This window comes from Thermoactinomyces sp. CICC 10522 (assembly GCF_016055075.1).
Taxonomy (GTDB): Bacteria; Bacillota; Bacilli; order Thermoactinomycetales; family Thermoactinomycetaceae; genus Thermoactinomyces_A; species Thermoactinomyces_A daqus.
The window spans coordinates 1-57671 of record NZ_JAECVY010000004.1; the positions used below are offsets into that span (position 1 = coordinate 1).

Annotated in this window: 52 protein-coding genes, 1 pseudogene and 1 riboswitch (1 of these 54 running past the window's edge); of the genes and pseudogenes, 13 read left to right on the forward strand and 40 right to left on the reverse strand. The window is 48.6% G+C overall.

Annotated elements, in window-relative coordinates; genetic code table 11:
* Both I8U18_RS07715 and I8U18_RS07720 read left to right on the forward strand, forming a co-directional pair.
* Positions 1–365: transposase (locus I8U18_RS07715; protein WP_198064658.1), on the forward strand; the 365-nt coding region annotated here is incomplete at its 5' end.
* Between the two features lie 65 nt (positions 366–430).
* Positions 431–676, forward strand: a complete 246-nt coding sequence (locus tag I8U18_RS07720) for a hypothetical protein (RefSeq protein WP_198064659.1) — start codon at positions 431–433, stop codon at positions 674–676.
* 275 nt (positions 677–951) lie between these two features.
* Here I8U18_RS07720 and I8U18_RS07725 read toward each other — a convergent pair whose 3' ends face one another.
* Together I8U18_RS07725 and I8U18_RS07730 are read right to left on the reverse strand one after the other, a co-directional pair.
* Positions 952–1263 (reverse strand): hypothetical protein, encoded by a 312-nt coding sequence (locus I8U18_RS07725; RefSeq protein ID WP_198059566.1) that lies wholly within the window; start codon positions 1261–1263, stop codon positions 952–954.
* Positions 1264–1351: 88 nt separating this feature from the next.
* Positions 1352–1747 (reverse strand): hypothetical protein, encoded by a 396-nt coding sequence (locus I8U18_RS07730; RefSeq protein ID WP_198059565.1) that lies wholly within the window; start codon positions 1745–1747, stop codon positions 1352–1354.
* 505 nt (positions 1748–2252) lie between these two features.
* On the opposite strand from I8U18_RS07730, the gene I8U18_RS07735 reads away from it, so the two are divergent.
* The 7 genes from I8U18_RS07735 to I8U18_RS07765 all read left to right on the forward strand — a co-directional run bounded on the left by I8U18_RS07735 (position 2253) and on the right by I8U18_RS07765 (position 11144).
* Positions 2253–2492, forward strand: coding sequence for a hypothetical protein (locus I8U18_RS07735; protein ID WP_198059564.1), 240 nt, complete (start codon positions 2253–2255; stop codon positions 2490–2492).
* Positions 2493–3757: 1265 nt separating this feature from the next.
* Entirely contained in the window at positions 3758–4402 is a 645-nt protein-coding gene (locus I8U18_RS07740) for a hypothetical protein (RefSeq protein ID WP_198064660.1), read from the forward strand.
* Between the two features lie 533 nt (positions 4403–4935).
* The gene (locus I8U18_RS07745) at positions 4936–5295 is read left to right on the forward strand and encodes a ribonuclease G (protein ID WP_198064661.1); all 360 of its coding nucleotides are present in this window, start codon (positions 4936–4938) and stop codon (positions 5293–5295) included.
* 56 nt (positions 5296–5351) lie between these two features.
* A complete protein-coding gene (locus tag I8U18_RS07750) occupies positions 5352–5618 on the forward strand; it encodes an RHS repeat domain-containing protein (protein WP_198064662.1) in 267 nt (88 codons plus the stop codon).
* Positions 5619–6249: 631 nt separating this feature from the next.
* Positions 6250–6900, forward strand: a complete 651-nt coding sequence (locus tag I8U18_RS07755; protein ID WP_198064663.1) for a hypothetical protein — start codon at positions 6250–6252, stop codon at positions 6898–6900.
* Between the two features lie 1075 nt (positions 6901–7975).
* Complete coding sequence (locus I8U18_RS07760) at positions 7976–8122, forward strand: hypothetical protein (RefSeq protein ID WP_198055516.1); 147 nt, start codon at positions 7976–7978, stop codon at positions 8120–8122.
* An 820-nt stretch (positions 8123–8942) separates the two neighbouring features.
* Entirely contained in the window at positions 8943–11144 is a 2202-nt protein-coding gene (locus tag I8U18_RS07765) for a cell wall-binding repeat-containing protein (protein WP_198064664.1), read from the forward strand.
* Positions 11145–11196: 52 nt separating this feature from the next.
* Here I8U18_RS07765 and argF read toward each other — a convergent pair whose 3' ends face one another.
* From argF to I8U18_RS07885, 24 genes are all read right to left on the reverse strand, one after another.
* Entirely contained in the window at positions 11197–12162 is a 966-nt protein-coding gene (gene argF, locus I8U18_RS07770) for an ornithine carbamoyltransferase (protein ID WP_198064665.1), read from the reverse strand.
* 54 nt (positions 12163–12216) lie between these two features.
* Positions 12217–13398, reverse strand: a complete 1182-nt coding sequence (locus tag I8U18_RS07775) for an aspartate aminotransferase family protein (protein ID WP_198064666.1) — start codon at positions 13396–13398, stop codon at positions 12217–12219.
* Complete coding sequence (argB, locus tag I8U18_RS07780) at positions 13367–14167, reverse strand: acetylglutamate kinase (protein ID WP_198064667.1); 801 nt, start codon at positions 14165–14167, stop codon at positions 13367–13369. The genes I8U18_RS07775 and argB overlap by 32 nt, the downstream gene beginning before the upstream one ends.
* 27 nt (positions 14168–14194) lie before the next feature.
* Entirely contained in the window at positions 14195–15400 is a 1206-nt protein-coding gene (argJ, locus tag I8U18_RS07785; protein WP_033100537.1) for a bifunctional ornithine acetyltransferase/N-acetylglutamate synthase, read from the reverse strand.
* A 67-nt stretch (positions 15401–15467) separates the two neighbouring features.
* Positions 15468–16499, reverse strand: a complete 1032-nt coding sequence (gene argC, locus I8U18_RS07790) for an N-acetyl-gamma-glutamyl-phosphate reductase (protein ID WP_198055521.1) — start codon at positions 16497–16499, stop codon at positions 15468–15470.
* A gap of 333 nt (positions 16500–16832) precedes the next feature.
* Entirely contained in the window at positions 16833–17156 is a 324-nt protein-coding gene (locus I8U18_RS07795) for a c-type cytochrome (protein ID WP_033100346.1), read from the reverse strand.
* Between the two features lie 12 nt (positions 17157–17168).
* Positions 17169–17969: a hypothetical protein gene (locus I8U18_RS07800; RefSeq protein WP_198064668.1), complete on the reverse strand. Its 801-nt coding sequence runs from the start codon at positions 17967–17969 to the stop codon at positions 17169–17171.
* A gap of 65 nt (positions 17970–18034) precedes the next feature.
* Positions 18035–18823 carry an enoyl-CoA hydratase-related protein gene (locus I8U18_RS07805; RefSeq protein WP_033100348.1) on the reverse strand — a complete coding sequence of 263 codons (789 nt, stop codon included), beginning with the start codon at positions 18821–18823 and terminating at the stop codon, positions 18035–18037.
* Between the two features lie 36 nt (positions 18824–18859).
* Positions 18860–19970, reverse strand: a protein-coding gene (gene prfB, locus I8U18_RS07810) for a peptide chain release factor 2 (protein WP_181735394.1) whose coding sequence is annotated in 2 segments (ribosomal slippage) — positions 18860–19897 and positions 19899–19970 — 1110 coding nt in all. Because the reading frame shifts where the segments join, the coding sequence is not laid out codon by codon here.
* Between the two features lie 100 nt (positions 19971–20070).
* On the reverse strand, positions 20071–22614 hold the full coding sequence (gene secA / locus I8U18_RS07815) for a preprotein translocase subunit SecA (RefSeq protein WP_198055523.1): 2544 nt from the start codon (positions 22612–22614) through the stop codon (positions 20071–20073).
* A 135-nt stretch (positions 22615–22749) separates the two neighbouring features.
* Entirely contained in the window at positions 22750–23970 is a 1221-nt protein-coding gene (locus I8U18_RS07820) for a glycosyltransferase family 4 protein (RefSeq protein ID WP_033100350.1), read from the reverse strand.
* A 245-nt stretch (positions 23971–24215) separates the two neighbouring features.
* Positions 24216–25283 carry a non-hydrolyzing UDP-N-acetylglucosamine 2-epimerase gene (gene wecB, locus I8U18_RS07825; protein ID WP_198064669.1) on the reverse strand — a complete coding sequence of 356 codons (1068 nt, stop codon included), beginning with the start codon at positions 25281–25283 and terminating at the stop codon, positions 24216–24218.
* 190 nt (positions 25284–25473) lie between these two features.
* Positions 25474–26037 carry a ribosome hibernation-promoting factor, HPF/YfiA family gene (gene hpf, locus I8U18_RS07830; protein WP_198055526.1) on the reverse strand — a complete coding sequence of 188 codons (564 nt, stop codon included), beginning with the start codon at positions 26035–26037 and terminating at the stop codon, positions 25474–25476.
* Positions 26038–26287: 250 nt separating this feature from the next.
* Positions 26288–26485, reverse strand: a complete 198-nt coding sequence (locus I8U18_RS07835; protein ID WP_033100539.1) for a cold shock domain-containing protein — start codon at positions 26483–26485, stop codon at positions 26288–26290.
* A 215-nt stretch (positions 26486–26700) separates the two neighbouring features.
* Positions 26701–27423, reverse strand: coding sequence for an amino acid ABC transporter ATP-binding protein (locus tag I8U18_RS07840; RefSeq protein WP_198055527.1), 723 nt, complete (start codon positions 27421–27423; stop codon positions 26701–26703).
* Between the two features lie 7 nt (positions 27424–27430).
* Positions 27431–28132, reverse strand: a complete 702-nt coding sequence (locus I8U18_RS07845) for an amino acid ABC transporter permease (protein ID WP_198064670.1) — start codon at positions 28130–28132, stop codon at positions 27431–27433.
* A gap of 310 nt (positions 28133–28442) precedes the next feature.
* Positions 28443–29216: a basic amino acid ABC transporter substrate-binding protein gene (locus tag I8U18_RS07850; RefSeq protein ID WP_198055528.1), complete on the reverse strand. Its 774-nt coding sequence runs from the start codon at positions 29214–29216 to the stop codon at positions 28443–28445.
* A 486-nt stretch (positions 29217–29702) separates the two neighbouring features.
* Complete coding sequence (locus I8U18_RS07855; protein ID WP_033100356.1) at positions 29703–29978, reverse strand: HU family DNA-binding protein; 276 nt, start codon at positions 29976–29978, stop codon at positions 29703–29705.
* Positions 29979–30060: 82 nt separating this feature from the next.
* Positions 30061–30804, reverse strand: coding sequence for a ComF family protein (locus I8U18_RS07860; RefSeq protein ID WP_198064671.1), 744 nt, complete (start codon positions 30802–30804; stop codon positions 30061–30063).
* Positions 30785–32455 carry a DEAD/DEAH box helicase gene (locus I8U18_RS07865; protein WP_198064672.1) on the reverse strand — a complete coding sequence of 557 codons (1671 nt, stop codon included), beginning with the start codon at positions 32453–32455 and terminating at the stop codon, positions 30785–30787. The genes I8U18_RS07860 and I8U18_RS07865 overlap by 20 nt, the downstream gene beginning before the upstream one ends.
* 77 nt (positions 32456–32532) lie before the next feature.
* The gene (locus tag I8U18_RS07870) at positions 32533–32961 is read right to left on the reverse strand and encodes a glycosyltransferase family 2 protein (protein WP_033100357.1); all 429 of its coding nucleotides are present in this window, start codon (positions 32959–32961) and stop codon (positions 32533–32535) included.
* A gap of 80 nt (positions 32962–33041) precedes the next feature.
* Positions 33042–33782: a response regulator transcription factor gene (locus tag I8U18_RS07875; RefSeq protein WP_198059550.1), complete on the reverse strand. Its 741-nt coding sequence runs from the start codon at positions 33780–33782 to the stop codon at positions 33042–33044.
* Positions 33783–33965: 183 nt separating this feature from the next.
* On the reverse strand, positions 33966–35165 hold the full coding sequence (gene metK, locus I8U18_RS07880) for a methionine adenosyltransferase (RefSeq protein ID WP_033100359.1): 1200 nt from the start codon (positions 35163–35165) through the stop codon (positions 33966–33968).
* 206 nt (positions 35166–35371) lie between these two features.
* Complete coding sequence (locus tag I8U18_RS07885) at positions 35372–37669, reverse strand: S8 family peptidase (protein ID WP_198059549.1); 2298 nt, start codon at positions 37667–37669, stop codon at positions 35372–35374.
* 218 nt (positions 37670–37887) lie between these two features.
* Between I8U18_RS07885 and I8U18_RS07890 the strand changes: the two genes are divergently transcribed.
* From I8U18_RS07890 to I8U18_RS07900, 3 genes are all read left to right on the forward strand, one after another.
* On the forward strand, positions 37888–38958 hold the full coding sequence (locus I8U18_RS07890; RefSeq protein WP_198055533.1) for an LCP family protein: 1071 nt from the start codon (positions 37888–37890) through the stop codon (positions 38956–38958).
* Between the two features lie 268 nt (positions 38959–39226).
* Positions 39227–40276, forward strand: a complete 1050-nt coding sequence (locus I8U18_RS07895; RefSeq protein ID WP_198055534.1) for an LCP family protein — start codon at positions 39227–39229, stop codon at positions 40274–40276.
* 65 nt (positions 40277–40341) lie between these two features.
* The gene (locus tag I8U18_RS07900) at positions 40342–40986 is read left to right on the forward strand and encodes a YigZ family protein (RefSeq protein ID WP_033100361.1); all 645 of its coding nucleotides are present in this window, start codon (positions 40342–40344) and stop codon (positions 40984–40986) included.
* Between the two features lie 27 nt (positions 40987–41013).
* Here I8U18_RS07900 and I8U18_RS07905 read toward each other — a convergent pair whose 3' ends face one another.
* The 7 genes and pseudogenes from I8U18_RS07905 to I8U18_RS07940 all read right to left on the reverse strand — a co-directional run bounded on the left by I8U18_RS07905 (position 41014) and on the right by I8U18_RS07940 (position 48223).
* A complete protein-coding gene (locus I8U18_RS07905; RefSeq protein WP_152568508.1) occupies positions 41014–41811 on the reverse strand; it encodes a MetQ/NlpA family ABC transporter substrate-binding protein in 798 nt (265 codons plus the stop codon).
* Positions 41812–41826: 15 nt separating this feature from the next.
* Positions 41827–42480 carry a methionine ABC transporter permease gene (locus tag I8U18_RS07910; protein ID WP_033100363.1) on the reverse strand — a complete coding sequence of 218 codons (654 nt, stop codon included), beginning with the start codon at positions 42478–42480 and terminating at the stop codon, positions 41827–41829.
* 6 nt (positions 42481–42486) lie between these two features.
* On the reverse strand, positions 42487–43437 hold the full coding sequence (locus I8U18_RS07915; RefSeq protein WP_198064673.1) for a methionine ABC transporter ATP-binding protein: 951 nt from the start codon (positions 43435–43437) through the stop codon (positions 42487–42489).
* A 78-nt stretch (positions 43438–43515) separates the two neighbouring features.
* Positions 43516–43625, reverse strand: a riboswitch (SAM riboswitch).
* 534 nt (positions 43626–44159) lie between these two features.
* Positions 44160–44804: a sugar transferase gene (locus I8U18_RS07920; RefSeq protein ID WP_033100365.1), complete on the reverse strand. Its 645-nt coding sequence runs from the start codon at positions 44802–44804 to the stop codon at positions 44160–44162.
* 221 nt (positions 44805–45025) lie between these two features.
* Positions 45026–45964, reverse strand: a complete 939-nt coding sequence (locus I8U18_RS07925; protein ID WP_033100366.1) for an SDR family oxidoreductase — start codon at positions 45962–45964, stop codon at positions 45026–45028.
* A gap of 296 nt (positions 45965–46260) precedes the next feature.
* Positions 46261–46440, reverse strand: a pseudogene (locus I8U18_RS18440) (aldehyde dehydrogenase family protein); the annotation flags it as partial.
* Between the two features lie 142 nt (positions 46441–46582).
* The gene (locus tag I8U18_RS07940; protein WP_198059547.1) at positions 46583–48223 is read right to left on the reverse strand and encodes an acetolactate synthase large subunit; all 1641 of its coding nucleotides are present in this window, start codon (positions 48221–48223) and stop codon (positions 46583–46585) included.
* Between the two features lie 295 nt (positions 48224–48518).
* Here I8U18_RS07940 and I8U18_RS07945 point away from each other — a divergent pair, with 295 nt between their 5' ends.
* The gene (locus I8U18_RS07945) at positions 48519–49418 is read left to right on the forward strand and encodes an LCP family protein (protein ID WP_033100370.1); all 900 of its coding nucleotides are present in this window, start codon (positions 48519–48521) and stop codon (positions 49416–49418) included.
* A gap of 403 nt (positions 49419–49821) precedes the next feature.
* On the opposite strand, the gene I8U18_RS07950 is transcribed toward I8U18_RS07945, so the two are convergent.
* From I8U18_RS07950 to I8U18_RS07980, 7 genes are all read right to left on the reverse strand, one after another.
* A complete protein-coding gene (locus I8U18_RS07950; RefSeq protein ID WP_160173825.1) occupies positions 49822–50928 on the reverse strand; it encodes a glycosyltransferase family 4 protein in 1107 nt (368 codons plus the stop codon).
* A 151-nt stretch (positions 50929–51079) separates the two neighbouring features.
* Positions 51080–52465 carry an O-antigen ligase family protein gene (locus tag I8U18_RS07955; RefSeq protein ID WP_152568510.1) on the reverse strand — a complete coding sequence of 462 codons (1386 nt, stop codon included), beginning with the start codon at positions 52463–52465 and terminating at the stop codon, positions 51080–51082.
* Positions 52466–52471: 6 nt separating this feature from the next.
* Positions 52472–53938: a lipopolysaccharide biosynthesis protein gene (locus I8U18_RS07960; RefSeq protein WP_198064674.1), complete on the reverse strand. Its 1467-nt coding sequence runs from the start codon at positions 53936–53938 to the stop codon at positions 52472–52474.
* Positions 53939–53972: 34 nt separating this feature from the next.
* Complete coding sequence (locus tag I8U18_RS07965) at positions 53973–54719, reverse strand: acyltransferase (RefSeq protein ID WP_033100374.1); 747 nt, start codon at positions 54717–54719, stop codon at positions 53973–53975.
* Between the two features lie 14 nt (positions 54720–54733).
* Positions 54734–56047, reverse strand: a complete 1314-nt coding sequence (locus I8U18_RS07970; RefSeq protein ID WP_033100375.1) for a nucleotide sugar dehydrogenase — start codon at positions 56045–56047, stop codon at positions 54734–54736.
* A gap of 21 nt (positions 56048–56068) precedes the next feature.
* Positions 56069–57175 (reverse strand): DegT/DnrJ/EryC1/StrS family aminotransferase, encoded by a 1107-nt coding sequence (locus tag I8U18_RS07975; protein ID WP_033100376.1) that lies wholly within the window; start codon positions 57173–57175, stop codon positions 56069–56071.
* A gap of 16 nt (positions 57176–57191) precedes the next feature.
* Positions 57192–57671 carry the 3' end of a Gfo/Idh/MocA family protein gene (locus tag I8U18_RS07980; RefSeq protein WP_033100377.1) on the reverse strand. 546 nt of this gene lie beyond the right edge of the window, so only the last 480 of its 1026 coding nucleotides appear in the window; its start codon lies beyond the right edge, outside the window; the stop codon is at positions 57192–57194.

The following is a 57671-nucleotide window of genomic DNA, read 5'->3' on the forward strand; positions in this document are numbered from 1 at the left end:
CGGAGACGGCCCGGATTCTTGTGAATCGTGTGCTTGAGGACTTTGAAACGAAAGCTCCAAAAGCAATGAGCATTCTGGAAGCTGGTATTGAGGATGCCATGGCTGTACTATCTTTGCCAGAAAAGTACCGAAAACGACTTCGTACGACCAACAGCCTGGAAAGGCTGAACGAAGAGGTACGCCGCCGGGAACGGGTGATTCGGATCTTTCCGAATCGAGCTTCCGCGTTGCGTTTGCTGGGAGCACTACTGATGGAAGTGGACGAAAAATGGGCCAGTGGTAGAAAGTACTTGGACATGACCGAGTACTTGGAGTGGCGAAAATCCAAAGAAAAACCTCAGCCAAAAGTCACACGCATAAGTTGAACGCTGACTTTTTCTGACCGTGGAAATTTACACATAATTTTGGACTTGATCTAGGAGTTGAGGGCATGGGCTATGGGTATGACTTTTGGGACATCGCTGGTCCTTTATCATTAATAATTTTTGCAATCTCAATAGCCATCTCTATATGGGCTTTTATTAAAAAATCTATTTGGACACTGGTTATTTGTGTGCTAATTGGTTCAGTAGTAGTATATATTACTTTATGGTCAATCGGAAAATATATTGCTGTGTTTGTAATTATGCAGCTTATCGGTACACTTTATCTTTTATTCAAAGGCCAAAAAAAGTAAATCCAAACGAATTACAAAAAAGCACCCTTACCCTATTAAAGGATACGGCATTGAAAGTGAAGCTGTGGCCGCTTTAAGCTCTTACATGACCAGTCACATTAAGCGCTTTGGTGACTATATAATTAACATGGACAACGCACCCGAGCCCTCAAAACCACAACTAATCTTGCCAATGGGCATCGTGGCATAGTGAGCATGAAATAACCGGTTCCTTTTCCGTAAAACGTCAAGGTAACCGGTGTTATTGCGATTTGGAAAAAATTCTATTTCAAACTTTATATTTTACACGTATCTCCGAACTTACCCCTGGTTAACTTCGCTTGGGTTGTTGGGAATACAAACTGGTTCTGTTCAACGAATTGTTGAATCACGAGCCAACCTTTTCTGGTTGTATCCACCTCGAAATCCGGGTGGAGCTCCTCCAGAAACGATATGACCGCTTCTGCCGTCCAGCCCCATTCCTGCGCCAATGCTTCATCCAGAATCAGAAGCGGTTGATTCTGAACATGAAGCAGCAGCCACAGGAGCGCTTCCGCCTTCGTCTTCTTCTCCGATTCACGAAGGTATCGGCTGAGTCGCTCTTTCATGATGTCACCTCCAGTGAGGAGGGGTTTCCCCCTCCCGTTGATCATGGCTGAAACATGGAGACGGATAAGATCTTTTCCTCCCCTTTTTTTAAGCTAAGACTTGGCGCATTTCTTCCAAGGTGAACTGATCAAACTTCTTGCCCAGTTTTTCTTGCATCTGCTTCACCTTGTCGGCGACTTCCGGCTGTTTCTTCGCCAAGGCAATAATCTTTTTGCTCAACAAAGCGGGTTCCGCTTTCTCGATTCGCGCTTTGTAATCCATCACTTCTTGGTACGTCCAAATCCCAATCTCCTCTTTTTTCTTCTGCTCCAACTCTTTCAACTGGGAAGCGACTTGCGGATACGTTTCCGCCATTTGGCTGATGTATTCAATCGCCTCACGCTTGATCTCGGTATAGGATTTGACCTCTTCTCCGTCAATGAGCCAAGCCTTGATCTTGTTGCCGGCTTCCAGTGTGATGGTTCCGGCATAATCCGTGAACAAGCCGGGCGTATCTTCCGGATACGGGGAGATTTTTGAAAGGGATACGTTCCAAGGGTTTGATGATGAGCCGTTGAGTTTGAATAGGTATGTTTATACAGAGAACAACCCTATTTTAAATATAGATCCAAATAGCAGATTTTCATGGAGATTAGCAAAGATTGGTTTTTGGCATATATCTTTGGCAGTATGGAATTTATTTAATATAGTATGGGGTTGGCAACTTAATATTCGTAAACACTCAGTAAGATGGACCTTGGGATTTTTGGCTTCTACGCTTCTTATTTCTGCTGAAACCTTTAATGTAATTACAACTCTAGATGCCTTAACTGTTATATCTTTTGTCTATAGGTATGTCCGGATATATTCAGTCATAAAGCATCTTAACTTAGGGATTTACTATTTGCGATTAGCTCAGCGACGATAAATGTAAAAATAGAAGACCTCATTTACCTTAATGTTTTAGTGGTAAATGAGGTCTTGTTATCCAAAAAGATGAGGAATGTATATGAATAAATTTGTACTACATATTATCGGGGTTGCTCTGATTACGATTGGTCTTATAGGTGTAATTGTATTTTGGGGGTTTGGATCAAGGATCAACAAAAAATATGAAGACTCACACGACTTACCGTTATTAGTCAGTTTTTTGTTAGACGTTTTTTTTGGAGGATATAATTTTATAGGTATTGGTTTGCTATTTTTTTTATTCGGAATAGTAATGGGGGTAATTGTATATTTTGAATGATGAAAGATTTTTTCTAAATTAGAGTATCTGCGTACCATACCTACGACAGCGATGGCAACTATGAAACCAAGACCCCTGATCCGGAAGGTCGTATTATCCAACCCACCCATGATTCAGTGGGCAATTAAAATATGACGGTGAGGTGAACCAGTTGAGTATTGCTTGGGGTACCATCATCTTTCAATTCTTCGCTATGTTAGTAAGCCTCTTTCTTTGCGGGCTATTCATATGGATGATGATTGTCGTTATTAAGAAATACAAGTAACAAAATACAAGTCTGTTGATAACGCTTCTGTAATGGAAAACGGGTTTATTACTGTCGCCAAGATCAATACTTCTCGTGTTGATTAATCAAATACTGAGGTCTGGCGGATTGTAATTTCCTTTTTTTACGAAAACCTGATGACCAGTTGATTACAGAGAATGTGGCTTACCGGTAGACAGTAAACCACACCAATATAAAATTAAAGGATAATAATATGAAAAACATATGGACTACTCAACTAATTGCTGTACTGTACTGTTTGTCCGCTATTTCGAGTTTTCACATCTATGAATTGTAAGAAAATTTTTATTTATCTTGCTGCATATTTATTATTCCTGTTATTTTCTGTTTCATCTACACAATAAAAAAATGCAGGGATCGATCATTTTCTCGATCTTTTACACTATTTCTGACCCTCTTCTCTTACCCAATCTATTATTTTCTTTTTACTTATTTACTTAGCTTTTTATCTCCTGTAGATTCCGAGGACTATGGTGCAGGTCTGTTGGGACTTGCTATTTTTAGCATTACTTTCATTTTAGTTTTATTAAATACCTTGTTAGGTGTATTATTTATCAAATGCTTTAAAAAGGTTTAAATTGATCAAGTTCGAAGTTGTGTTTGCCAAAATAGGCAGGCGTTTAACCAAACATTGGACTAACTGAATAACGAAACTCGTCTCGTTTGCAAAGCATGCTTTGTCGCAAACGAGCTTGGATACCAAGGATGTAATGAAAAGCCGCTTGTTGGTTTCATAAAATTCTTCTTACGAATGGTAATTTTTGTGTATTGACTCATCACTGTTTTCGAACCCAACAATACCATCTAATTTTATGAAGGATTTAAAAGTGTCAAAAAATAAATGATTAAAGCCGGCTTGAAATTAAACCAAGATGCCGAATAAGAAATTGACAGCATCTTTGGATGGCGAAGGAAATTTCATCAAAATAGTTAACAACGACTCTAGCTCTTTGTTAACTAACAGGTGGGTAGACTTGCAATGAAAGGATTAAATACAAACACACTTTTAAAAAACTTGGTCCGGTACTCCTTTTTTGATTGGGACAATGAGGGAAATGGCACAGAGCCATTATTATTGGGAATGCCTGAAGCAATTTTAAAACAGCACCAAGTTGAAGAGTTCTATCATTCCTGGGGGATTGAAGCTGTTCATAATCCGCATGCTCATCCTTCATTTTCCGCGGAAGACTGGCTTCGATTGGAAAATGATTTCTTTGACTGGTTGAATATCGGGAAACACCTTTTGTTTCCTGACGGATCCGCGATCGTCACTCCTTCCTTACAACAGGATTGGTTTTTCAATGGATATGATCCAGATAAAAATGAGTGGATGAAATACGATTTTGAGCAATACGAAAACCTGTTGTTGAGTCATCAGATCATCCAGCAACCGCCCAGTTTAAGAGAAGATTACAGAGGAGCCGTTGTTGAAAATTTCGAGGAGTTCAAGATCACGTCAAAAATGTCAATCAGAGGAGTGCCCTTGCTGTTTTTTTCCAATAATGAAATGGTGATCACTATAACGGATTACTTAACTATCAAGATACATTTTAAAAATAATTCAATCAAAGAAAAAAAGAAATACCAACTGATTGATATTATGAATCCCCAGTTTTTACGCTAATACGTAAGATTTGGGGTCAAAAATTAAGAGGGAAAGATCTTTAAAGTCTTCAAATAAATTTGAGCACTATGAGTGCGGATGATTTATTTGAAGGTTGATTGAATAAAGCCGGTTCAATATTTATGGGCGTTGGTTATTTTATTTGGCTCATGGCTTATTTTTGCAAGTAGATTTTTTCAATGGGAACCCATTGCGATTATTTCTATTATATTGATAAAAAATTTTTACTACAGAATAAAAGAAATCAGCAGTAAATATTAAATCCTGTATTCCTTATATTAGGAACAATGGCAACGAGCCAATGTAAAACAACCTCAAATTGGTACGTAGTGATAGAAGTTTGTAATTGCTCCACTTGATACTAGCCCAATGTAAAGTTACCAAAAAGTTGGCACAGCTACAATTTCAATTACAGGTCTTGGATTTTATACAAGATATTTGCAAAGAACCTTCCAAATAAGAATATAGATTTTTAGGCACTCATAGGGAAGACTATGAGTGCTATATGTCTATTTAAATATGGAGGACTATAAATGCATATAGAATCAAGTCAAAAAACGGACAATGAATTAAAGATTGCATTGAAAAAATGGAATTGGGGCGCTTTTTTTCTTACATTTATTTGTGGGATTTTCCATCGGGTCTATTTTTCTTTATGGGTTTTCTTCCCTGTTATCGGTTGGATTATGGTTCCATTTATATTAGGAGCTAAAGGAAGTAAATGGGCATGGGAAAAAGGCAATTGGCGAGACCTGGAGGAATTCCAGGAAAAACAGGAACTGTGGCAAAAGACTGGTTTCGTTATTTTTATTATCCTTTTTATTCTATTTTTACTTCCAATGCTATGGATTATTATTGATGTTCTTTTTGCACCAAGTAAAATATGCTCATAATTAGCCACCTGTAAAAGTGTCAATAATCCTACTTCAACTACAACAAGCAAGACCAGGTGGCCCGCCGCAAAACAGCCGCCGGCAACATGACCTTCAACCGCTACAACGGCGCCGGAGACTTGATGGAACGGGACATCTTCGACAAATACGGCACCTTGCTCTACAGCTATCTTTATGCGTATGACAACAAGAGCCGGATCACCTCCGTGACCGAAACGGACAGCATCAACCCGCCGAAAACGACGTCTTACGAATATGATGCTCTCGACCAACGGATCAAAGAAACCCGATCGGACGGAACGGTGATCGAATTCTTCTTGTAAAACCGATTAAATCAGGATTCATTTAATAATAGTACACTTCTTTAAGCTGTAAAGATCCCTAAAAAATCACAAATATTGAACGGAAAAGAAAGTAGCAGAAGGGGTAAGAGTTGCCCCTCTCACTATAGACGAGATCCGAAAGGGGATTTGAGCCAGGATGTGGGGCTATATTTTTTTCTTCTTAATAGGCATATTATTTATATATATAGGATTTAAATTCGACGAAAATACAAAAATACCTAGCCTACAAGGTACTAATTTTTTTGGTGACTTAATCATTTTCATTTTGAGCCTTCTGCCATGGTATGTACACGTGCCTTATTCATATTGCTGGGAATAGGGATCTTGGCATTGGAAATCTATGTGTATGTGCAAAATAATTGATTGGTTTAAATAGCAGATCTTTGCGTTCACGAACGATGCTTACGACGTCAACGGCAACCTCGCCAACCAGACGGGCACCGTCGTCAATCCCTATACTACGCGGGTTATCGTTATGCCAAGAAACCGGTTTGTATTACTTTATTACTTGCAATCTAAATGAATCTTTTAGACCAGCAACTATTAATTCGCTGGCTCCGATTATAACAATAAAATATTTTTCTTAAATAATTTAAGGAGCAGTGAATAAATGAGTTATTATTGTGGAGGATATTTTCTAATAGAACAGCAGGCAAGGCCAAGTTATGTGAACACTGATATAGTTCCATCCACTATATTGTCTGTAAGCTCTTGCATTAGCACTACTTATCCTAATGGATTTAATTGGTTTACAAAATACAATCAAGATATGAATAAAGAAATAATTGAAATTTGCAAGAAATGGATAGGTATAAAACTGGAAAGTGATCAAATGGGTTGGCCAGACGTATTCTTTGATTTAGAAACAGCAAGAGAATTTTATCGAAAATTTTTATTTCCTTTTCCAAAATTGAGATGTATTGGAATTGGTTTAAAAGTTGAGTTTGTAAAAGATTTTCTCGATTACCATTTATCTAATGGAGAAGGAATAAGTAAGTGCCTAGCTCGAAAAAGATTTCTAAATGATAAAGAGAAATTTCTGGGTTATGAAGTCTTAGGGTATGACTCATGCGTCCTTCATTCTTTTTTATGTAATGGTCTTGAAGAAGAACTTCCCCGTTTTGGGATTATACTTAATTCAGAAGGTTTGATTTCTACATTTGAACAGGCTGTCAAGCTTTCGGAGTATTTTTCTAGTATGGATGGATTGGAAGCTGAATTGTATTTTCCATGGGTTTTAAAAAAATATGAGCTTCATTAGACTGGGAAGCATTGTTTGAGACACCGTTTCGCAATGAAATCCCGTCCCAAAGTTTGCAAAAGGGACGCATCAGTAACATCAAAGTTAAGTGTGAAAAGTGGTTCCGGACGCCATCACGACGTACCAAACCAATGACAGCAATGGCAACTACGGCAACCTCGTCGACCAGACGGGTGCAGTGGTAAACCCCTATACGTACGCGGGCTACCGCTACGATGCCGTTGAGTTTAAATAAGTATGTTTATACAGCGAACCATCCTGTAAATACAATATTGATCCAAATGGTCATTCGATGGTTGGCCGTTACCTGGCATACGCTATACGCCATGTTTCGGCAGGGATAGTAGAACTTTACATTGGTAGCGCGGCTTGAAAACAGGCTTCAATCAGTTTATGATAGCTGCCTTAAAAAACAATGGCCCGGGTACTATCGAGGATTCTTAGACTGGCAATTAAGTCGAATGATTAGACACGGCCCAAAACAGGCTGTGTCTAACTGACATTTCGAGGTAAGGTGAGCGTTGATGATGGATGGCATTTTTGTAAGCTTCCTATATTTGATAGGGATTATTGTTTTGACAGTAATCATTATTTTATATTTTGCCGGTTCTTTGAAAACCCGTTTAGGAATAATAATGGTCCTGATCTATTATGTTTGGTTTCTCTTTTATCTTTGTTTTTCGAATATCTGGATGGAGATATCGCTTTATTTTGCGAAAAAGTAATATAATTCTTTATTCGATGACCTTTTCCTATTATTTAGTGAAATTTATTTAGCGGTATTTTTTATAAAGAAATTGAAGGAGGACATTCGTACAGATTGATATGTTTGACTGTTCGCCTGCAAAGAAGTCAGAGGTTTTTGTGGAATATGGCCAATAACTGCCCTTTATACATGGAAGGGTGAAGCTAGTACATGGATCAGAATCCCAACTGAGGTAATGCATTCATGTATTTATCCAGGATAAAAACAATATTGAATTGGCTCTTTTTACCCTGTTACTTGACTTTTATATATTTTAGTATTACTGATACTACACCTCCATGGATTGACTATTTATTAGGAAGCAACTTCATGTTAGCAGCCATTAGCTATGGAATAGATTACATTATGGAGGAAAGAGTAGTAGAGAAAAAAACATTCCTTATTGTTGCGGTCATCTTTGCCGTGATTGCCATTCTAATCTTTCTTATAAAACCTATTAAATCCGGGATTATTTAATAATGATAAATAGAAAAATAAATGAGTCATTGTTATAAGTGTACTGGTACTACACCATTTCTGTTTTTCAATTAATTTTGCTTTAGTACTTCTTATCAGGTTGCGCACACTTGACCCAAAATTTTCACAACGTCTAAACACCCGGGAATACTCATAACAATTTTAATCACTACGGCCATGATCACCATCCTCCTCTGGAAATGGGCGGAAAAGAGCAAAAACCTTTTGATCAGGTTAATTATTTTAGGTCCTTTTTATATTCGAATGTTATATAGCTCTGTTGAAGATCTTGTGAAGAGCTTTTCTGGTCAAAAGTATTTTCTTTCTCTCTTTCATGCATTAGTGATTATTGTCATGTTCATTGTGTATTCATTATCGCAATTAATGAACGTTTGTTGTTTAATTTGATCCGAAAGAAAAGGAGTAAAGAAAATAGCAAAAGTAATTAAAAGTGATTTTAAAAACCATGATTTTCAATTTAGCAGGAAAACATATTTATACCAATTAGACAGTCATGGAGATGTCTCGGCCCTGACGGGTAGCACGGATGCCAATGTCTTCACGGCCGGAATTAATCTGAATAAACAGCTCTTGTATTGAAAATATATAGAAAATAAAAACAAATCAATCTTAAATAATTGTTCACAAATAGCGGTTAAAAAGACGCTGATTCTCTTTTAAGTTTTTCGAATAATATTTTGCAATGGAAAATTTCCATTTCTGCAGATAGAGGACAGTTCGGGTTTGCAACTGGTGTTATTCCAGCTCGGCTATTCCATCTATTTGTACAACATCCTTTTTTTCTCTGAGGAGGAACGCTATGGCCGGATTGAAAAACAGACGGGGCATCCTTTTGGCTTCAGGTGTAGCCGCAGCAATTGCCTTTTCCCTTCCAGTCTGTCCTTCCACTTGGGCTAATCCGCCGGTGGTCAAAGTGATGGCGAGCGATGTACGGGATCAATTGCAGAGCGATTTCAACGGGAAAAAGCAAAACATCAAGATGGAAACGGAAGGAAAGCAGGCGGTACTTACAGTTGGACAAGCTGATGACACAGCCGTCTATACTTCGCCCGTGATCAAGTCGAAGATTGTGTTTACCGATGTAGGCATCCACTGGAAAAACCGGTCGAAAAACAAGGATCTTGGCGCCCGGAATACAAAGGTGGAGGTTCGCTTCTCTGCGGACGGGCAAAAATGGTCCGACTGGCAAGTGGCCGAAGTATCGGATGATGTAGGTCCTCATCCAAATCAGGAGGAAACATTCAGCGACTTGATTTATGCCGGAAACGGACGTTACCTGCAATACCGAGTCCATCTTACCGGAAACAAAAAAGTTTTGCCACGGATCAAGGATATCAAAGTAACCTTTATTAACTCGCGCGACGGCAAAAAAATCGTATCCAAAAAGCCGTTCTGGGAAATCCTCTTCGATAAAGTCGATGCCGCAGTGAACAAGCCTGATGTCGTCTCCCGGGCAGAGTGGGGGGCTGACGAATCGCTGCGCTTTAAAGACGGAGTTGAGACCTGGCCGCGTGAATATCATCCGGTGACGCACCTGTTCGTTCACCATACGGATACGCCAAACGATGATCCTGATCCGGCGGCACGTATTCGCTCCATTTACTATTACCACACTGTCACGCGCGGTTGGGGCGATATCGGTTATAACGCCATCATCGGCAGTGATGGACGGATCTATGAAGGGCGTAAAGGAAAAGACGATGAAGTGCTGAGCAACGGCGTTGTCGGAGCAGGAACCTATGCCTTTAACTACGGAGGTTTCTCCGTTTCTTTGATGGGTAACTACCAGGACGCACCGCTTCCGAAAAACATTCGCGACTCGCTGGTGAAACTGCTTGCCTATGAAGCATCAATCAACAACATCAATCCGGTGGGCAAATCGGATTTTGTGCGGGATTATCCCTACAACGACCCCAGTGTGCCAAAAGTGGACTACAATATGCCAAACATCGCCGGCCACCGCGATTCCAAATACACACCTGGCACTGAATGTCCAGGGGACTATGTTTATAACGATCTTCCCAACATTCGCAAGGATGTGAAAGCAGCGATCGATGCCGCCAGTGTCAACCCGAACTTAAAACGGCTGTCCGGGGCAAACCGTTATGAAGTGTCGTCCAATGTCAGCCAAGAATTGTCAGCTCTCAACATTTCATCGGATACGGTGCTTTTGGCCCGCGGCGATCTTTATACCGATGCGCTTTCCGGAGGTCCGTTGGCTGCCAAAAACAAATCGCCGATCTTGCTGACCACAACCGATTCTCTGCCAACCCAGGTTCAATTGGAATTACAAAGGCGCAAACCGGGCAAGGTGATCATCCTGGGTGGAACGGGCTCCGTTTCGGCCAATGTGGAAACACAGCTCCACAATCTTGGAATCACTGATGTTGAACGGATTGCCGGTCCAAACCGCTTCGCAGTTTCCGCTTCCGTGGCTGATCAGGTGGTCGACGGCGGAACGCAAACAAAAGCGTTTATCGCCAGCGGTCTCACTTTCCCTGATGCGCTGTCGGCATCGGGAATCGCCGGGCAAAACGGCATGCCGATTTTGCAAGTATTGACCGATTCGATCCCCGACGAGACAAAAGCGTTTATTTCCGAACATCCGGAGATCAATGAATATATAATCGTCGGCGGTCCGGGAACGGTTTCGGATAATGTAAAAGCGCAATTGGAGCAAATGGGCAAACAGGTTGTGCGCATCGGCGGAGCCAACCGCTTTGAGGTGGGAGTCAACCTGGCCGACTATTTCAATGTCAAACCGTCCTCGATCGTCTTTGCCCGCGGCGATTCATTCCCTGACGCCCTGTCCGGAGGGCCACTTGCAGGACTGACCCAGTCACCGATCTTGTTGACCATGCCAAATTCATTGCCGACCCCGGTAGACAACTATCTGTCTGCTCATCAAACGGTGTTCCAAAAAGGATATATTCTCGGCGGAACGGCATCCGTTTCCACCACCGTTGAGCAAAAAATCTCCAGCTATATGGTCAACCAGTAAACGTTCATGAAAAAAGCCGGTCTCTATCTTCGAGAGCGGCTTTTTTCTTGTCCTATGCGTTTCCCAACAAGGCGATGAGCAAAGCCTTCTGGGCGTGCAAACGGTTTTCCGCCTGCCGGAAGACTATGGATGCCGGACCGTCGATCACCGCTTCCGTCACTTCCAGACCTCGATAGGCGGGGAGGCAGTGCATAAAGACTGCATCGTTTTTCGCCTGGGCCATCAGCTGTTCATTCACTTGGTAGCCGGCAAATACTTCCGCGCGCAACTCTTTTTCTTCCTCCTGCCCCATGCTGGCCCAGACGTCGGTATAAACGGCATCGGCCTCTTTGACGGCGGACGCCGGATCGGAATGGAATGAAAGGGTTCCTCCTGTAGATCGGGCGATCTCCTCGGCTTTTTGCCAAATGGCAGTGTCAGGCTCATATCCGGCCGGTGTGGAGACGGACAGGTGCATGCCTGTTAACGCGGACACCATCATGAGGGAATGAAGAACGTTGTTTCCGTCTCCAATATAGGCCAGTTTCACCCCGGAAAACTTCCCTTTTTGTTCAAACAGCGTAAAGGCATCGGCCACTGCCTGGCAGGGATGGAACCGATCCGTCAATGCATTGATCACCGGGATGGATGCGGCTTCTGCCAATTGCTCCACCATCTCGTGGGAAAACGTGCGAATGACGACGGCGTCCACATATCCGGATAAAATGCGGGCGGTATCCTCGACGGATTCCCCGCGGCCGAGCTGCAATTCATCCTGGCGCAGTTGCAATGTGAATCCGCCCAAGCCGTGAACGGCCACTTCAAAGGAGACGCGGGTGCGGGTCGACGGTTTGTCAAAGATCATCGCGATTCCTTTCCCCTTCAGCGGCGCCTGTTCCAGCCATGCTTCCTTGTTTTTCTTCACATTCTGCGTAAGCTTCAGCAGTTCGTAAACCTCGTCCGGAGACCAGTCCAGCAGACTGAGAAAATCCTGCCCCTTCAGCCGTGCCAATGGGTCTTTTTTCAAAGCAAATGACATATCTGTTTCCTCCTCGTTCCGTTGGCTTCTCACACTCTCTTCCGGTGATCTTGCTTATCGACCGCTGCCTGCGGGCTCAAACCTCTCCAGGCAGGTTTGTTTTATAAGATGAACCGCTCTTCTGATCTGATCCTCCGTAACGATCAGCGGGGGCAACAGGCGCAGCACCTTCTCTCCGGCGGGAAGTGTGACCAACCCCTTTCCGAGAAGCGCTGTGATGATCGGGGCCACCGGCTGGTCAAACTCCACCCCGGCCATCAATCCTTTCACCCGCACGGAAACCATCCCCGGCAACCCCGACAGTTCATCGGTCAAAAGCCGGGCAAAGAGTTCACCCTTGGCTTTTGTCTCTTCCAGGATCGGGGTCTCCTCCAGCTCAGCCAGCACGGCAGCGGCCACCGCAGTCGCCAGAGGGTTGCCTCCAAATGTGGTACCGTGTGTTCCCGGGCCCAGCACCGGTTTCAATTCTTCCCTAGCGATCATCGCTCCGATCGGGAAGCCGTTGCCCAATCCCTTGGCAGCCGTGATCACGTCAGGTTTCAGACCGTACGTCTGAAAAGCAAATGCCGCTCCCGTTCTGCCGATTCCGGTCTGTACCTCATCCACCATCAGCAAGATCTCTTTCTCCTTGCACCACGCGGACAGCCCCTCGATAAAATCGGGATCAGCCGGGCGCACTCCACCTTCTCCCTGAACCAGTTCCAGCAGAACGGCAGCGGTCGTCGCTCCTGTCGCCTGCTTCACCGCCTCCAGATCGCCGAAGGGAACAGTGCGAAATCCGCGCGGGAGCGGGGAAAACCCATGTTTCACCTTGTCCTGGCCGGTCGCCGTCAAGGTGGCAAGGGTACGGCCATGAAAAGACCCCTGGAAAGTGATAATCTCCGGTTCACTGATCACTTTGGCTTCTTGCGCCCATTTCCGGGCTAGTTTGATTGCCGCTTCGTTTGCTTCCGCTCCGCTGTTGCAGAAAAAAACCGCTCCCAGACCGGTCAGGCGGGTCAGACGCTGCGCTGCTTTTTCCTGTGCCGGCACTTGAAACAGATTGGAAGTGTGCCAAACTGCTTCGGCCTGGTCGAGCAAGGCCTGCTTGATCCGCGGATGATTATGCCCGAGATTGGTAACCCCGATTCCGGAAGCGAAATCGAGATACGTTTTTCCCTGATCATCTTCCAAAACCGCCCCGTTTCCTTTTAAAAAACGGACATTATGGCGTACGTATGTGGGAAAGAGCGACATGTTCGTCCACCCCCTCTTTCAAAATTCGCGTTCCCGAAACGGGGTCAAATATGCCGGCTTTTTTGCCGCTGACAATCCTCACTTCCCTGACACTCCCCTCCAGAGAGCGAACGGCCGAGCGCACTTTGGGGATCATGCCCCCCGTAATCGCACCTTGGGCAATATAAGTTTCGATCATCGCCGGATTCATATGGGAAAGCAAAGTGTCTTCGATGTAGACGCCATCCACATCGCTGACCATGACCAGTTGTTCCGCCCCAAGCGCCCGGGCGATTGCCCCTGCCGCCTCATCCGCATTCACATTCAAAACCTTTCCTTGCCCGTCGATTCCGAGAGAGGCGATGACCGGCAACCATCCTTGCTGCAAAATCGTTTGCAGCCGTTCCGCATGGACAGCGGTCACCTTACCAACATACCCCAGCTTCGGATCTTCCGGTTCAACCTGTAACAGGTTTAAATCGACTCCGCTCAATCCCAGCACCGCCACTCCCTCACGGGCAAATCGCGAAACCAGTTCCTTGTTCACCTGTCCGGCCAGGGCCATTTCAGCAATGGTCAGCGTTTCACCATCCGTAACGCGGCGTCCGTCAACAAAGGCGGGTTTTTTGCCGATTCGCTCCATCCATCGGGAAATAAACGGGCCCCCTCCATGAACGATCACGAGCGAGAGCCCCTCTGTTTTCTGCATTCGGGCACAGCCGGCAAAAAATCCGGGATCGAGATTTTCCAGAACACTTCCGCCAACCTTGACGACGATCACTTTTCCCATTGATACTCTCCTTCCGTTCCCTGCGGACTACGTGCGATAACTGGCGTTGATCCGGACATATTCATAGGTCAAATCGCATCCCCAGGCGGTCGCGCACCCATTTCCCTGATGCAGATCGAGGGTGATCCTCACCGTCTCTTTTTTGAGCTCCTTCTCCGCTTCCAACTCATCGAAGGGAAGAGGAAGTCCCTCACGCACAACCGGAATCTCTCCCAGACGCACTTCCACCGCGTCTGCATTCAGATCGGGCGCACCGTAACCGGCTGCACAAACGATCCGTCCCCAGTTGGCATCCGCGCCGTAGATGGCCGCTTTTACCAGATTGGAACCGACGACCGCCTTGGCCACTTTCCGCGCAGTCTCATCGGACCCGGCTCCCGCCACCTTCACTTCGATCAGCCGGGTCGCCCCTTCTCCGTCGCGCGCGATCATTTTGGCCAGCTCTTCACACACATAGGCAAATGCGGCACGAAACTGGTTCCACTCCGGATGATTGCGGCCGAGGGGCTGATTGCCGGCCAAATTGCTGGCCATCGTAATCACCATGTCATTGGTGCTGGTGTCACCGTCGACGGTGATCATATTAAAAGAGAGATCGGTCTCTTTCCACAAAAGGGATTGCAACACATCGGAGTCGATGACGGCATCGGTGGTGATAAAAGCGAGCATCGTGGCCATGTTCGGCTTGATCATCCCGGACCCTTTGGCCACACCGGCAATCCTGACGCACTTTCCGTCGATCTGAAGTTCTACCGCCACTTGTTTGGTGCACGTATCGGTTGTCAAGATCGCCTGGGCAAATTTGTCGTCCCCTTTTTGCAACCGGGGAACCAATTGATCCAGTCCCTGTTCCACCCGCTCCATCGGCAGGTATTCACCAATCACTCCGGTCGAGGCGACAGCAACGAAATGCTCGGGAATCCCCAGCAAATCGGCCGTCTTTTTCCTCATTTGATAAGCATCTTCCAACCCTTTTCGTCCCGTGCAGGCATTGGCGATCCCGCTGTTGACCACAATTGCCTGAATGCGCCGCCCGGCCCCGAGACTCTCCTGTGTCACTTTCAGCGGAGCTGCCTGAAAAGCGTTGGTCGTATAAACAGCGGCCACGGAGGCGGGCACTTCGCAAACAAGCAATCCCAAATCCGGGCGTTTCCGCTTGATGCCGGCATGCATTCCCGCAGCGACAAACCCGTTTGGAAATGTGATTTTTGCATCGGAAGCCACGGAAAACATCTGCTTCTGCACGCGCTCTTTGATTGTCTCCACTTCTCTTCTCCTCCTTTTCTCCTGGTCTTCTCTCTTACGGATACAGCGGAATCCCGGTCAGCCCGCTCTCCTCCGGCCAGCCGCAACGAAGATTGGCGTTTTGCACTGCCTGGCCGGCCGCCCCCTTCATCAGATTGTCAATGGCCGCCATCACAACAATGCTTCCCGTTCGCTCATCCACATGGAAGCCGATGTCACAGAAGTTGCTCCCCTGCACCGCCTTGGTCTCCGGCCAACCTTCTTTCAACACACGGACAAAAGGCCGGTTTTGGTAGGTCTCACAATACAAATCAAACAGATCCCGGTTTGTATAATTATTCAAGTTGGTTGCATAAAGGGTGATCAGAATTCCGCGATTCATCGGCACCAAATGGGGAACAAACCGGATGCGCACCGGTGAATCGGCACAGATTTCCGCAAAACGCTCCATTTCCGGCGTATGCTGATGACGGTCCGCTTTATACGGCCGGACATTTTCATTCACTTCGCAAAACAATGTCGCCAGCCCCGGCTTTCTCCCTGCCCCGGATACCCCGGATTTGCCGTCGATGATGACCATGGCCGGATCGATCACTTTTTCCTTCAGCAAAGGCAGAAGCGCCAACAGCGAAGCCGTGGGGTAACAACCCGGATTGGCGATCAACTGTGCTTCCGGCAGCCGGTCGCCAAACCACTCGCTCAGACCGTACACCGCTTTCTCCATCCAGGTACGGGGCGGGGCTTCTTTCCCATACCACGCTTCGTAAACCTCCGGCTCGCCCAGACGAAAATCCCCGGACAGGTCGACCACGATCACGTTCCGTTCCGCAAGGGCGGGAGCGTATTTGCCGCTGACGCCGGCGGGAGTGGCAAAAAAGACAAGATCGACTTGTTCCGCCAATTCATCCACATTCAATCCGGAAAAGGCATATCCCAAATGCCGCAAATGCGGAAACGCCTGATCCAGCGCTTCGCCCGTTTTTGAAGTTGAAATCAGTTTCGTCAGTTCAAAATGGGGGTGTGCCGCCAGCAGGCGGATCAACTCAACTCCTCCGTAGCCGGTGGAGCCAATCACTGCTGTTTTCAATTGATTGCACCTCTTTTTTTGGAACGACCTTTGCAAGTTATGTATCATTATACAATTATATTAATATTTATTCAACCATTCCATAAAAAAAGACCACCGTTTTTAGGTGGTACAACATGTATAAAGTCCGGTTGGTATTCTCTTTGCTCCCGGCTCCTTGATCGCAAAGGTCGGTGCAGAATATCACCGATCCCCTTCGACTGAAAAGCCGGCGTTCGGCCCCTGCCAGCCATCCCCGATCTCTTTCTTCTGTTTGCCGTCAGATTCGAAATTCAAAATACGATTGTGTATTTCAGGCAGATGGCCGGCCCGGGTCCCTCTTATGTGAAATCCTCATTTTTTCTGCGACAGCCATTCGGCCAGCTTTTCCCGTGCTTCCTTGGGCACTTGCGTTTGCGGCGGCATCTGCCCTTGCCCGTTTTCGATCACGTGCATAATCTGCTCTTTGCTTAATTTGCTGCCGATTTTCTGGAGGCTCGGGCCATATCCCCCTTGCAGGTTGCCGCCATGGCAGGCAGAACAGTTATTGGCGAACACTTCCTGCGGTGTATCCGCCGCACTGCTGCTTTGCTGTTGCTGTTCCTGTCCGGCGGTGCTGCATCCTGCCAGCAAGAGGGCTGCAGCTGCCCCTGTCGCCAAAAGGAATTTATATTTCACCCGACTCACCCTTTACTTGGAGAACCATTTTTTACCTGATTCCTGTTTGGAACGTGAGGAGCTTTTTTCTTTTTCATCCATCGCCGCAGCGATTTCGTCTGTCGTAAACATCTGTGTATCAATCAAGGTCGCTTTGCCGAGATCTTTGCTTTCCCGCCCGCGATCGGGTTTTAACAGGCTCCGCTTGTATAAACGGCGGTTTTCCAAAGAATCGCCCTTCTGTTCGGAATCGGCTTTCTGCGGCGCCATTGGTTTTTTCTTCTTGGGCGATTCCAGTTTGTCCGTTTCTTCTTCATGGTTCGCCTTGCGTGTTTTCGTCCGGATGGCAAAAGACTTTTCTTTGTCTTCAACCTGTTCGTAGAGCTTGTCCAGCTTCGGCTGTTCTTCGCTTTTTTCTTTTGACGCTGATTTTGACACAGAAGACAGACGGGAAGACCGGCTTCGTTCCACTTTCTCTTTCTCCGCTCTGTCTTCCCGTTTCCGATCCGGTTTGCTCTGCTTGCTCAGGACTTGGCTGTCACGCACAATGATTTCTTTATCTTCATCCGGCAGCGGCTCGGTTGGCCGTTCGCGCGGAATATACTGCTGCTTCTTCTTCATCTTCTCCCGTCTCAACGTGGAACGGCGCACTTGTTCAACGGAGATTTTCATATCTTCACTGCCCAAACTTCCTTCCGGAAACATCTGTTCCAGTTCTGCCACTTCCCGCTTTCGCTTTTTGCTGACAATCAAGCTGATCACGACAATCAGAATCAGGACGATTACCAGGGCGGCTACACCCGCAATCTGCGGATTTTCCATAATAAAATCCATCGACTTTTACCTCCTTTTCCCATTCTCCCCGACCAATGACGAGCAGGGAAACCAACTGCCGAACTCTATTTGCCCGTAAAGCGGGGAGGTCTTTTTTCCAAAAAAGCATCCATTCCTTCTGCCCGGTCATCGGTGTTGAAGGTCAACCCGAAATAAGAAGCCTCCAAATGAAGTCCGGCAGAAAGATCGGTTTCTGTTCCGATATCAATGGCTTTCTTTATATACCGAAGAGCAATCGGCGCTTTTTGCGCCAACTGTTTTGCCAATCGCTTCGCCTCGTCCAGAAGCTGATCGGCCGCAACCACTTTTTGCACCAAACCGAGGCGCGCGGCCTCCTGCGCATCGATCATCTCACCCGTCATGCACAGGTATTTCGCCGTTCCTGTGCCAACACGGCGGGCGAGACGCTGTGTCCCTCCATATCCGGGAATAACGCCCAAGTTGATTTCCGGCTGGCCAAAGCGAGCACGATCAGAAGCGAGGATGATATCACCGGCCATCGCCAATTCACATCCTCCACCCAAAGCATAGCCATTCACTGCCATAATCACCGGAATCGGCAAGCTTTCAATCCGGCTGAACAACCGTTGCCCGAATGCGGCCAGGCGCTCCGCTTCCGTAGCGGACGGGATCCGGCGCAGCTCCGTGATATCTGCTCCGGCGACAAATGCTTTCTCACCGCTGCCTGTCATAATTAAAACACGAATCTCCTCGTCCTGCTCAATCCAAGAAATGACAGCGTCCAGTTCCTCCAGCAATTCCCGGTTGAGCGCATTTAACACTTTCGGACGGTTAAATGTGACAAGTGCCCAGGCATCCCCTTTTTCCACTTGGACGTTTTTCCAATCGGACATGAACCGGTCACCCCTCTATTCTTTTTCAGGCTCTTTTTATCCTTTGTTCATCAACTTACGCAGATAAGCCTCAATAAACGGATCAAGTTCTCCATCCATCACCGCTTGCACATTTCCCGTTTCCGTCTGGGTGCGGTGATCCTTCACCATGCTGTACGGATGGAAAACATAGGAGCGAATCTGGTTGCCCCAGCCGATTTCGGTCTGCTCCCCTTTCAGGGCTTGCAGTTCCTTCTGCTGTTCTTCCATCTGGCGTTCATAAAGACGTGCCTTAAGGATTTTCATCGCACGCTCACGGTTCTTGATCTGCGAGCGTTCTGACTGGCAGGTCACGACGATCCCGGTTGGAATGTGGGTAATCCTTACCGCCGAATCGGTCGTGTTGACGTGCTGGCCGCCTGCCCCGCTCGAGCGATAGGTATCGATTTTCAGCTCATCGGGACGGATTTCGATTTCCACATCATTGTCAATCTCCGGCATCACATTGACAGAAACAAAGGAAGTATGCCGGCGGCCGGACGCATCGAACGGCGAGATGCGGACAAGCCGGTGCACCCCTTTTTCTGCCTTCAGATAGCCGTAAGCATTGATTCCCTTGATGAGCAGCGTGACACTTTTGATTCCCGCCTCTTCACCGGGCAGATAGTCCAGTGTTTCCACTTTGTACCCGCTTTTTTCCGCCCAGCGGACGTACATCCGGTGCAACATCTCCGCCCAATCCTGCGATTCCGTTCCCCCGGCCCCCGGATGCAGTTCCAGGATGGCCGAATTGCGATCATAAGGCCCGCTCAGCATCAGGGTGAGCTCAAAGGCGTCGATCTCCTTTTTCAGCTCACGCAATTCCCGCTCCAACTCTTCGCCCATCGCCTCATCTTCCCCTTCTTCGGCCAAGAGTTCGAGCATCAACTGCGCCTCTTCCTGCTTTTCCTCCAGTTTCTGCATCGTTTCTGTCAGCTCTTTGAGCTGTTTCATTTCATCAATCACTTTTTGGGCTTCTTCCTGATCATCCCAAAACGAAGGGGAAGCCATTTTCTCTTCCAGTGCAGTCAATCGTTCCTTTTTCTGATCGAGGTCAAAGAGACCCCCTGATATCCGCCAATTGCTTGGCTGTATTGGACAAATGCTGTTTCACTTCGCTCATTTCCACATCAATCACCTCATGCTCAAGTCTGTTCCTGAAACATTTTTATTATATATGAAAAAGAAAAAAACACTATCACCGAAAGAGGCAGGGTAAAGCCCCTGCCTCACCGGTTTGCTGGAACTGCTTTTTCGTTTTTTAAACAGCAGTTTTTATATTTCTTTCCACTTCCGCACGGACAGGGTTCATTGCGGCCCACTTTATCATTTCGGCGAATCGGCTGCTTTTTGGGCGCCTCTCCCTCTTCCGATCCCCCGGAATGCGCGACGGCATTGATGGCCACTTCTTCCCGCTCCAGCTCTTCTTCTTCACGGATCACGGACTTCATGACATACTTGATAACCTCTTCCTGAATCTCCTTCACCATTTCCTCAAACATGGCAAAGCCTTCGAATTGATAAGCCCGAAGCGGATTATCCTGGCCATAGGCCCGCAGGTGAATCCCCTGACGCAACTGCTCCATCGCATCGATGTGATCCATCCATTTGCGGTCGACAGTACGCAGGATAACAACTTTGGAGAATTCCTGCAACCGCTCGTTGCCCATTTCCTCTTTCTTCTCTTCATAATGGCGGACAACCTCGTCATAGATGAGTTCGATGATTTCCTTGGGCTCTTTGTTTTCCAGGTCTTCCTCATCAATGCGTCCTTCCGGAAGCAGATTTGATTCAACGTAATCGACGATCGCTTCCAGATCCCAATCTTCTTCCAGCTCTTCCGCGGTATGAATGCCCACGACATTTTCAATCGTCGATTTTGCCATGCCGAGAACGACATCTTTCAAATCATCGCTGGTCAGCACTTCCCGCCGTTGTTTATAAATAATTTCCCGCTGCTGATTCAAGACGTCGTCATATTGCAATACCCAGCGTCGGGCATCAAAGTTGTTGGCTTCCACCTTGCGCTGTGCGTTGGCCACCGCCTTGCTGAACATTTTTCCTTCAATCGGCTGATCATCCGGCAGTCCCAGACGCTCCAGCATGTTTTCCAGGTTCTCCGCCCCAAACCGGCGCATCAAATCATCGGACAAAGAGAGGAAGAACTGGGATGAACCGGGGTCTCCCTGCCGGCCGGAACGCCCGCGCAACTGGTTATCGATGCGGCGGCTTTCATGGCGTTCCGTTCCCAACACGTGCAACCCGCCAAGCTCGGCCACTCCTTCGCCGAGAACAATGTCCGTTCCCCGACCGGCCATGTTGGTGGCAATCGTCACCGCTCCCCGCTGTCCGGCCCGGGCAATGATTTCGGCTTCACGCGCATGGTTTTTCGCATTTAACACTTCGTGCGGAATTCCCCGTTTTTTGAGCGCTCGGGAAAGCCGTTCCGATTTTTCAATCGATACCGTCCCGACCAAAACGGGTTGCCCTTTTTCATGGCGTCGGGCGATTTCCTCGACGACTGCATTAAATTTGGCCTCTTCCGTCTTATACAGAACATCGGACAAATCCTTGCGGGCCATCGGGCGATTGGTGGGAATCGGATAAACGTCCATATTGTAGATTTTGCGGAATTCTTCTTCCTCTGTCTTGGCTGTCCCGGTCATCCCGGACAGTTTTTTGTACAGGCGGAAATAGTTTTGCAGCGTAATGGTGGCCAGAGTCATGCTCTCCCGCTGCACCTGCAAACCTTCCTTTGCCTCAATCGCCTGGTGCAAGCCGTCGCTGTACCGGCGTCCGTACATCAGGCGGCCGGTGAACTCGTCCACGATGACAACCCCGTCCTCATTGACCACATAATCTTCATCCCTTTTCATGAGGACATGGGCTTTCAGCGCCTGCTGCACATGATGGTTCAGCGTGATGTTGCGCATATCGTAGAGGTTATCCACACCGAGGAAACCCTCCACCTTTTTCACGCCGTCTTCGGTAAGCGCAACCTGTTTTGTCTTGATATCCACCGTATAATCTTCGTCTCTTTTCAAACGGCGAACCACTTTGTCGGCCGTATAATACAGATCTGTCGCTTTGTTGGCCTGACCGCTGATAATCAGTGGCGTCCGCGCTTCATCGATCAGGATGCTGTCCACTTCATCGATGATCGCATAGTTCAGTTCGCGCTGTGTCAATTGTTCGGGATAGAGCACCATGTTGTCACGCAGATAGTCAAAGCCGAACTCATTGTTCGTTCCAAACGTAATATCCGCCTGGTACGCGGCCCGTTTCTCATCCGGGCTCATCTGCGGCAGATTGAGTCCGACCGTAAGACCCAGGAATTCAAAAACCTGTCCCATCCATTCACGGTCCCGTTTGGCCAGGTAATCGTTGACGGTCACAATGTGCACGCCTTTGCCGGTGAGCGCATTGAGGTATGCCGGCAGGGTCGATACCAGCGTTTTCCCTTCCCCGGTTTTCATCTCGGCGATATCGCCTTGGTGCAGCACCATTCCCCCAACCAGTTGCACGCGGAAATGGCGCATGCCAAGCACCCGTTTCGCCGCCTCACGCACAACGGCAAACGCCTCCGGCAACAAATCGTCCAAGCTCTCTCCATTTTCCAGCCTATTCTTAAATTCATCCGTCTTTGCCCGGAGTTCTTCGTCGGAAAGAACCTGCATCGACGGCTCCAACGAATCGATCGTATCAGCAAGGGCAAAAAACTTCTTCAATTGCCTCTCTTGCGGATCAAGCAATTTTCGAAGGGCTTGCAACACCTTCATCATCTCCTACCTAAGCTGGATTTATATGAAACAAGAGATTCTTGTATGATCTCGATGAATATAAAAGCCCACATTAATTAGTTTATCAAATTTCGTCCGTTTTTTCACTTTTTACGCCTGGAAAAGCGTTTAGCGGCGCACCAGCTTTTGCAGGATCGTATAAAAACGGTGTGCTAATTTCTTGCGATCCCCTTCGCGATCGATATAATCGCGTCCGTTCTTTTTAATCTCTTCGCGCTCCTCCTGTGAATACGAACGCACGGTTTTAATGGCTTCAGCCAATCCTTCCGGATTCTCCGCCCCGGCGAAGAGCCCGACCCGGTTTTTCTCGACGATTTCACGCACTTCTCCGTCAACCGTGGTCACAATCGGCAATCCGATAAAGGTGTAATCAAACAGTTTGTTGGGCCGGGCACCGCGGAACACTTCATTGTCAGCCAGGGAGATAATCCCCACGTCGGCGGCTTGCGTATAATCGAAAATCTCTGCTTTTGGAACAGGATCGAGCAGATAAACATTATCCAGCCCTTTTTCGCGCTTCAGCCTGATCAGCTTCTCCTTTTCCGGGCCGTCACCGATCAGTACGATGGAAATGCCCGGATCGAGATAGCGGCCCGCTTCCACCACGTATTGCAAGGCATTTGCCGGCCCGTGCGCCCCCGTATAAATGGCCACAAAATCGTCTTCAGGCACTCCCATTTTCCGGCGGAACTCTGCCCGCTTGGACGGGTCCGGCTTCCAGGAGCTGACGACGATCCCATTGGGAATCAGCTCGATTTTATCCGGATCAATGCCCTTATCAGCAATAAATTTGCGCTGATGTTCGGTCAGCACGATGATTTTATCCGCTTTCCGGTAGAGAAACAATTCCATCCAAGTGAGCAGTTTGATGACGTGTTTGTTGTTCAGGCCGCCCATTTTAATGAGCGAATCAGGCCACAGATCCCGAACCTCGAGAACGAACGGACACCGCTTTAACGCTGCCAGCATCCATCCGGAAAATGCGGTAAACAGATGAGGCGAAGAAGCGATTAACACATCGGGTCTCCGTTTGAACAATCCGGCCAGAAAAAAGATGGCGGCAAAGCTCCCCATATTGATGATCCGTTTGAAATCGTTGGTTTTATGGGGATAGGACCAAAGCCAGTTCAGATTCAGTCCCGGAACCTTGTCGAGGGCGTTTTTTTCCTCTGCGGTGACGAAGGTGCGGCGAGGATGGACAAATTTGGAGAGAAACAGCGTGACATCCGCTTTTTCTTCCGTCGCCCACTCCCGCGCCAATTCATAGTGGCGGGTAATCCCGGCGATATTGGGAGGAACCGCATAATGATTCGCTAACCAAATTCTCAACTTCTTCACTTCCTTACTTCTGGACAATCCATTTAAATTCATTTTATGAGATCGCTATAAACTTCAGCCGTGTTGACTTCTTCTATTCCTGCAAATACAGCACTTGCTTGTAACATTCCGGTTACTATATTACATTAACATGAAACAAAAAACGGTCAATGTAATATTAGTGAAATCTTTCGGATATTCTTTTTCCAAAAAAAGGCCGGCGGCCCGGTCAAAAATGGGGCCCCGGCCTGCTCCGGTCAGCCAAGGTCTTTCAGAAGTTGATCTGTGATTTTCTCCGATGCCCGCCCGTCGCCGAACACGTCTTTCATCCTGGTAAAATCAACGGTGAAATTGTCCACTGCATCAAGAATCTTCGATTGATCCGCCCCAACAAGGAGGTTGGCACCCAGCTCAACCGTTTCTGTCCACTCCGTTTCGTCACGCATGGTAATGCACGGAACTTTGGCAAAAAACGCTTCCTTCTGCACTCCGCCGGAATCGGTCAGTATTTTTTTGGCATTGACCTCCAGCTGCAGCATATCCAGATAGCCGACAGGTTCGATCAATTTGACGTTCGGATTGGTAATGGCAAGGCCCATTGGTGCCATTTTGCCCTTCGTCCTGGGATGAAGCGGAAGGACTGCCGGCAGCGGAAGTTCGTTGAGCGCTGAAATGATTTGCGACAAACGGGCCGGATCGTCGGTATTTTCCGCTCGGTGAAGGGTGATCAGGATATATTCCCCGGTCTTTATGTTCAGTTCTTTCAATATGCCGGACTTTTCATTCGCCAATCTGCTGTTGTACTGCACCGCATCCAGCATCACATCGCCAACCAGGTGAACTCCCCGGCGGATGCCTTCGGTGGCAAGATGGTTGACTGCCGTTTGCGTCGGGCAGAAGAGCCACTCAGATACATGGTCGGTGAGAATCCGGTTGATCTCTTCCGGCATCCGTTTGTTGAAACTGCGCAGACCCGCTTCGACGTGTGCGACGGGAACATGAAGCTTGCTGGCCGCGAGCGCTCCCGCCAAAGTCGAGTTGGTATCCCCGTAGACGAGCAAACAATCCGGTTTTTCTTTCAGAATCACTTCCTCGATCCGGGACAGCATCTCCCCTGTCTGCGCGCCATGGGATTTTGAACCGACATGCAGATGATAATCGGGAACCGGAATATGGAGTTCGGAAAAAAAGACATCCGACATTGATTTATCGTAATGTTGACCCGTATGTACCAATATCTCATCCGCTTGTTTGCGAATCGCGCGGGAAACCGGAGCCGCTTTGATAAATTGCGGTCTTGCTCCAACCACTGTCAATATTTTCATCTTGTTAAACCCCCTGCACCTTTCCTGTTCACCAGGAGACCTGATCTATATACGAAGTTATCATACCACAGGCAAGCCTCCCTGCAATAAAAATCGCCGATTCTTCACGGGAACTCCATCAAAAAAGAGTTGGGGGCTTTTCCCCAACTCCCTTCTTAGACCCTGACAGGGTGAATTTTCCGTATTTGAATCACTCCGGTTCAATCAAACCATATTTGCCGTCCTTGCGGCGATAGATCACGTTGATCAGGTTTGTGTCAGCATTGGTAAATACGAAGAAGTTATGACCCAGCATGTCCATTTGCAAAATCGCTTCTTCCGTCCCCATCGGTTTCAGGTTAAACCGTTTGGTCCGGACCACTTTCAGGTCATTTTCTTCCTCGGTCACTGCCGTGGCAGCCGTTTCATTGTATGCGCTTTCTTTCCAGTTGTTGCGGAAGCTTGCATCCTGGCGAGATTTACGATTCACTCGGGTTTTATACTTGCGAATCTGTCTCTCCAATTTTTCAACTACCAAGTCGACCGATGCGTACATGTCCTCGCTCGATTCCTCCGCGCGGCAAAGCAAGCCCGGATACGGAATCGTCACTTCGACTTTGTGCTGATCCTTGATTACACTCATGGCAACGTGAGCTTCTGCTTCCTGATTCGGAGAGGAATCGAAATACTTTTCGAGCCGCCCGAGTTTTCGTGCAGCAAAGTCTTTGAGCGCATCAGTCACTTGGAAATTGTTCCCACGGATGACATATCTCATAGAGAATCCTCCTTCCGCTTTGTACTCTATCTATTCCCTCATTTAAAAAAAATTCCTCCTCTTTTTTTTACAAACTTCGATAAAAAATTACACCAAAAATTACCATAATTTTTACCAGGATAATCCGGATTAAAAACCCGGCAATCTGAGAGGGTGACACGATCCGGACCGCATGCATTTTCACACTTTCAGCAAAAATGAAAGCTCCCCAGGTCCAAGATCCGGGGAGCGTTTTTTTCGGTTTGGAATGTTACTTTTTCACAACGTTCGCAGCCTGTGGTCCACGCGAACCTTCCACGATTTCAAATTCAACCTCTTGTCCTTCTTCCAATGTTTTGAAACCTTCCATTTGAATCGCAGAGTAGTGAACGAAAACGTCTTCTCCGCCTTCGCGCTCAATAAACCCGTAACCTTTTTCCGCGTTGAACCACTTGACTTTGCCTTGCATGCAAACACAGTCCCTTCTTAAATTCAGATAATGGTCGGCATAAGAAACGCTCATGCCGGGAAAAATAGAACAGCATTGCCGCTGAAACAGCAACAAGCTTCCTGAAAGGAAATACCGTCCAAACCTTCTGTTTAACGAGTTTTCACTCGTATCACAGTTTTAAGTGTTTTCACACTCTGTGAGAATTATACCAAAAACCCGGCCAAAAGTCATCCCTACAACACCTTGCTTAAAAATGATTTGAGCCGTTCATGGCGAGGCTGTTCAAAAATTTGCTCCGGTGTTCCCTCTTCCAGAATTTTTCCGTCATCCATAAACAGAACGCGATCACCCGCCTCCCGAGCAAATCCCATCTCATGCGTGACGACGACCATGGTCATCCCTTCCCCCGCCAACTGTTTCATGACATCCAGCACTTCCTTGACCATCTCCGGATCAAGGGCGGAAGTCGGCTCGTCAAACAGCATCAGTTTCGGCTCCATCGCCAATGCCCGCGCGATGGCCACTCTCTGCTTCTGGCCGCCGGAAAGCTCTCCGGGATAAGCGTCCGCCTTCTCCTCTAACCCCACTTTCTCCAGCAGAGCCAGGGCCTTTTTCTCCGCCTCGGCTTTCTCCATCTTGCGAACGTGAATCGGCGCCAATGTGATATTATCCAGTACCTTTTTGTGAGGAAACAGTTCAAACTGCTGAAAAACCATTCCCACATCCGTGCGAACCCGATTGATATCCGTCTTTGGATCGGTCAAATCGAACCCGTTGACCACGATCCGCCCCGAACTGACCCGTTCCAGCAGATTCAGGCATCGCAAAAACGTGCTTTTCCCCGAACCGCTGGGCCCGATCACACAGACCACTTCTCTCTCCTGAATTTGTACATTGATCTCTTTTAACACATGATGGTCGCCAAAATATTTATTCAGATTTTCTACTGTGATCACTGGACAATCATCCCTTCTTGCTGCTCGTATTAAACCGTTTTTCCAAGTGGAAGACAATGCGGGAGAGAATCAGGGTCAGGACGAGATACATCACACCGGCCGCGATATACGGCGACCAGCGCACAAATGTGTTTTTCGCTGTGACAAATGCTGCATAGGTAATATCATTGACCGCGATGACCGTAACCAGGGACGTATCCTTTAACAGTGCAATAAACTCGTTTCCGAGCGGTGGCAGCATCCGTTTGACCGCCTGAGGCAGGATCACCAGGCGCATCGCCTGGTCATAGGTCATCCCCAGTGAACGCGCTGCTTCCATTTGCCCTTTTTCGATGGAAAGAATTCCGCCGCGAAAAATTTCCGAGATGTAAGCCCCGGCATTCATCGACAAGGCAACGAAAGCGGAAACCATGGCATCCGGCGTCTCCAAGCCGAGAATATCTTCAAACAACGTCGGCAACACGGCAAAATGAATGGTAAGAATCTGCAGGAAAAGAGGTGTTCCCCGAAACAAATCGACATAAAGCTTCGCTGGTATGACCAGCCACTTTTTTCCCGAAATCTGCATAAAACCCAAAATGAGTCCGATCAAAAGCCCGATGCATATGGCAACCACAGTCAATTCGATTGTGGTCACAACACCTCGGATAAACAAATCTTTGTACTGGACAATGACTGACCAATCGAGTTCGTTCAAAAGTTGATCCATTGTTATCCACAAACCCCTTTATCTGCAAATCATTGTTTTTCGAGTTATTCACAAAGTTATCCACATTATCCACAACATCCACAACCCAGGGATATACACAATTTGTCCACTATTTATCCACAAGTTATCCACAGAAAATGGACAAGGGGTGTGTTAATGCATTCATATTTAATGAATTCTTTATTTTGCACTTGTTTCCATTTTTATATAAAAATTTGTTGCCAGGTAAGATCGCTGGTTCCCCTGACCTTCCCGAGCCCTGACGGTCGGCCAGGAGTTCCCAACCGACAAAAGATGCGAGCGTTTCGAATCATTGTTGCGGTTCCGTCCCGAAATATTTTTGATAAATCTTGTCATACGTTCCGTTCGCTTTTACTTTTTTCAATCCGTCGTTCAGCTTTTGCAGCAGGGCCTGGTTGCCTTTGTGCACGGCAATCCCGTACTGTTCCGTCTTGATTGAAGGATCTTCAACAATCTTGTATTTGCCTTGGCCCAGCTTTTTGATATATTCCATGATCACGGCGTTATCGACGACCACCGCATCCAGTCGCCCGAGCTCCAGATCATGAACGGCAGACGGAATATCATCATATCCCTTGAGCCCGGAATAGGTTTTGCCGAACATCTCCTGCACAACCTGTTCTCCGGTTGTGGCCGTTTGCACTCCGATCCGTTTTCCGTTCAACTGTTTCAGCGATGATACATGGGAAGAGGTCGGTACCAGAATCAATTGTTTGGCATCGAAATAAGGAATGCTGAAATCATATTTTTTCTTGCGGTCAGGCGTAATGGTGATCGCCGCCATCCCGGCATCGAGCTTCCCGCGGGAAACGCCGTCAAGCATCTGGTCCCAGCCGTAATGTTTAAAATTGATCTTCAGGTTTTCTTCCTTGGCGATGGCCTGAATCAGATCGGCATCAAACCCGGTAATCTTCCCGTCCCCCTCCAATTTTTCAAATGGCGGAAACTCCGCATTCGTCCCGATCTGAATCACACTGTTATCCGTATTTTTATTCGCGCACCCGGTCAGGACAAAGGAAACGGCGACCACGGACGCGAGCAACATGCCAAGCCACTTCTTCATGTTTTTTCTCTCCTTTCAACTTTTCACCATTACCGGAATAAAAATCATCATTTCTCATTATGATGTAATTATTATAAGTATAAATGTATATTTATTCAATTCGTTTTTATTTACCAGATTTCGGGAGATCCCATCCTCATCCGTCAGATCCAGGCAAAATTACTTTGCCAAAGGAGAATAACCGGAATATTTTTAGAAAATTTTGTCATGAGTGCCGTTAAATTTGATCTCTTTCGGCAATTGTATGCTCCCTTTTTTACAATCCCGTAATATCGCATCTTAAAGGAAGGGAATGATCCCGATTTGTACACATAACCTCTCTCTTATTACCTTAAATTTCAAAAAATATGAGTACAAACTATTATTAAGTTTTAGATTTATTATAAAACAATGTCAGTATTAAATGCAATTCATCAAACAGTCACAAATAAAAACCGCCGTCTCCGGTTTTCTTCCGAAAACGGCGGCCTCAGCAAATGATGAATCTTACTGGTTCACCAAGTCTTTCAACTGTTTACCGGCTTTAAAAGCGGGCACTTTGCTGGCTTTGATCTCAATCTCCTCGCCGGTCTGCGGGTTGCGGCCGGTTCTTGCAGCACGTTCGCGCACTTCAAAGTTTCCAAAGCCAATCAGGGTTACTTTTTCCCCTTTGCTAAGCGCTTCCGAGATCGTCTGCAATACCGAATCGACGATAATTCCCGCTTCCTTTTTCGTTTTGCCCGTGCTCTCGGCAACGCGTTCTATCAATTCCGTTTTATTCATTTTCAACTCTCCTTCAAACCGATAGTCTTAAAAGGGATGCTATCTATTGGTGTTGACGAGTTTTTCCTTTTCTATACTCTTTTTATCTAGCAAACGTGACCGAGTAAACTCGGCTTGCTCCTGATACCAGCAGCGGTTTGGCACACTCCCTCAGCGTTGTGCCTGTCGTATACACATCATCAACAATAAGAACTGTTCGGTCCCGTATGCATTTCTCACAACCTTCACCTTCAATTTGAAATGCTCCTTTCAGAGCGAGCAGGCGTTCCTGCCGATTGCGCCTGCTTTGTGAAGCAAGATCTTTCTCTCTTCCCAGCAGAGGCAAAACCGGCAACCCAAGCCTTGCACCGATCACGCGGGCCAGAAGTTCCGACTGGTTGAATCCGCGTTCCGCTTTCTTCTCCTTATGTAATGGAACAAAGGTGATCACCGATATTCCCGTATGAGCAAAATGGGTTTGAACCACCTCTGCCATCCACCGGCCCATCGGTGTCGCCAAACTTTCTTTACCCCGATATTTGAACGACGACACCCATTCTTTTGCCTTTCCGCTGTAAACCACAGGACTGCGGTTTACAATCCGCTCTTCTTCGGCAAGACGCAGGCAATCGGGACAAAGATGATCAGCACCAGCCTCCTGCTTCCGCCCGCAAACGGGGCAAAACGGCCCGGAAATCAGTTCAACTCCCGCCAGACAGGTGGAACAGATTCTCTCCCGCACCGGAGCAAACGGAGACGGGCGGCGAACGAATGCCGTACAAAACTCGCAAGTGGGAGGCTGGGAAAAGAGAGACGACCATACTCCTTCAAAGATTATACGCCCCATCTTTGAGAAATCCTTCTTTCTTCGCACAATCATTTAACCATTTAATCTCCCTTTTTGCCCGCAATTGGGCATCCGTCTTTTCATCGGTCAAAAACCATACTTCTCCCTCCTGGTAGGAAGATGATCTTCCTGCTCTGCCCGCCATCTGAACGAGCGCCGCCGCCGTAAACACCGGATGATCTGCACCGATGACGGCAACATGGATCGCGGGAACCGTCACTCCCCTCTCCAAAATCGTCGTCGTCACCAGAAACCGCCATTTGCCCTCCCGAAAATGGCGCACCGTCTGTTCCCGCTGCAAATCGCCGGCGAAAACACCCCGGGCCTCTCGGTAAAAGTCCGGCTCACAGCATTTCATCCAGCGCAACACCCGGCTGACGTCTTCCACCCGCGGCACGAAGAGAAAGGCTTGTCCTTTCCGCTCCACCACCTGACGCAAAAAGGCGGAAAGCGGACGGATCGGTTTCCTCTTGCTTATCTTCTGCCAAAGCCGCCACTCCCGCTTCAAGGCCGGTTCAGGCATAGGATAACCGTGGTAGCGAACCGGCAGCAAAACTGTCGGTAAAATCTCTCTGCGCCCGAGCGCCTTCCATTCCGGCGGGGGAGTGGCAGTCAGCAAAATTTTCTTTGCCCCGGGTGAAAGCGCCCGTCCGATTCCCTCCTCCAACGCCCTGTTGCCATAGAGGGGGAATGCGTCAACTTCATCGACCACCGCAAGCTCAAACGACCGATAAAAGCGCAGGGCTTGGTGTGCCGTGGCAATCACCAACTCACCCGTTTCCAGCGTTTGGGCTGATCCGCCGTAGAGAGCGATCACCCTTCTGCCGGCAAATCCCTTTTCCAGACGGGGCTTTAATTCCAACACCACATCTTTGCGCGGAGTAACCCATAACACTTTTTTTCCCCGATTCAGCCAGTCCGCCACGATCGTCATCATCATCTCCGTCTTGCCGCTGCCGGTGGCCGCCCAGACCAGAACCTGCCTGTGTTGGCTAAGGTTCGCCCTGATTCTCTCCACTGTTTTGGCCTGGGCTTCTGTCAGCGGAGCAGTCCGGCAAGCGATTTCAGAACCGGCAAACGTGCGATTGTCCGGAGGAGAAAAGATAAACAGCGGAAAGCAGGTTCTCGCCCGACCGAGCAACAGGCAATGCTCGCAAACGACGCATCTTTCCCCACAGATCGCACAAGGAGTTTGCCTGAGAAGCGGCCCCCGGTATCCGCACCGTTCACACTTCCAGGTGACCGGCGGGCCCGCAGAGCGAACAGCCGGTCTGATGTCCGCCATTCCCGACAGGCTGAGCCATTGCAAGGCCCGGCGCATAAGGAAGGAGCCAGGCCACTTTTCGTATTTGCGAAGAAGGCGCTCCACTTCTTCCCACAACAGCACTCTTCCGGCCAGCAGCGGGTGAATCTCTGCCGCCAGTTCGCGCACCGCGGTCATTTCTTCTCCCATCATGGGCGCTTCCCGCAGTGCCGGACCGAAAGCGTTCTTTCTTCCCCGGTTCCCGGCAAATGCTTGTCCAATCGATGACGATTCAATCATTTCCGCGATTTGCTTTCCTTGCTCTTGCCAATGGAAAAAGTCGACTTCCGGCGCGGTACTCATCCTTCCATCGGCTTCTCCTTCCAATCGGTAAAAACAGAACCTCATCAAAAATCCCTCTTTTTTCCAGTGGACATCAAGAAAAAAACCCAAGGGACGGCTGATCACATCCCCGGGGCTTTTTTTCAGGCAAGACTCCGTTCCGTATCCTGTGAGGAATCCGAATCCCGCAGGTCGAGCACAAGCCATTTTTCCGTACTGTTCCTCTTCGACTCAAGCCATTCCTTGATTCGCTCTTCCGCTCCTTCACCAGGGGTGATGCGAACGATCTCCAGATTGGGATAGCGCTGTTTTAACCGCTCGAGGATCAACAGCGTATCATCGGTCGAGCCCACGTCGATGCAGGTAATTTTGCCTGCTTTTTTCCTTTTTGACTTGTTGGAAACATGGTAAGAGCGAATCATCCACTCGACGGAATGCTGGCTGTTTTTGGTGATCATGACCAAGTGCACGGCTTTGTTGTGATAATAATTACCGAAATAATGGGACAACTTTTTTGCCAGATAAAACATGACAATATAAAGGGCTACACTCCACAGAACCCAAAGTTCCATCGTATTGCCCCTCCTTCTTTATATCTTATGCCAAAAAGGTAGGGACTGTGACACAGACCTCGACTGATAACAGGCTCTTTTCAAATCAATTGAACCCATCCATACTTCATCGCGAGCAAAACCGCCTGCGTCCGATCTTGAACATTCAGTTTATAAAGAATATTACTGACATGGTTCTTAACAGTTTTTTCGCTGATAAATAAATGTTCACTGATACTTCGATTATTTTTACCCTGTGACATTAATCGTAAAACTTCCATTTCCCGATAGGTGAGAACCTCTTGCCACGGGATGGAAGGAGTCAAAGCGTAATGATAACAAATACTCCCTTCCATTCGGCTCAATCTTCGAAATTCGTTCACCAGTCTTCCCATCATGATCGGGTGAATATACACGCCCCCGTGTGCAATCACGCGAATCGCTTCAATGATGGGCTCTACTTTCATATCTTTTAACATATACCCGGCAGCGCCGGAACGAATCGTTTCAATAACATAAGGGTCAGCATGCTCAGAAAGGATTAACACCTTGGTTTGAGGAGCCATTTGACAAAGACGGTTCGTTACTTCCACTCCGTCGATCCGCGGAAGGTACAGATTGATGACGGCAACATGCGGTTTGGTCGATCCGCAAAGAAGCGGGACATCAATTCCGTCCGTACACTCCCCCACCATCACCATATTCTTTGTCCTCTTGATGGCTGTTTTAATTTGCTCCCGGTATTCGGTGTCGGGGTCTGCCAGTAAAACCCGGATCAGCGGTTGGATGTCCGTACCTGAAAATTCACTTCCTTCGAGGTGGCCTGTCTCCGGCTTCCTCATGGGCAAAGGGGTCACTCCTTTCTCGCAATATTCACCCTTATTCAAATTTTACCACGAACAAAACAGTTATGAAACAAAAAAGAAGGCGAGAAGAAAGGAAAAAGAGAGAATGAACGGGGAATTTGGCAGAAAAAGTCATCAAAAAAGAAAAAGGGCTGAGATTTCGTTTCTCAGCCCTAAAATTTAAAGCCCCGCTTCTTTTTTCAAGGTGTCGGCAAGATCCGTGCGTTCCCACGGCAAATCGACATCCGTGCGGCCAAAGTGACCATAGGCAGCCGTTTGACGGTAGATCGGGCGGCGCAAATCCAATTGGCGGATAATGCCGGCCGGGCGCAGATCAAAGAATTTCTCTGTCAATTCGACCAATTTGTCTTCACTTACTTTCCCGGTGCCAAACGTATCAATGCGGATGGAAACGGGACGGGCTACCCCGATGGCGTAAGCAAGCTGCACTTCGCACTTGTCAGCGAGTCCGGCAGCAACGATGTTTTTCGCTACATAGCGGGCGGCATAGGCTCCTGAGCGGTCAACCTTGGTCGGGTCTTTGCCGGAGAAGGCACCGCCTCCATGACGGGCATAACCTCCGTAAGTATCAACGATGATCTTACGTCCGGTCAAACCGGCATCTCCCTGCGGACCGCCAATGACGAATCGTCCGGTCGGATTGATGAAGTACTTGGTATTATCATCGAGCATCTCTTTGGGAACAATCGGCAAAATCACATGTTCCATGAGATCTTTCTTGATTTGCTCCAAAGCGACATGTTCGGAGTGTTGGGTGGAAACAACCACCGTATCGATGCGTACAGGTTGATCTCCTTCATATTCAACGGTTACCTGCGTTTTTCCGTCCGGACGCAGGTATTCCAGCGTACCGTCGACACGCACTTCATGGAGACGGCGTGCCAGTTTATGGGCCAATGAGATCGGGAGCGGCATCAATTCCGGTGTCTCATTGCAAGCAAACCCGAACATGAGTCCCTGGTCCCCGGCGCCGATCGCTTCAATCTCATCTTCCGTCATCGAACCTTCGCGTTTTTCCAATGCAACATCTACACCCATTGCAATATCGGGCGATTGTTCGTCAATAGAGGTCAAAACGGCGCAGGTTTCGGAGTCGAAACCGTATTTTGCCCGGGTATAGCCAATATCCTTAATCGTTTGGCGCACAATCTTCGGAATATCAACATAGCATTGGGTGGAAATTTCCCCCGACACAAGCACCAAACCGGTAGTGACCGAAGTTTCGCAAGCGACGCGAGCATTCGGATCTTTTTCCAAAATGGCATCGAGAATGGCATCGGAAATCTGGTCACAGATTTTATCCGGATGACCAACCGTAACCGATTCTGAAGTGAACAGGCTGCGTTTTTGTTCTCCCATTCATTCTCCTCCTTGCTAGCAAAATGACGCAATAAAAAACCCTTCCCATCGAGGAAAGGTTTTTGATTATCAGTTCATCCTCGAAACTCCCCGCCAGACCGTCAACCAGCCTGGAATAAAGCTTTATCCAAGTGAAGGGAACCTGTCTCTACATCATCAATAGAATAACCTAAAGAATAGGGAATTACAACTGTTGCTTTGGGGATTCACCTTCTGTTTTTCTTCCACTTTTTGTTTTTGAGTTGGATCTGGTAGAGAACCGGGCCACCCTCTTCCGTTCGCACCCGGATATAATGCCGCCCGGAGGGGAGGGACAGCGTTTGGCTGAATCGCTCTCCTTTCGCCAGCGTCACGGTCCCGCCGGACAGAGCGTAGAAATGGTGATCATAAACAGCCCATTCCAACCTTTTTACCGGCTGATCCGCCTGATAGAGAAAGGTGACTGTCTCTTCTCTGGTGCTGCTTATAACATACCAGTCCGGGATTCCGCCACCTGCCAATGCCCCTTTCACCCACTTGGCCGAAGATAGTAAAGCCGCTTTGTCCGGAGTGGAGTGATCTTTTCCATCCCCGATTGCCGGCCGGACCGTTATCACCAGATGATAAGGTTCACTGATGATATTCCCCCCGTAGTCGGAAACGGAAAACAGCAGATCTCCTTTCCCTCCGGGAACCCGCAGGCTCTCCGCTTCACCGGCTCCATGTTGATCTATTTTCCAATTGTGCCAATCGTCTTGCGGCATTTGCAGCAATACGGGGTCAAACCTCGGAGTCAACGGTTCCACTTTCACTTCCGCTTCACCGGAACGGGGCAGGGGTAGCCGGTACCAATCCTGATCCCCCTGCTTGTGAAGAGTTGCCTCGATGACTTCCTGCTTCCCCGGAAGCGCCAACTGTGCCGCCTGGGCCAATCGGTCATTTGGTTCATAACGATCCGCCCGCGGAATGAAATTTACCTGAAAGCTGTACGAGACAGGGACATCGCCGGCCGGGGAGGAGAATCCCAGAAAGACGTCATTTCTCTCAACCGGTACCCGCAACTGGTTCATCCCTTGCAACTGATAGGAGCGGACATCCTTTTCTTGCGGATTTTCAACAAACAACCTTGTTTTTTGAAAATGCCCGCGATTCTGCCTGAGATGAATCACCAGCGTTCCGGGACAGGGCAACTCCAGGCGGAACCAGTCCCGGTCACCCGGACGCAGAACGGCATCCATCTCCTGATCCAGGGACAGGGACATCGCCTGATGACGCTCATCATTCGGTTCATAGGGATCCCGTTTCAGCTTGCCGGAAAGCGCCCGGGCAGCATCCAAAATCCCGAACCCTTTTTGCCGGTCCCATCGCGGTTCCCCCGGTTTCTTTTGTGCCGTTTGCTTAAGGAGTTGCCGGATCTGCCCGGGAGTGTAATCCCGATGCCGCTGCCAGAGAAGAGCGGCCACTCCCGCTGCTTGCGGAGCCGCAAATGACGTGCCGGAATCCGTGGTAAAGCCCCCGCCCAACCGGGTAGTGGCAATCCGGTTTCCGGGAGCAGTCAAATCGAGACCATCCCCCTGGTTGGAGGTCGGTTCATGCAACCCGTTATTTTTGACCGAACCGACTGCCAGAACAGTGGGAAATGCCGCCGGATAATAAAGAGGCGAATCGTAGACGGTGTTGCCATTAAGATCGGATTCTGCATTTCCGGCAGCAGCAACGACCAACACTCCTTTTTTCTCCGCATCCTGCACCGCCTCTTCCATCAGCTTGGAATAGGTCCAGCTGCCCTGTGCCAGAACGATGATATCCGCCTTCCGCTTAATGGCCGCTTCCATCCCCTCAACTGTATAATATACTTCTCCGTCGCTCCCGTTCTCCATCACCTTGATCGGCATGATTTTCCCCGCTCCGACCGCTCCCTCCCGGCGCAGTCCGCCCCACGTCGCCGCTACCACCCCGGCCACTTCTGTCCCGTGCCCAAAGTGATCCTGAGGCGCTTCCTGCCGGTTGAGAATATTGACTCCCGGCACGAGCAAAGGAGAAAGGTCGGGGTGATGCAAATCGACGCCGGTATCGATGACCGCCACGATCACCGGACGGTCTGAAGGGGAGGAGGGTGGAACTTTGCTCCAGGCTTCTGACGCCCGAATTTGCTCCAGGTAACTGAAAGACAAGGACGATTCCCGTTCTCTTCCTTCCAATCCTCCTTCATTCAGCTGATAAGATCGGTCGCGCTGCATGTACCGTACGTCGGCGGCAGCGCTCCAACTATTGTGCCAGCTGTTCACATCCACGCCTTTTTTGGGACGAACCAAGTCGATTTCACTGCCTGCCAACACAAATTTCCGCAATAAAACCGCCTGATGCCAAAATGCGGGATCTGCCTTCTGCTGCCAGGCAACAATCCAGTTTTCCTGCCAAACTTTTTCAGTTTGGCTTCTCCCAAAATCCGGGTAACGGGTGACAGGGAGGAAAAAGCACCCTGCCAGCAGAAGGATGCTTAGGAGAGCACGTATAAAAGGCATATCATCTCACCAATTGTTCTATTATTTTCAAAAACAATACGCAGAAATGTATAGATACTTACGAATTTATTATATAAAATAAAAAAACGTAGACCTCTGTTTTACTACAAGCCTTACAAGCATTTCTTCCAATCTTTTTCCCTCTGTGAACTTTGTCTTTATCATTTCCATTGTGAAATGTGTTCGTATGAAAAAATTTCGGCAAGTGAGGAATTAAAATGGAAAGAGTAGAAAGAAGCCGCATTCATCGCGTGCGGAAAAAGCGAAAAAAGAAGTGGACTTTTCGTATTCTTACAGTCTTTATTCTTCTTATTTTAGGTGTCGGTGCATACTTCGGCACGCAGATTTGGGGCGCGTTTGCCAACAGCGGCAAAAAATTGAGCAAATCGGACTTGCGGACGTCCCAAGTTGAGTTTCAAAAAGACCCGTTTACCGTGTTGCTGATCGGGACAGACCAGAGAGGACACACAGCAAACTGGCGCTCCGATGTCCTGATTCTCGCCGCGGTCAATCCCAAAACGAAGTCGATCAAACTGGTCAGCATCCCCCGGGATGTCTATACTGAGATTCCCAATTCCGGCGGAGTCAAAACCAAAATCAATGCTGCTCCTTACTATGGTTACAAATCGGGCGTCGGTCAGGTGCAAAATATCCGCTTGGCGATCGAGCACGTTCTCCACATTCCCGTCGACTACTATGCCAGAATCAATTTCCAGGGATTTGAGGATATCGTCGATGCTCTCAACGGGGTTGACGTCAATGTGAAGTTTCCGTTTCACCAGGCAGCCATTGGCGGGAAAATGGTTTACTTTGAACCTGGAGAACACCATTTAAACGGCTCCGAAGCGCTCGCGTACGTCCGGATGCGCCATCAGGACCCCAAAGGCGATCTGGGACGAAATGAACGGCAGCGGGAAGTTATTTCCGCACTGATCAACAAGATGGCCAGTGCAGAAGGCGTGTTCAATTTCGGCGATGTGATGAAGGCAGTCGGCAATAACTTTGAAATGAGTTTCCAGGCCACCGATATCCCTGCCCTGATCGAACTGTACCGCAGCATTCCCCAACAAAACATTGAAACGCTGCAGGCAAATGTAACGTTTGAAAAAATCCCCGGTGTCGGTGATGTGGATATCCTGAACCAGGCCGAACGGGATCGCATCAATAAAATAATGTCTGAGCAACTGGGAATCAAACCGCAACCCGGCGGTACCACCGGAGCCGGAGTTGGCACCGATGATTCCAATCAGTCAAACGGTCAATCAACCGGTGAAAGCGATAGCTATTGAGCTGTCGCTTTTTGCTTGTAAATTTGTGTTTTCGTGAACGTATGTTGTAGGCCGGATTCCTGATGACCGGTCAGCGAAGCCCCCTCCCATCCTGATTTCGCTCCCCCCACGCAGACGGATCATTTCCGGGTTACAAGCTTTTATCGAACTGTAACATTTTATTTTGAAAAAAGTTATATAAAATCCGGCCACCTTTCGAATAAATAATATAGAATGATCTATATTATGCGGATTCATACTTCGCTTCTCAGACAGGGTGGGAAAAGAAATGGCTGACCAGATAAAGTCTCCCGTCAAAAAAAAGAAAGGGAAACGTATTTTTCTTACACTTCTCTCTATTGTCATACTTGTCTGCGTCGCTTTGGGATTCAGTGTTGCCTGGCAGATGTGGGGGGCACTGGCGGCCAACAGCGGAAAAAAGTTGCCCAAATCCGATATGCGGACAAAACAGGTGGAGATGAAAAAAGATCCGTTCACCGTTCTGCTGATCGGCACCGACCAGCGGGGGCACTCCAAGGACTGGCGCACCGATGTGCTCATCCTGGCCGCCGTCAATCCCGAGAATAAGTCCGTAAAGGTGGTAAGCATCCCACGGGATTTGTACGTTACCATCCCCAACACCAATGGCATGAAAGGCAAAATCAACTGGTCTGCAGCCTACGGCACAAAAGTGGGGCCGGTCGAAAACACGAGAAAAGCAATCGAAAACCTGTTGCAGGTTCCGGTCGATTCCTATGCCAAGATCAATTTTCAAGGGTTTGAAAACATTGTTGATGCCCTCGGCGGGGTGGACGTGAATGTGAAATTTCCTTTTCACCAGCGGGCCATCGGCGGAAAGATGGTTTACTTTGAACCAGGGAAACATCATTTAAACGGCGCGGAGGCTCTTGCCTACGTCCGTATGCGGCATCAGGACCCGCGGGGCGATTTGGGGCGGAATGAACGGCAGCGGGAAGTGATCGCAACCTTGATCGATCAAATTGCCAGCACCAATGGTTTATTAAATTTTGGTGATGTGATGAAGGCGGTCGGGAACAATTTTGAAATGAGTTTCAATCTGTCGGACATCCCGGGCCTGATCAACCTGTATCGGACAATCCCCAAGGAGAACATCGAAACGGTTGAAATGAAAGTCACTTTTGACCGGATTCCCGGTGTGGGGGATGTCGACATTTTGCATTCATCCGAACGGCAACGCGTGATCACGATCTTGCAAGACCAATTGAATTTTCATCCCGAACCGGACGGAAATGCGGCAATTGACTCTGAAGGCTCCCATACAGGGGTGAACGGTACGGAAGAAAGTGGCGGCAAATAAAACCCGCCACTCTTTTTTATGGCCATTTTTCTCTTTATAATAAATTATGGAAGGTAGTGAACAAAATGAACCAAAAATATCGCACCATTGGATCTTTTGGCGAAACGGAAATCATCATTCAAAAATCACGCTTTATCTGCCGGGCGAAAAGGGTGGAATCGGAAGAAGAAGCAGTTCAATTCATTCATGACATATCCAAACAGCACTGGGATGCCACCCATAATTGCTACGCTTATCTGGTCACTGAGCTTCAACAAAAATCGTCCGATGACGGGGAACCGGCGGGAACGGCAGGACGGCCCATATTGGAAGTGATCCATGCCAAAGACCTCCTCTACACGGCCATTGTCGTCACCCGATATTTTGGCGGCATCAAGCTGGGGGCCGGCGGACTGATTCGCGCCTACAGCCAGGGAGCGGCCGCGGCGATCGAGGCGGCAGGAATCATCGAACGCATCATGCACCAGGAAGTTCTGCTCACCTTTGATTACTCCTTTATGGGAAAGATGGAACACGAACTGCACAAAACGGGATATCTGCTGGAAACGCCGCAATTTACCGACGTGGTCACCTGGCCCGTCTGGACACCTGCAGGCGAAGAACAGCAGTTGATTGCAAAAGTGACCGATTGGACACACGGCCAGGCAAAGATCGTCCTGGGAAAACAAGAATTTAAAGAACGCGAAGAAAGACGCCCCCACGAGAAGTGAGAGCGTCTTTCTTCTGTTACTCAGACTTTAAAATGCCGGGATGATGGCACCTTTATATTTTTGCTCAATAAACTTTTTGGTGTCAGGCGAAGTGAGGGCTTTCGCCAGCTTTTGAATGCGCGGGTCGTTTTCTTTCCCTTTCTTCACAGCCAGCACATTCACATACGGGGAATCCTTGCCTTCAATGATCAAGGCGTCTTTCGTCGGATTCAGATGGGCTTGCAAGGCATAGTTCGTATTGATTACATCCAAGTCGACATCATCGATCACGCGGGGCAGCATTGCCGGTTCCAACGGTTTGAATTGCAGCTTTTTGGGGTTGGAAACAATATTGTTTACTGTTTTTACCCCTTTGTCATTGTCCAATTTGATCAGGCCGTTTTTCTCCAACAGGAGCAGTGCGCGGGTAACTTCGCTGGTTCCGTTCGGAATGGCGACGGTGGCTCCGTCTTTCAGCTCTTTAATATTTTTAATCTTATGGGAATATGCCCCCATCGGCTCAATGTGAACCCCGACGACTTTGACCAGATGATAACCCTTCTCTTGGTTGGTCGTGTCCATCCAGACGATGTGCTGGAAATAGTTGGCGTCCAAATCGCCTTCTTCCACTGCTTTATTTGGCAGGACATAATCCTGGAACACTTTGATGTTCAAATTTACGCCTTCCTTGGCCAAAATCGGTTTTACGTGCTCCAGAATCTCCGCATGGGGAACGGCGCTGGCACCAACGGTTAACGTATTGGACGATTCTTGCTGCTGCGAGCAGGCTGTCAGCCCGACCAGAGAAAGGACAGCCGCAAGAAACACCGAAAACAATCTTTTCATCAACTAGCACACCCCTTATCTTTTATCCAGATAACGCGCAATCGCATCGCCAATCACTTGAATGATTTGCACCATGACAACAAGAATGAGACCGCAAGAATACAACATGCCGTTATTGAATCCCTGAAAACCGTAACGGTAAGCGGCATCTCCCAGTCCGCCGCCGCCAACGATCCCGGCCATTGCCGAAAAACTGACCAAAGAGACACAGGTAACGGTCAAGCCGGAAACAATGGCTGGCAGACTTTCAGGAAGCAACACTTTGCAAATGATCGTCAAACGGCTGGCTCCCATCGCTTGCGCCGCTTCGATCACGCCTTTGTCAATTTCGCGAATCGCAGTTTCGACCATGCGTGCATAAAAAGGAGCAGCTCCTGCAATCAGCGGGATGGTGGCCGCGGTAGGTCCCAAAGTGGTTCCGATCAAAAATTGCGCAACCGGGAATAAGAAAAGGACGAGGACGATAAAGGGAACCGCGCGAAAAATGTTTACCACGAGCCCCAGCACTCGTTGCACAAAGCGATTCTCACAAAAATAACCGCGATCGGTCACCACCAGAAGCACACCCAGCGGAATTCCCAGCAAAAAAGTGAACAAGGTAGAGATCCCGACCATGTACAACGTCTCATTTGTAGCTTGCCAAACTTGATCCCAGGCTATTTGTTCCATAAATTGTCACCTCCGGTTAAGCAAATTTACTGCTTCTTCCACCTCTTTGTTCTCCCCGGACAGTGTGACCTGAATGCTCTCTTCCGCTTCGCTGACTTCACCGGTCACCTGGCAGGTAAGACCGCGGCCTTTGGCGATTCGCGCCAGTTGCGGCAACTTGTCCAAGGAAACGAACAGGGTTCTGCCGCCTTCTTTGACTGCCTGCTCTTCGCTTGTGCCCACACCGTAAATAAATTGCCGGGTCAATGGATGGGACGGCGACTGAAAAATTTGCTCCACCGCTCCGGTCTCCACCACTCTGCCACTTTCCATGACGGCCATTTTGTTGCAGATTGCACGGACCACACTCATCTCATGGGTAATCAGAACAAGGGTAATCCCGGTATCCTTGTGAATCTCCTTGAGCAACTGCAAAATCGAAGCCGTGGTCTCAGGGTCAAGAGCCGATGTTGCCTCATCACATAACAGGACATCCGGATCATTGGCCAGCGCACGCGCGATCCCCACCCGTTGCTTCTGTCCCCCGCTCAATTGGGACGGATAGGCATTCGCCCGGTCAGCCAAACCCACCCGTTCAAGCAGGTGATTTACCTTCTCATCGATCTTCTGCTTGGGCACTCCGGCGATTTCAAGCGGAAAGGCGACATTATCCCTTACCGTACGCGACCAGAGCAAATGGAAGTGCTGAAAAATCATGCCGATCTTTTGGCGCGCCTGACGCAGCTCTTTTGTTTTCAACGCGGAAATATTCTTGCCATCGACGATGACTTCTCCGCTCGTCGGGGTTTCCAGACCGTTGATCAGGCGCAGCAATGTACTCTTCCCGGCTCCGCTGTAACCGACAATCCCAAAAATATCGCCCCGTTCGATTTTGAGGGAAACTCCCTGAAGAGCGGTTACGGCCGCCCCTTTGCCACGTGCCGGATATTCTTTTATCACATTATTGATCTCGATCATTTTTTCACCACCTTTAATCACACTAAAAAACCCCTTTCCACGCAGATGCAGAAAGGGGATAAACGCCGTTATCGCCTTCTCTCATCTGCCAGGGCAATTGCCCTGCAGGAATTGGCACCTTTCTGTCCGGGGACAGATGGTTGCCGAGGGGTCATCGGGCCTGTTCCCTAACCCTCTCTCGATAAGAGAAATTCGCGTTGATTTCATTGTATCATCAAACTGAAATATAAATTATCACACAGAACATTATTAGTCAATAAATAAAATTATTTTATCTTTACCTAAAATCAGGAAAACAACGGACAAGCGGGTGCAATGGACCTGATCCATAAAACAGAATAATGAATTTGATCCGCGCATGGTAATCGAATCAACATAACTGTTTTCATTCATATCTCAACTGTTACTCTGACATTACATTTCGTTAACAAAACGCCATTTTCTCACTAGCCCTCATGTTCGTGGCGTATAATATAGATACATCCTTCCGTTAAATGGAGGTGCCCGACATGGAAACAACTCTGGTTGTCGGCAAAGCCTTTTGGATCGGAATATTGAATGCTTCCTGTTTGAGCATCCCGTTATGGCTGTTGATTTATTACTGCTTGCGGCTCTGTTTTTAAACGCCGCTGGTGCACCTGATGCTTAAAATAGAGACAATTATCATTCATGTTCAATATAAACGCAAAACGGGTTGCCCCTGACTGGCACCCGTTTTTGGCCTAACGCGCTCCGTTACCGGAAAGTACAACCCAGACGGTACGCAACAGGATTTGCATATCGATTTTGAAAGACTGATGTTGAATGTAATACATATCCATCTCAAACTTTTCAGCAGGGGTAGCCTCATATCCACCGTTTACCTGCGCCCATCCCGTCAAACCGGGCTTCACCAGCAAACGCTTTTTAAATCCGGGAATTTCCTCGGCAAACTGCTCGGTAAAGACAGGGCGCTCCGGACGCGGACCAATCAAGCTCATATCGCCGCGCAAAATATTGATCAACTGAGGAATCTCGTCGATCCGCGTCTTGCGGATAAATTTGCCTACCCGGGTTACGCGCGGGTCATTTTTGGCTGCCCATTGCGGCCCGTTTTTCTCCGCATCCGTCCGCATCGAACGCAGCTTGATAATGTAAAACGTCTTTCCATTAAGCCCTACACGCTCTTGTTTATAAAAAACCGGGCCCGGCGATTCCAGCTTGATCGCGATCATGGTCAAAAGCAATACGGGTAACGTGAAAATCAACAGGGCAATCGAAAAGAAAACCTCAAAACCGCGCTTAAAAGCGGGGTACAGTGAAGAAGAGGTGGAAACTTTGCCCGAAAACGCGCGCGAATTGCTCTCATAGGCCATTTTTGAACGCATCCGCTATCCACTCCTGCTGTGTATAGTGATCAAAGGTCAGTTCCCTTATGTCCGTAAGTTAAGTTTACAAAAATGACAGTAACATTACAGTAATGTTTCAACGATTACTGTAACCAAGTATACTGTAGATGGCCCTGAAAAACAATAGCCGATTTGTTAAAAAAGAATGGATTTCGGGCCGCTTGTTGCGAAATTGTGTCCTCCGGATTCCTCTTTAGTTTCTACATTTCTTTGTCCATTTTACGGTAGATATCCTGGTAATATTCGTAGGTTTTACGCAATCCTTCCTCAAGTGTCACTTCCGGCTGCCAGCCGAGTACCCGGCGAATTTTTCCATTGTTGAAATAGCTGTGCTTGATATCCCCCTCCCGTTCGGGGCCGTATTCCACCTTGTTTTCATACCCAGCGATCTCATTAAAGCGCTTTACCACTTCATTAAGCGATGTGCTGACACCCGTGCCCACATTGAACACTTCACCATCTCCTTGTGACAGGGCCATAATATTGGCTCGAGCCACATCTCCCACGTAAATGTAATCGCGGGTCTGCTCCCCGTCACCAAAAACAGTGAACGATTCACGGCGCAGATATTTATCCACCAGGATGGAGATAACGCCGCCTTCCCCGCGCGGGTCCTGTCGCAAGCCGTACACGTTGGCGTAGCGCAAAATCGTGTAATTCAATCCGTAAAGTTGACGGTAAATCGCGAAGTAGTGCTCGGGTGTATATTTCGACACGCCGTAGCCGGACAACGGAGCGACCGGGTGCTTTTCATCGATGGGCAGGTATTCGGGATTTCCGTAAATCGCTGCCGAGGAAGCATAAACCACTTTTTTGACACCGGTTTTGCGGCAGGCTTCAAGCAGATTAATGGTTCCCAAAATGTTCACGGTTGCATCAAACATCGGCTCTTTCACCGAGGTATGAACATGGATTTGCGCCGCCTGATGGATGACCGCTTCGGGCCGTTCGCGCTCAAACACATTCAACAGATCGGAATCGGTGATATCTATTTGGTAAAAGCGGGCTTTTTCATTTATATTTTCTTTTCTTCCGGAGGAGATGTTGTCAACAATAACCACTTGATCCCCTTTTTCCACTAACTGATCAACAATATGCGAACCGATAAAACCGGCACCGCCGGTCACTAACACCTTCATCGACAATAAACCCCTCTCCAATTAGGTTGGTTTTTCTCCCTCGACAAAGCGGAAAACACTCCCTTTGTCTGTAAATAATCTTACCAACTGGACAAATAATAAGCAAAGGGAGCTTATAAATTAGAAGCTTTACAATTCTGTCAACAGCCATTCGCCCGGACGCAAAAAAGACCAACCGCCGGCAAACGGTCAGTCTTTTGCTCCCCTTTTCCGATATTCAAGTTCATAATCTCAAATTCCCCCGACGGAGATGTATTTCGTTCCCAAATGCTCCTCAAGGCCCTGCCGGCCTCCTTCAGCGCCGGGCCAAGCTTGCAAGTGATCATCGCCGCCGGGAAATTCCACGGGGTGATTGCCGCGACAACTCCGACCGGGTGCTTGATCACAAACAGGCGCTTGCGGGGATGGGAGGCCAAAATGGTTTCTCCATAAATGCGTTTTGCTTCTTCGCTGTACCACAGAAGAAAATCAGCCGCGTCATTGTCGCTTTTTTCACATCCTCGGGAGCGGCATCCACCACCCGGCCCGCCACCTCCCCCGTCGCCGGACCGGTCAGATCAAACAAAGCGTTGGACTTCGCGGACACCCATTTGCCTTCGATAAATAATCCGAATTCCCTCATCTTGTCTCATCTCCGCAACCGAATCTGATTTTCTCTTCCAACTTAAGATTCTCCCTGTAATCGACCGGACAATCAATCAGAACGGGCCCTTCCGCATGAAGAGCTTTCTCCAGCAGGGGACGCAACTCTTCCCCTTTCTCCACCCGACAGCCCTCTATTCCGAAGGAACGCGCCAAATGGACAAAATCGGGATTGCCAAACGTCACATGGTGAGAATGGCGGAACTTTTCCAACTGCTTCCACTCGATCAAGCCGTAACCTCCGTCTCTCCACAGCAGAATCACCAGCGGCAGTTTTAGCCGGGCGGCGGTCTCCAGCTCTTGCACATTCATCAGGAATCCGCCGTCGCCGCAAACGGCCACCACCCGGCGCTCCGGCTTCACCAATTTGGCTGCGATCGCCCCGGGAAGCGCAACCCCCATCGTTGCCAGTCCGTTGGATATGAAACACGTATCAGGGGCAAACACGGGAAACATCCGCCCGAGCCAGACCTTGTGCGCCCCGACGTCGCATACAACGAGATCATCGTCATTCATCGCGGCGCGCAGGTCATATAATATTTTGGACGGTTTTAGCGGAAAAGCCGTGTCCTGTCCGGCCTCTTCCCACTCTTGGCGAATTTTCCTCCGCAACTCGGCAAACGGAGCCGGTAAGGCCGTTCGCTCCCTTACCAGCTCCGTCAAGCGTGCCAAATTGCATGACAGATCTCCGATCAGGCTGGCAACAACCGGATAATGGGCATCCACTTCCGCTTCTTGCCAGTTGATATGAACCACCTGTTTGCGTTCCTTATTCCAGCGAACAGGCGAATATTCGATATAATCATAGCCGATGGCCAGCACGAGATCAGCTTTGTCAATCGCTTCATCGGCCCAATCGCGCCCCCATGTCCCGGCGGCGGCCAGATGCGTGTCCAGCCTCCATGACACCGCTCCTTTTCCCATAAACGTTTCCAGGACAGAAGCACACAGCTTCTCCGATAAAGCCGCTACTTCCCGGCTCGCCTTTCCGCGAAGAGTGCCCGCTCCGGCTAAAATGAGCGGCATCTCAGCCGCATTGATTTGCTCTGCCGCCCGTTTCATGTCAATTTCCGCGGCTTCCACCCTGCCCAGGGCACTTGCAATCCCGGTAACGCTGTCACCTTCTTTTACGGCCAGATCTTCCGGCAGTTCAATAAACACGGCACCCGGCTTCTCGCTCATGGCCAGGTTGAATGCTTTCTCAATGGTTTCCCGCGGCGCGGACGAGTGGCGAATCGTCGTGCTCCACTTCGTAATCGGGCGGAAAAACTCAGGCAAATCCACCATTTGGTGGGAAGGATGATGCAGTCGGTTCGTCTCCGCCTGCCCGGCAATCGCGATCAAAGGGAGACCGTCAGCATTGGCAGTCGCCACCCCTGTCGCCAGGTTGGCCGCCCCCGGCCCCAATGTGGACAGGCAAACACCGGGAATCCCCGTTAACCGGCCAACCATCGCTGCCATCATCGCTGCGGTTTGTTCATGTCTGGTCAAGATAAATTGAATGGAGGAGTTCCGTACCGCTTCCAGAAAATCAATATTTTCTTCCCCGGGAACGCCAAACAGATAGCGAACCCCTTTTTCCTCCAGAGACTGAACCATTTCCTCCGCAATATTCATTGCCAACACCTCTTTGGGATGTCTTTCTTACTAGTTGTTTCCGAAGCCGCTTTCCGGAAAACACAGGATCGGATTCAATGCAGGTTCCAAAAATCATCCTCGATCATTAGCTGAATATTTGTTATAATGCAAAAAGCCATCTGTAAATAAATTCAATTTATTGAAAATAACGATAAGAGAGGCGCCATAAAACGCCATCGGCACAGAACCAATCAGCCGGTGGGATCGTGGGGTTATGGAAAATGAGCGCGGTCTTCGTTGCCGCCACAATCTGGACAAGTGAGGGGAAAACACATTGAAAAGACGATTTTTGCGCATTCTTTCCGTCCTGATTTTCGCCATGGTCATCGCTTTTGCCTATTATGCCTATCAGATCTGGCTGGCGATGGGACGAGCCTATGATCCTTCGACGCGCATCAAATCGAATAAAAGGCAAGAAGCCGTCTCCTTGACAAATGATCCGGTTTCGATCTTGCTTCTGGGCGTCGATGAACGGAAAGGAGACATCGGAAGATCGGACACGATTATGATCGCTGCCATTAATCCCCAAACGAAAACAGCGATTCTGACCAATATCCCGCGCGATACTTTGGTAAAAATCCCGGGAAGGGAAGAAAAAACGAAAATCAACCACAGTTATGCCTACGGAGGTGCCCGGCTGACCCGGCTCACCGTGGAAAATTTTCTCGATTTACCGATTGACGCGTATGTCAAAATCAATATGCAGGGATTAAAGGAAATTGTCGATGAACTGGGCGGGGTGGATGTAGAAGTGCCCTTTGACTTTACATATGAAGGAGTTCATTTCACCAAAGGGCCGATGCACCTGAACGGCAATCAGGCGCTGACCTTTGTGCGCATGCGAAAAGCGGACCCGAACGGGGATTTTGGACGCATCAAAAGGCAGCAGGAATTGATCCGGGCCATCCTTCAAAAAGGAACCAATTGGGGTTCACTGACCAAGCTGGATAACGTCATGGAAAAATTGGGCGACAATATCAAAACGGACATCCCTCCCATCGAGTGGATCAAGCTGCAAAACCTGTATGCGGGAATCTCCGGAAACCGGATCAAGACCGTCACTTTCCGGGGAGAAGACGCAATGATCAACGGGGTATATTACTTTAAGATCAGCCAGCAGGAAGTGCGGCGCGTTCACGATATTTTGGCCAAACAATTGGAATACACCGAGTGACACAAAATGCAAAAAGGATGCTTTGGTCCGAAAGCATCCTTTTTGAAAACTCCGGATAATTCTCTCATAAAAGAAAGGCTCGCCAAACGGATTGGTTTCATCCGTTATGTAAGCGAAATATTTACACACGGAGTGGCACAACTTATGTCCGCAATCAAACAGGTAAAGGCCGCCTTGCGGTTCATCTTGGAGATTTGCGCGCTGGCCGATTCTGTTACTGGGGCTTCAAAACAGGTAAAGGCCCCGTCATGAAAGCAGTGCTCGGCATCGGCGCACCGCTGGTAACCACCATTGTCCGGAGGGACTTTCGTCGCTCCGGCCGCACAAACCTGGCAATCAGTTTTTTATCTGCAGCGCACAACAAAAAAGCCCCAGCCATCGACCGATGATGACCGGGGTTTCTTCAGCTCAATAATTGTTTGTACAGCGCAAGGAGTTTCTTTTCTTCCACATGCCAGTTATAAATCTCTTCGTGCGCCCGTCTTCCGTCAGCCCCCATCTGTTGGCGCAACGAATCATCCGTCAGGAGCTTGGTGACTTTCTCAGCAATATCCTTGGGATCGAGAGCGTCAGCGATAAAGCCGCAGTGACTGGTTTCGACAATTTCGCGCCACAGGGGAAAATCGGTTGCGACGAGGGGCAAGCCGGCCGCCATATACTCAAACATCTTGATCGGCAAGGATTCACGGTAATTTTCAACCGGGTGGAGGCAAACCAGCCCCACTTTCCCCCTGGCCAGCCACTCCTGAACTTCAGCAAATGAAATCCGTCCATGCAAATAGATTCGCTTTTGCGCCAATTCCTCCTGATTCTGGTCTTCCGGAGCAATATGCTGCAGAGGGCCGATCAGATGGAGTTCTGCCTGCAGCTCTTCAGGCAGATGATCCATCATCTGAATCATCTCCTTATAGCCGCGTAAATAGGAGATTCCCCCCACATACAAAATCCGGTTGACCTCATCTTCCCGCTTGTCGAGCTTCGGCATGGGCAAAGGATAGTTTTTAATGACTGTCACGTTTTTTGCCGTTTTGAATTGATCGCGAATCGAATCGGTTGCCGTGACGACAGCGGCCAGTTTTTTGGCCAGGCCTTTTTCGACCTTATGCACCAGACGGGATAAAGGACCGCGGATTTTTTGCGGAATCCATGGTTTGGTGTGAATCTGTTTGGGCAGGTCCTCATGCGAATCGTAGATCACGGGGCAACCGGTGATCCAGGTGAGCAGCACTCCCCACGGAAGCAATTCGGGATCATGAAAGTGAAACAGATCCGCTCCGCTTTTGAGTGCCCTTCGAAACAGAGTAAAACCGCACGTCAGCCGTTTCCATTTTTTATTCACCCGTTTGACGCCGAAGATCCGTACACCATCGATCACCTTTTCCGCAAAATCAGCGACGGCATGAAGTTCTACCTGATATCCTTCTTTCGCCAATGATTTCGCCTGTTTGTGAAAAATGCGCGAATCATCGTAGGGATGAACCGAACTGAAAATCATGACTTTTGCCGCCACAAACGCTTCTCCTTTCACTGTGACAAAACGACCTAAAAGTATCTGTCTCCATATTACAAAATAATAATCCCGCCCAACATAGCAATCTTGATATTTTCTTAAGTTTGTCAATAAAAAACGGCTATTCTTGATAGCCGTATCCATTAAACATTTATTGGGTTTTCGCGGCCTTTTGATTCTCCCCGACAACAATCACCGCCAAACTTAATCCATAAATCACCCACATCGGAGTGAAACCGATACATGTGCTCGGCGCCATTGCCCCGAAGAAAAAACCGGTCAACGAAGCCAGACAGGAGTACGCGCCCCAGCGCATTACCGGGCTTAATGACGGTGAGTGTTTCAGGCTGGCCAATTTCCACAAACGCCACAACATCCAGACATAGAGCGCCATATAGAGAACAAACACGATTACGCCGAAATTGACGAGGATTTCCGCCCACCAGTTGTGAATGTTGACTTTGTTTACTTTTACGCCGTATTTATCCATCCAAGCCTCGACGTTACCGGCACCGACACCCATATAATGGGACTCTTGCAGGAATCTCAACCCGTTCAGGATAAGATATTTGCGGACAGTGGCACTTTCACCCGTTTCCCCTTTGACCACATCATCGCTCCCGTCGTCCAGGCTCCAGTCCGAATGCTGGACGTCCATGATGAAGCCAAACGTGCTGGACAGTTTCGTCTTCGCCTGCTCCCGTGCCTCTGGGCTTAAAAACAACTGGCTCAGCACATTGACCGTAATCACCGCGGCGATGATGGCAATCAATGCCGTGGCCAGGTTCTTTTTGGTGATACGCTTGCGTTCCATGACAAAGGTGAGGCCCACCACCAGGACAAGGGATGCGAGCGGCAGGGCAAAGGAAGTGTTGCTGCGCGATCCCGTAGCCATCAAATCGTACAAGGCTAGGATCCCGGTGATATAGATAAACCATTTGTGCTTTCGTTTCAAGTTCAGCATATAGAGTGCCGAGATCAAAAACGGAAGGGCAATCGTAATGCAGCTGGCAAAATCATTTTGATTCCTGAACACCGTAGTCACACTTGCCGAGGCTTTGCCAAACACAGCCGAGGTCGGAAGATGGAGCAGCGTGATCGATTCAAATACCCCGAAGAAAACGATCGAAGCAAAGACCCAAAACAGGATGCGGCTCGTCTTCCAGAATTTCTGCTCCGTATCGATAAAATAAGGAAAGGCAAGGGACAGCGGCATCATAAACACCAAATAACTGAGATAACGGACAGCATAGCCATAATTCATCACCCATGCCAGGCTGACAACACCGTAAAGAAACCAAAACGCGAAAAATGTCACATACCAGCGAACCGGCATCATATGTGAAGCCGCCAGTTGTTTTTGTCCCACCAGGCGCAAAACGAAGCCAGCCGCCAGCAGAACAAAGGCAACGCGGAAAAATGTCAAACGAAAGTCCGCCACCGGGACGCCAAAGGAGGGTCCCAGCAGCGCAAAAACAATCATGAGATAAAACAATGTTTCTAAACGCTTCTGTCTAGGAAACAACAGCTCACTCACCAACTCTCACCCTTTTCCACCTAGTTTAGGCAATGCCCGACCGATTCGATTCAGTGAACGAATGGAAAACAGCCCGGTTGCAAACACAGTGCCCATCGTCACTCCCAGTGCCAGCAAATAATAGAGCCATGCGTTTTCCAGATGGTTGGCTTGCACATAAGTAATGCCGATCATGGAGATAAAGAAGACTGCGAGATAGATGGCAATCGAGCGAAACCGGAAGTTGATAGGATATACCTTTTGGTTTTGATAGTACACCCAAACGATGACGATCAAGTAAGCCAATACGGTCATGGAAACCGAACCCCAGATATTGAAGATCGGCACCAGGATCAGATTACCCACCAAATAAACAACAGCTGCAATCATAAAACCATAGGAAATCACTTTGGTTTTCTTTTTGATCAGCAAACCGACACCGAACACGTTTTGCAAGACGTTGAAAAAAGTGCCGAGTGAAACAGCCCAAACATAAATATATCCCATACCATAACCGTGTTTTCCGACGGTGTAAAGGCCGTAGATCCATTGGATAAAAAAGGTTAAGATCATGACCGCGAGCGTTCCGACCACAAGCAGAGCCCGGCCGACCAGGGCGAACAGCTCCGGAGCATCTTCACGATCTTTGATCGACATGGAAAAAGGCCGCCATGCCAGCTGAAACGGAGAGGTGATCAACACAATAATGCTGGCGAGCCGCATCACCGCTTCATAAATGGCGGCGTGTTCCGGCGAAGCCAAATGGTAGATGATCGGTCTGGAAACGGAACTCATCGCCCAAAACGCCAGCAAGGTCGGAAGGAGCGGGGCTCCGTAACGAATCAGATCCGATAAGTGCCGGCGTGAGATTTTCAGGTGAAATTCCCCTCGGAACAGATAGAGCAAAATGAGAGCCACACCTACTTGACCGATCAACTGTCCGTAAAAGATCCCCATGACCCCGTCGTGAAAATAGGCCAAAAATAAAATGCTCAGGAGATTAGAACCGATCACATAGGCCATACTAAAGATGTTAAAGGTCCAGACCCGGCGGCTGTACCGGGCATACCCCAAAATATGCTGAATCACAATAGCGCCAACTGTCGCAAGGAAAGCAACCGGCAGCAAATAGGTATAATTTTCACTATTCGCATAAAGTGCGTCTGTCAAAGGCCCGCCAAACAAGTAAACGAGCAGGGTGAAAACGATACAGGTTCCGACACTGAAAAGAAGTGCATTGGTAAAATAGATTCGGCGGTCTTCCACCGTCTTGGCATCATAAAAATAAAAAGCCATCGCGGCATCTGTACCCAGAATGCAGACGTACTGGAGCACCATGGTCACGACATTGGTCTGTCCCCAGTCAGCGTATTTCCCCATGCTCAGGTAGGCGATAAAGACGGGGCCAAGCATGGCCGAAACCAGCTTGTTCCCCATGGTTGCGATGGCAAAAGCGGCAGAATCGGAGAATAATCTCTTTATATATTGTTTCATACGCTACACCTTTTCCGTATATGAGGTGTGGTGGTTAATCCTGATTTTCCAATTTTTCGCGATCCGGCACTTCACGCAAAACACGTGCAGGCACCCCGACATAAACTTTGGCCGTTTCCGTATCGCGGTGAACCAAAGCACCGGCAGCAATAAAACTTTCCTCCGCCACGGTTACACCCGGCAACAGAATGGAACCGCCTCCCACGCGGGCTCCCCGTTTCACCAGCGGGCCCTTAACGAATTTAAACCGCTCTTTGGTCCGTCCCATAAAGTTATCGTTGGTTGTGGTCACGGTTGGCGCGATGAAGACGCGCTCTTCCAGGGTCGTATAGGCAGTGATGTAAGCATTCGTCTGAATTTTGGTGAAAGAACCGATTTCCACTTGATTTTCCACGGCCACTCCACGCCCGATAACCACACGGTCACCGATTGTGCATTTTTCACGGACAGAGGCCTGATCGCCGATCATAACCTCTTTGCCAAACGTGCTCCCCCGGTAAAGGACGGTATTGGCCCCGATCGTCGTTCCGTCGCCGATGGTGAGCGGCGGCAGATCGGCATCCACTTTTACCGTGGAACTCTTGGCCGGACGAGGCCAGCGCCCCAACACGCAGTTATCTGAAATATATACGTTTGATCCGATCACAGTTCCTGCATGAATGGTTACATTATTGCCAATGGTCACGTTATCGCCCAACACGACTCCTTCTTCTACGACGGAAAAGAAGCCGATGGAGACACCTGTCCCCATCTTGACTGACTCATGCACAAAGTTTTTCATGGAAAAACCCGCCTTTATAGTTTTTCGTAATCCGCTTCGATTTTTTGTACATCTTTCAGCGCATTCCGCGTATCAAAGATGACTTTCGCTTTTTTGGCAATCAATTCGTAATCAAATGCGCTGTGATCGGTCGTGATCAGGACAAGATCGGCAGACTCGAGCAATTCTTCGGTCAACGGCACGGTTTCATACTCTTTGTCTCCGGCACGGAAGGTGGAGATATGCGGGTCAACCGTCACAAAATCAGCGCGATATTTTTCAAGGAGTTGCACGATCTCCATCACCGGCGATTCGCGATAGTCGTCAATATCTTTTTTGTAGGCGACGCCGAGCACGGCCACTTTCGCTCCGTTCAACGCTTTGCCGTAGCGATTGAGGACTTTCATGATGCGGTCGACCACGAATTCCGGCATTTCATTGTTGATTTCCCCGGCCACTTCGATCAGGCGGGTGTGGTAGTTGTATTCACGCGCTTTCCAGGTGAGGTAGAACGGATCGATCGGAATGCAGTGACCGCCCAGCCCCGGTCCCGGATAAAACGCCATATAGCCATAAGGTTTTGTTTTTGCCGCATCGATCACCTCCCAGATATCGATGCCCATTTTATTGCACAAAATCGCCATTTCATTGACCAGGGCGATATTGATATTGCGGAAGGTGTTTTCCAAAATCTTCTCCATCTCCGCCACTCTGGGGCTGGAGACGACGTGAACTTCCCCTTCGAGCACCGAGCGGTAAAGCGCAGCGGCAATCTCCGTACATTCCGGCGTTACCCCGCCAACCACTTTGGGCGTGTTTTTGGTGTTAAATACTTTGTTGCCCGGGTCTACCCGTTCCGGCGAATAAGCGAGGAAGAACTCTTCTCCCACTTTCAGGCCGGTTTCCTCCAGAATCGGTTTGACCACTTCTTCCGTCGTTCCCGGATACGTCGTGCTTTCCAGAACAACCAGCATGCCGGGATGAAGGTATTTGGCGATGCTTTTCGCCGAATTCTCCACATAGGAGACATTGGGTTGCTGATATTGATCAAGGGGGGTGGGAACGCAAATAGCCACCGCATCTACATCGGAGATGAGGGAATAATCAGTGGTTGCACGAAGCAAACCTTCCGAAACCAGTTCTTTCAGCTCTTCATCCACAACGTCCCCGATATAGTTGATTCCTTTGTTCACCATGTCGACGCGGTTTGGCAGGATATCAAAGCCGATCACTTTAAAGCCCGCTTTTGCTTTTTCGACGGCGAGCGGCAAACCGACATATCCCAATCCGACAACGCCGATCACGGCTGATTTATCGTTAATTTTTTGCAGCAATGTTTTTCCGCTCATGGATCATTCCATCCTTTGCCCTTATTTGTTGTAATACGTTTTAATCGTATCGACAATCGCGTGAATGGTTTCATCGGAGAGCTCTGCATAAAGAGGCAGCGCAAACGTGCGTTTGGCCATGTACTCCGCATTGGGAATGCTTCCTTCTCCGTAACCGAGCGATTCATACACTTTCTGGCGATGCAATGGCACCGGATAGTAAACGCCGGTGGAAATTCCTTTTTCCTTCAGGTATGCCATCAGATCGTCGCGGTCTTCCGCCTGCACGATGTAAAGATGATAAATGTGCTTGCGATCTTCTGCGGCATATGGCGTAACCAGCGGAGTATCCTTGAGCAATTCATTATAAAGTGCCGCTTTTTGCCGGCGGGCATTGTTCCAGTCATCCAAATGGCGCAATTTGATGCGCAGGATGGCGGCTTGAATCGCATCGAGGCGGCTGTTGTACCCGAGCACGCTGTGATAATATTTCGGATTGCTTCCGTGGACGCGCAGGATGCGAATCTTGCTCGCCAATTCATCATCATTGGTAACGACCATCCCGCCGTCTCCATATCCGCCCAGGTTTTTGGTCGGGAAAAAGGAATAGGTTGCTGCATGTCCGAGTGAACCGATCTTGCGTCCTTTATATTCCGAACCCATCGCTTGTGCGGCGTCTTCCAGCACAAACAGGTTATGCTTTTCAGCCAGTTCCATAATTTCATCCATGTTGGCCGGCTGCCCGAAAATGTGAACCGGAATGATCGCTTTCGTTTTTTCATTGATTTTTGCCTTGATCTGATCAACATCGATATTGTAGGTTTTGGGATCAATATCGACGAAAACGGGGGTTGCTCCCAGTCTGGACACGACCTCGGAAGTGGCGAAAAACGTAAACGGCGTGGTGATCACTTCATCTCCGGCGCCAATGCCCGCAGCATCCAGAGCCAGAAGAAGCGCATCCGTTCCATTTCCAACTCCGACCGCATGTTTCACGCCGACGTAATTGGCCACTTCTTCTTCAAATGCCTTTACTTCCGGACCCATGATGTACTGCCCGCTGTCAAGCACCTTTTCAACAGCGGTTAATACTTCGCCGCGAATTGTTGCCAATTGTGCTTGTAAATCTAACAAAGGGATGTTTTTCATGGTTATCCTGACTCCTTTATTTGCGGTTTAATTCAGCCATGCGTACCGGTTTTCCGGTTTCGGCAGACTCGATGCAAGCAATCACGAAGCTGAGCGCTTTCCGTCCTTCTTCCCCGGAGACAACCGGCGTGCGGTCTTCGCGGATCGCATCCGTCATATCCTGAATGATGCACTGGTGACCGGGAATGCCGTAAGGGTCCTTTTCCACCTGCTCGATGACCGCTTGTGCTTCGTCCTCTTCCAGTCCCTCAAACTTCCATTGCTTGATCCAGTTTGCGGTTGGCCCGCCGATGATGGCCGTCCCTTTTTCCCCGAAAATACTGAGGGATTCCTCCAGATTGCGCGGATAAATGGTGACAGCCGCTTCAAGCACGCCGAGAGCGCCGTTTTTAAAACGGATGATCGAAACCGACGTATCTTCCGCTTCAATGTCACGAACACGGGTCGCATGATATGAGGAAACTTCCTCGATATCGCCCATCATCCACAGCAAAAG

Excerpts from the sequence above, each read along its gene's own strand:
- I8U18_RS07720 (WP_198064659.1), top strand. The coding sequence starts at position 431 with ATGGGCTATGGGTATGACTTTTGGGACATCGCTGGTCCTTTATCATTA.
- I8U18_RS07725 (WP_198059566.1), bottom strand. The coding sequence starts at position 1,263 with ATGAAAGAGCGACTCAGCCGATACCTTCGTGAATCGGAGAAGAAGACG.
- I8U18_RS07735 (WP_198059564.1), top strand. The coding sequence starts at position 2,253 with ATGAATAAATTTGTACTACATATTATCGGGGTTGCTCTGATTACGATT.
- I8U18_RS07740 (WP_198064660.1), top strand. The coding sequence starts at position 3,758 with ATGAAAGGATTAAATACAAACACACTTTTAAAAAACTTGGTCCGGTAC.
- I8U18_RS07745 (WP_198064661.1), top strand. The coding sequence starts at position 4,936 with ATGCATATAGAATCAAGTCAAAAAACGGACAATGAATTAAAGATTGCA.
- I8U18_RS07755 (WP_198064663.1), top strand. The coding sequence starts at position 6,250 with ATGAGTTATTATTGTGGAGGATATTTTCTAATAGAACAGCAGGCAAGG.
- I8U18_RS07760 (WP_198055516.1), top strand. The coding sequence starts at position 7,976 with ATGTTAGCAGCCATTAGCTATGGAATAGATTACATTATGGAGGAAAGA.
- I8U18_RS07765 (WP_198064664.1), top strand. The coding sequence starts at position 8,943 with ATGGCCGGATTGAAAAACAGACGGGGCATCCTTTTGGCTTCAGGTGTA.
- argF (WP_198064665.1), bottom strand. The coding sequence starts at position 12,162 with ATGTCATTTGCTTTGAAAAAAGACCCATTGGCACGGCTGAAGGGGCAG.
- I8U18_RS07775 (WP_198064666.1), bottom strand. The coding sequence starts at position 13,398 with ATGTCGCTCTTTCCCACATACGTACGCCATAATGTCCGTTTTTTAAAA.
- argB (WP_198064667.1), bottom strand. The coding sequence starts at position 14,167 with ATGGGAAAAGTGATCGTCGTCAAGGTTGGCGGAAGTGTTCTGGAAAAT.
- argJ (WP_033100537.1), bottom strand. The coding sequence starts at position 15,400 with ATGTTTTCCGTGGCTTCCGATGCAAAAATCACATTTCCAAACGGGTTT.
- I8U18_RS07800 (WP_198064668.1), bottom strand. The coding sequence starts at position 17,969 with ATGGATTTTATTATGGAAAATCCGCAGATTGCGGGTGTAGCCGCCCTG.
- I8U18_RS07805 (WP_033100348.1), bottom strand. The coding sequence starts at position 18,823 with ATGTCCGATTGGAAAAACGTCCAAGTGGAAAAAGGGGATGCCTGGGCA.
- wecB (WP_198064669.1), bottom strand. The coding sequence starts at position 25,283 with ATGAAAATATTGACAGTGGTTGGAGCAAGACCGCAATTTATCAAAGCG.
- hpf (WP_198055526.1), bottom strand. The coding sequence starts at position 26,037 with ATGAGATATGTCATCCGTGGGAACAATTTCCAAGTGACTGATGCGCTC.
- I8U18_RS07835 (WP_033100539.1), bottom strand. The coding sequence starts at position 26,485 with ATGCAAGGCAAAGTCAAGTGGTTCAACGCGGAAAAAGGTTACGGGTTT.
- I8U18_RS07845 (WP_198064670.1), bottom strand. The coding sequence starts at position 28,132 with ATGGATCAACTTTTGAACGAACTCGATTGGTCAGTCATTGTCCAGTAC.
- I8U18_RS07850 (WP_198055528.1), bottom strand. The coding sequence starts at position 29,216 with ATGAAGAAGTGGCTTGGCATGTTGCTCGCGTCCGTGGTCGCCGTTTCC.
- I8U18_RS07855 (WP_033100356.1), bottom strand. The coding sequence starts at position 29,978 with ATGAATAAAACGGAATTGATAGAACGCGTTGCCGAGAGCACGGGCAAA.
- I8U18_RS07860 (WP_198064671.1), bottom strand. The coding sequence starts at position 30,804 with ATGGGGCGTATAATCTTTGAAGGAGTATGGTCGTCTCTCTTTTCCCAG.
- I8U18_RS07865 (WP_198064672.1), bottom strand. The coding sequence starts at position 32,455 with ATGAGGTTCTGTTTTTACCGATTGGAAGGAGAAGCCGATGGAAGGATG.
- I8U18_RS07870 (WP_033100357.1), bottom strand. The coding sequence starts at position 32,961 with ATGGAACTTTGGGTTCTGTGGAGTGTAGCCCTTTATATTGTCATGTTT.
- I8U18_RS07875 (WP_198059550.1), bottom strand. The coding sequence starts at position 33,782 with ATGAGGAAGCCGGAGACAGGCCACCTCGAAGGAAGTGAATTTTCAGGT.
- metK (WP_033100359.1), bottom strand. The coding sequence starts at position 35,165 with ATGGGAGAACAAAAACGCAGCCTGTTCACTTCAGAATCGGTTACGGTT.
- I8U18_RS07885 (WP_198059549.1), bottom strand. The coding sequence starts at position 37,669 with ATGCCTTTTATACGTGCTCTCCTAAGCATCCTTCTGCTGGCAGGGTGC.
- I8U18_RS07890 (WP_198055533.1), top strand. The coding sequence starts at position 37,888 with ATGGAAAGAGTAGAAAGAAGCCGCATTCATCGCGTGCGGAAAAAGCGA.
- I8U18_RS07895 (WP_198055534.1), top strand. The coding sequence starts at position 39,227 with ATGGCTGACCAGATAAAGTCTCCCGTCAAAAAAAAGAAAGGGAAACGT.
- I8U18_RS07900 (WP_033100361.1), top strand. The coding sequence starts at position 40,342 with ATGAACCAAAAATATCGCACCATTGGATCTTTTGGCGAAACGGAAATC.
- I8U18_RS07905 (WP_152568508.1), bottom strand. The coding sequence starts at position 41,811 with ATGAAAAGATTGTTTTCGGTGTTTCTTGCGGCTGTCCTTTCTCTGGTC.
- I8U18_RS07910 (WP_033100363.1), bottom strand. The coding sequence starts at position 42,480 with ATGGAACAAATAGCCTGGGATCAAGTTTGGCAAGCTACAAATGAGACG.
- I8U18_RS07915 (WP_198064673.1), bottom strand. The coding sequence starts at position 43,437 with ATGATCGAGATCAATAATGTGATAAAAGAATATCCGGCACGTGGCAAA.
- I8U18_RS07920 (WP_033100365.1), bottom strand. The coding sequence starts at position 44,804 with ATGCGTTCAAAAATGGCCTATGAGAGCAATTCGCGCGCGTTTTCGGGC.
- I8U18_RS07925 (WP_033100366.1), bottom strand. The coding sequence starts at position 45,964 with ATGAAGGTGTTAGTGACCGGCGGTGCCGGTTTTATCGGTTCGCATATT.
- I8U18_RS07940 (WP_198059547.1), bottom strand. The coding sequence starts at position 48,223 with ATGAATATTGCGGAGGAAATGGTTCAGTCTCTGGAGGAAAAAGGGGTT.
- I8U18_RS07960 (WP_198064674.1), bottom strand. The coding sequence starts at position 53,938 with ATGAAACAATATATAAAGAGATTATTCTCCGATTCTGCCGCTTTTGCC.
- I8U18_RS07965 (WP_033100374.1), bottom strand. The coding sequence starts at position 54,719 with ATGAAAAACTTTGTGCATGAGTCAGTCAAGATGGGGACAGGTGTCTCC.
- I8U18_RS07970 (WP_033100375.1), bottom strand. The coding sequence starts at position 56,047 with ATGAGCGGAAAAACATTGCTGCAAAAAATTAACGATAAATCAGCCGTG.
- I8U18_RS07975 (WP_033100376.1), bottom strand. The coding sequence starts at position 57,175 with ATGAAAAACATCCCTTTGTTAGATTTACAAGCACAATTGGCAACAATT.